44 protein-coding genes and 2 pseudogenes (1 of these 46 running past the window's edge) are annotated in these 57,671 nt (G+C 37.2%); 12 read left to right on the top strand and 34 right to left on the bottom strand.

Annotated features, from left to right (window positions below):
• The 4 genes from JOD14_RS02050 to rhaM form a co-directional block, all read right to left on the bottom strand.
• Positions 1-564, bottom strand: partial view of a DUF1961 family protein gene (locus JOD14_RS02050; protein WP_204653028.1) — the 5' portion only. 114 nt of this gene lie to the left of the window's left edge; only the first 564 of its 678 coding nucleotides appear in the window; it begins with the start codon at positions 562-564; the stop codon falls past the left edge of the window.
• Positions 565-735: 171 nt separating this feature from the next.
• The gene (locus JOD14_RS02045) at positions 736-2,946 is read right to left on the bottom strand and encodes a helix-turn-helix domain-containing protein (protein ID WP_204653027.1); all 2,211 of its coding nucleotides are present in this window, start codon (positions 2,944-2,946) and stop codon (positions 736-738) included.
• Between the two features lie 89 nt (positions 2,947-3,035).
• Positions 3,036-5,672, bottom strand: a complete 2,637-nt coding sequence (locus JOD14_RS02040; protein WP_204653026.1) for a beta-galactosidase — start codon at positions 5,670-5,672, stop codon at positions 3,036-3,038.
• Between the two features lie 33 nt (positions 5,673-5,705).
• Entirely contained in the window at positions 5,706-6,035 is a 330-nt protein-coding gene (gene rhaM / locus JOD14_RS02035; protein WP_204653025.1) for an L-rhamnose mutarotase, read from the bottom strand.
• Positions 6,036-6,145: 110 nt separating this feature from the next.
• Between rhaM and JOD14_RS02030 the strand changes: the two genes are divergently transcribed.
• Positions 6,146-7,021 (top strand): AraC family transcriptional regulator, encoded by an 876-nt coding sequence (locus JOD14_RS02030; protein ID WP_204653024.1) that lies wholly within the window; start codon positions 6,146-6,148, stop codon positions 7,019-7,021.
• A 21-nt stretch (positions 7,022-7,042) separates the two neighbouring features.
• On the opposite strand, the gene bglB is transcribed toward JOD14_RS02030, so the two are convergent.
• Positions 7,043-8,146, bottom strand: a complete 1,104-nt coding sequence (gene bglB, locus JOD14_RS02025; RefSeq protein ID WP_204653023.1) for a beta-galactosidase BglB — start codon at positions 8,144-8,146, stop codon at positions 7,043-7,045.
• Positions 8,147-8,746: 600 nt separating this feature from the next.
• On the opposite strand from bglB, the pseudogene JOD14_RS13080 reads away from it, so the two are divergent.
• Positions 8,747-8,901: pseudogene (locus JOD14_RS13080) on the top strand (transposase); the annotation flags it as partial.
• A 376-nt stretch (positions 8,902-9,277) separates the two neighbouring features.
• On the opposite strand, the gene JOD14_RS02020 reads toward JOD14_RS13080, so the two are convergent.
• On the bottom strand, positions 9,278-9,832 hold the full coding sequence (locus tag JOD14_RS02020) for a hypothetical protein (protein WP_204653022.1): 555 nt from the start codon (positions 9,830-9,832) through the stop codon (positions 9,278-9,280).
• A gap of 269 nt (positions 9,833-10,101) precedes the next feature.
• Between JOD14_RS02020 and JOD14_RS02015 the strand changes: the two genes are divergently transcribed.
• Positions 10,102-10,572, top strand: coding sequence for a DUF5626 family protein (locus JOD14_RS02015; protein ID WP_204653021.1), 471 nt, complete (start codon positions 10,102-10,104; stop codon positions 10,570-10,572).
• 3 nt (positions 10,573-10,575) lie between these two features.
• On the opposite strand, the gene JOD14_RS02010 is transcribed toward JOD14_RS02015, so the two are convergent.
• A complete protein-coding gene (locus JOD14_RS02010; RefSeq protein ID WP_204653020.1) occupies positions 10,576-11,106 on the bottom strand; it encodes a helix-turn-helix domain-containing protein in 531 nt (176 codons plus the stop codon).
• A 236-nt stretch (positions 11,107-11,342) separates the two neighbouring features.
• A complete protein-coding gene (locus JOD14_RS02005) occupies positions 11,343-12,317 on the bottom strand; it encodes a helix-turn-helix domain-containing protein (RefSeq protein WP_204653019.1) in 975 nt (324 codons plus the stop codon).
• Positions 12,318-12,613: 296 nt separating this feature from the next.
• On the opposite strand from JOD14_RS02005, the gene gpmI reads away from it, so the two are divergent.
• The 4 genes from gpmI (at position 12,614) to JOD14_RS01985 (ending at position 16,387) form a co-directional block, all read left to right on the top strand.
• Entirely contained in the window at positions 12,614-14,140 is a 1,527-nt protein-coding gene (gene gpmI / locus JOD14_RS02000) for a 2,3-bisphosphoglycerate-independent phosphoglycerate mutase (RefSeq protein WP_204653018.1), read from the top strand.
• A 126-nt stretch (positions 14,141-14,266) separates the two neighbouring features.
• Entirely contained in the window at positions 14,267-15,745 is a 1,479-nt protein-coding gene (locus JOD14_RS01995) for a DUF1538 domain-containing protein (protein ID WP_204653017.1), read from the top strand.
• The gene (locus JOD14_RS01990; RefSeq protein ID WP_204653016.1) at positions 15,735-16,076 is read left to right on the top strand and encodes a hypothetical protein; all 342 of its coding nucleotides are present in this window, start codon (positions 15,735-15,737) and stop codon (positions 16,074-16,076) included. The genes JOD14_RS01995 and JOD14_RS01990 overlap by 11 nt, the downstream gene beginning before the upstream one ends.
• A 2-nt stretch (positions 16,077-16,078) precedes the next feature.
• Positions 16,079-16,387 carry a P-II family nitrogen regulator gene (locus JOD14_RS01985; protein WP_204653015.1) on the top strand — a complete coding sequence of 103 codons (309 nt, stop codon included), beginning with the start codon at positions 16,079-16,081 and terminating at the stop codon, positions 16,385-16,387.
• A gap of 107 nt (positions 16,388-16,494) precedes the next feature.
• Here JOD14_RS01985 and uxuA read toward each other — a convergent pair whose 3' ends face one another.
• The 4 genes from uxuA to JOD14_RS01965 all read right to left on the bottom strand — a co-directional run bounded on the left by uxuA (position 16,495) and on the right by JOD14_RS01965 (position 20,113).
• Positions 16,495-17,439, bottom strand: coding sequence for a mannonate dehydratase (gene uxuA, locus JOD14_RS01980; RefSeq protein WP_204653014.1), 945 nt, complete (start codon positions 17,437-17,439; stop codon positions 16,495-16,497).
• A gap of 169 nt (positions 17,440-17,608) precedes the next feature.
• A complete protein-coding gene (locus JOD14_RS01975; protein WP_204653013.1) occupies positions 17,609-18,289 on the bottom strand; it encodes a GntR family transcriptional regulator in 681 nt (226 codons plus the stop codon).
• 112 nt (positions 18,290-18,401) lie between these two features.
• Positions 18,402-18,998, bottom strand: a complete 597-nt coding sequence (locus JOD14_RS01970; protein WP_204653012.1) for an alpha/beta hydrolase — start codon at positions 18,996-18,998, stop codon at positions 18,402-18,404.
• Positions 18,999-19,012: 14 nt separating this feature from the next.
• Positions 19,013-20,113, bottom strand: a complete 1,101-nt coding sequence (locus JOD14_RS01965) for a VOC family protein (RefSeq protein WP_204653011.1) — start codon at positions 20,111-20,113, stop codon at positions 19,013-19,015.
• Positions 20,114-20,296: 183 nt separating this feature from the next.
• Here JOD14_RS01965 and JOD14_RS01960 point away from each other — a divergent pair, with 183 nt between their 5' ends.
• The gene (locus JOD14_RS01960) at positions 20,297-21,562 is read left to right on the top strand and encodes a chloride channel protein (RefSeq protein WP_204653010.1); all 1,266 of its coding nucleotides are present in this window, start codon (positions 20,297-20,299) and stop codon (positions 21,560-21,562) included.
• A 129-nt stretch (positions 21,563-21,691) separates the two neighbouring features.
• On the opposite strand, the gene JOD14_RS01955 is transcribed toward JOD14_RS01960, so the two are convergent.
• The 3 genes from JOD14_RS01955 to JOD14_RS01945 form a co-directional block, all read right to left on the bottom strand.
• Positions 21,692-21,916, bottom strand: coding sequence for a hexameric tyrosine-coordinated heme protein (locus tag JOD14_RS01955; RefSeq protein WP_204653009.1), 225 nt, complete (start codon positions 21,914-21,916; stop codon positions 21,692-21,694).
• Positions 21,917-22,004: 88 nt separating this feature from the next.
• Positions 22,005-22,568 (bottom strand): cob(I)yrinic acid a,c-diamide adenosyltransferase, encoded by a 564-nt coding sequence (locus JOD14_RS01950; protein ID WP_204653008.1) that lies wholly within the window; start codon positions 22,566-22,568, stop codon positions 22,005-22,007.
• Positions 22,569-22,580: 12 nt separating this feature from the next.
• Complete coding sequence (locus JOD14_RS01945) at positions 22,581-25,073, bottom strand: vitamin B12-dependent ribonucleotide reductase (protein ID WP_204653007.1); 2,493 nt, start codon at positions 25,071-25,073, stop codon at positions 22,581-22,583.
• 222 nt (positions 25,074-25,295) lie between these two features.
• Here JOD14_RS01945 and JOD14_RS01940 point away from each other — a divergent pair, with 222 nt between their 5' ends.
• Both JOD14_RS01940 and JOD14_RS01935 read left to right on the top strand, forming a co-directional pair.
• A complete protein-coding gene (locus JOD14_RS01940; RefSeq protein ID WP_204653006.1) occupies positions 25,296-25,982 on the top strand; it encodes a YoaK family protein in 687 nt (228 codons plus the stop codon).
• 11 nt (positions 25,983-25,993) lie between these two features.
• Positions 25,994-26,545: a beta-class carbonic anhydrase gene (locus tag JOD14_RS01935; RefSeq protein ID WP_239576042.1), complete on the top strand. Its 552-nt coding sequence runs from the start codon at positions 25,994-25,996 to the stop codon at positions 26,543-26,545.
• 49 nt (positions 26,546-26,594) lie between these two features.
• On the opposite strand, the gene JOD14_RS01930 is transcribed toward JOD14_RS01935, so the two are convergent.
• Positions 26,595-28,595, bottom strand: coding sequence for a beta-galactosidase (locus JOD14_RS01930; RefSeq protein WP_204653061.1), 2,001 nt, complete (start codon positions 28,593-28,595; stop codon positions 26,595-26,597).
• Positions 28,596-28,711: 116 nt separating this feature from the next.
• Here JOD14_RS01930 and JOD14_RS01925 point away from each other — a divergent pair, with 116 nt between their 5' ends.
• Complete coding sequence (locus JOD14_RS01925; protein ID WP_204653005.1) at positions 28,712-29,509, top strand: AraC family transcriptional regulator; 798 nt, start codon at positions 28,712-28,714, stop codon at positions 29,507-29,509.
• Positions 29,510-29,586: 77 nt separating this feature from the next.
• Here JOD14_RS01925 and JOD14_RS01920 read toward each other — a convergent pair whose 3' ends face one another.
• The 3 genes from JOD14_RS01920 to JOD14_RS01910 all read right to left on the bottom strand — a co-directional run bounded on the left by JOD14_RS01920 (position 29,587) and on the right by JOD14_RS01910 (position 34,840).
• The gene (locus tag JOD14_RS01920) at positions 29,587-31,962 is read right to left on the bottom strand and encodes a glycoside hydrolase family 127 protein (RefSeq protein ID WP_204653004.1); all 2,376 of its coding nucleotides are present in this window, start codon (positions 31,960-31,962) and stop codon (positions 29,587-29,589) included.
• 30 nt (positions 31,963-31,992) lie between these two features.
• Positions 31,993-33,915 (bottom strand): glycoside hydrolase family 127 protein, encoded by a 1,923-nt coding sequence (locus tag JOD14_RS01915; protein ID WP_204653003.1) that lies wholly within the window; start codon positions 33,913-33,915, stop codon positions 31,993-31,995.
• 97 nt (positions 33,916-34,012) lie between these two features.
• Positions 34,013-34,840 carry a helix-turn-helix transcriptional regulator gene (locus tag JOD14_RS01910; RefSeq protein ID WP_204653002.1) on the bottom strand — a complete coding sequence of 276 codons (828 nt, stop codon included), beginning with the start codon at positions 34,838-34,840 and terminating at the stop codon, positions 34,013-34,015.
• A gap of 131 nt (positions 34,841-34,971) precedes the next feature.
• Here JOD14_RS01910 and JOD14_RS01905 point away from each other — a divergent pair, with 131 nt between their 5' ends.
• Positions 34,972-35,496: a hypothetical protein gene (locus JOD14_RS01905; protein WP_204653001.1), complete on the top strand. Its 525-nt coding sequence runs from the start codon at positions 34,972-34,974 to the stop codon at positions 35,494-35,496.
• 68 nt (positions 35,497-35,564) lie between these two features.
• On the opposite strand, the gene JOD14_RS01900 is transcribed toward JOD14_RS01905, so the two are convergent.
• The 15 genes and pseudogenes from JOD14_RS01900 to JOD14_RS01835 form a co-directional block, all read right to left on the bottom strand.
• On the bottom strand, positions 35,565-36,200 hold the full coding sequence (locus JOD14_RS01900) for a YesL family protein (protein ID WP_204653000.1): 636 nt from the start codon (positions 36,198-36,200) through the stop codon (positions 35,565-35,567).
• A gap of 152 nt (positions 36,201-36,352) precedes the next feature.
• Positions 36,353-37,939 carry a DUF3502 domain-containing protein gene (locus JOD14_RS01895; protein WP_204652999.1) on the bottom strand — a complete coding sequence of 529 codons (1,587 nt, stop codon included), beginning with the start codon at positions 37,937-37,939 and terminating at the stop codon, positions 36,353-36,355.
• A 41-nt stretch (positions 37,940-37,980) separates the two neighbouring features.
• Positions 37,981-38,949 (bottom strand): carbohydrate ABC transporter permease, encoded by a 969-nt coding sequence (locus JOD14_RS01890; protein WP_204652998.1) that lies wholly within the window; start codon positions 38,947-38,949, stop codon positions 37,981-37,983.
• Between the two features lie 13 nt (positions 38,950-38,962).
• Positions 38,963-39,937 (bottom strand): ABC transporter permease, encoded by a 975-nt coding sequence (locus tag JOD14_RS01885; protein ID WP_204652997.1) that lies wholly within the window; start codon positions 39,935-39,937, stop codon positions 38,963-38,965.
• 413 nt (positions 39,938-40,350) lie between these two features.
• On the bottom strand, positions 40,351-42,726 hold the full coding sequence (locus JOD14_RS01880) for a glycoside hydrolase family 2 TIM barrel-domain containing protein (protein WP_204652996.1): 2,376 nt from the start codon (positions 42,724-42,726) through the stop codon (positions 40,351-40,353).
• Positions 42,727-42,987: 261 nt separating this feature from the next.
• Positions 42,988-43,947, bottom strand: coding sequence for an ArsR/SmtB family transcription factor (locus JOD14_RS01875; protein WP_204652995.1), 960 nt, complete (start codon positions 43,945-43,947; stop codon positions 42,988-42,990).
• A gap of 343 nt (positions 43,948-44,290) precedes the next feature.
• On the bottom strand, positions 44,291-46,063 hold the full coding sequence (locus JOD14_RS01870; protein ID WP_204652994.1) for a glycoside hydrolase family 43 protein: 1,773 nt from the start codon (positions 46,061-46,063) through the stop codon (positions 44,291-44,293).
• Between the two features lie 27 nt (positions 46,064-46,090).
• The gene (locus tag JOD14_RS01865; protein WP_204652993.1) at positions 46,091-48,427 is read right to left on the bottom strand and encodes an alpha-L-arabinofuranosidase C-terminal domain-containing protein; all 2,337 of its coding nucleotides are present in this window, start codon (positions 48,425-48,427) and stop codon (positions 46,091-46,093) included.
• Positions 48,428-48,768: 341 nt separating this feature from the next.
• On the bottom strand, positions 48,769-49,770 hold the full coding sequence (locus JOD14_RS01860; RefSeq protein WP_204652992.1) for a LacI family DNA-binding transcriptional regulator: 1,002 nt from the start codon (positions 49,768-49,770) through the stop codon (positions 48,769-48,771).
• Positions 49,771-49,791: 21 nt separating this feature from the next.
• On the bottom strand, positions 49,792-50,046 hold the full coding sequence (locus JOD14_RS01855) for a hypothetical protein (RefSeq protein ID WP_204652991.1): 255 nt from the start codon (positions 50,044-50,046) through the stop codon (positions 49,792-49,794).
• A 170-nt stretch (positions 50,047-50,216) separates the two neighbouring features.
• Positions 50,217-50,342 (bottom strand): hypothetical protein, encoded by a 126-nt coding sequence (locus tag JOD14_RS13310; protein ID WP_275581264.1) that lies wholly within the window; start codon positions 50,340-50,342, stop codon positions 50,217-50,219.
• Positions 50,335-52,116, bottom strand: a complete 1,782-nt coding sequence (locus JOD14_RS01850) for a glycoside hydrolase family 35 protein (RefSeq protein ID WP_204652990.1) — start codon at positions 52,114-52,116, stop codon at positions 50,335-50,337. Before JOD14_RS01850 ends, JOD14_RS13310 begins: the two co-directional genes overlap by 8 nt.
• 716 nt (positions 52,117-52,832) lie before the next feature.
• Entirely contained in the window at positions 52,833-54,581 is a 1,749-nt protein-coding gene (locus JOD14_RS01845) for a glycoside hydrolase family 35 protein (RefSeq protein WP_204652989.1), read from the bottom strand.
• A gap of 239 nt (positions 54,582-54,820) precedes the next feature.
• Positions 54,821-55,975: a glycoside hydrolase family 88 protein gene (locus JOD14_RS01840; protein ID WP_239576041.1), complete on the bottom strand. Its 1,155-nt coding sequence runs from the start codon at positions 55,973-55,975 to the stop codon at positions 54,821-54,823.
• Between the two features lie 9 nt (positions 55,976-55,984).
• A pseudogene (locus JOD14_RS01835) lies at positions 55,985-57,443 on the bottom strand (DUF2264 domain-containing protein); the annotation flags it as partial.
• Positions 57,444-57,671: the final 228 nt, after the last annotated feature.

The following is a 57,671-nucleotide window of genomic DNA, read 5'->3' as shown; positions in this document are numbered from 1 at the left end:
ACCATCATCTTGCCATTCAAAAATCAATAAATTATTAATTGAAAAAGAAATTTTCCCTCCATATTTTTCTATTTGTATCTCATAAAAATCAAGGGCGTCTTCAGCAGGTGGGAGTGGGTCTCCTCCTTGCGTTATAAAATGAAACCCTGAACTTTTTCTCAAGTTACAAGTTCTAAATGCTAATTCGCTTGGATATTTGTGCCTAAAATAAGAAATATGATAAGCATTAATATCACCTGAATGATATTGCGGATAATAACCATTTCTTTTATTCAACTGTGGATCAAAAATCGACTCTTTGTTTTTTCCTAAAGCACTAAAAAAAGTCATACATAATCCTGGTTCTCTTATTGGTAAAAACTCCCACTTAATTTTAATATTACTTGGAAATTTTTCTGGTAACCAATAAGTAAAATGTGCATAATCTCCTAATTCTTCTGGAGCCCCATTTTCGAGAATTAAGCCCTCTTCAAAAGTTACTTTAATTTCTCCTTCTGCTTTCCAATTGGAAATATCTGTTGGTTGCATTAAAGGATTCGTATAGATGATTTTTTCAACAAGCATTTTTTCACTCCCTTAAGCTTTTTACAACTCAAATTGTAAGCGTTTCACTAATTTCTATCAATTGACTTATTTTTACAAAATAAAAAGAAACGCCGATAAATCAACGTTTCTTTTCTGTTTTTCAGAAATAGTCTATCATTTTAAAAAAAGGAAATTGTCTCTTTCGCTAGATTAACCTTCCCCATACTCTTTTCGGTATTGTCCTGGTGTAATTCCAAATTTCTTTTTAAACAAGCGATTAAAGTAGCTAGGATTATAGCCAATATTCTCTGCTATTTCATTTATCCTCATGTTAGATTGAGCTAGTTTTTGCTTAGAAACTTCTAAACGAAAATCTGTTAAATAGTCAATAAAGTTCATTTTAGTTACTCGTTTGAATTCACGACTTAAATAGCTAGATTCTATCCCAACTTTATCCGCTAAACTTTCTAATGATAAATCGGGATTACAATGACACTGATTTACGTAATCTAATACTTGATATACCGCTTCTTCCGTACTTGAATGATGACTCTCTTTTAATAGCAAGCTCGCAGGTTTTAAATAATCTTCAAAAAACAAGCTCGATATGGATTCCAAACTAACTTTTCTTTCAATTTTTTTCATTAATGTTTTTTTAGAAATATAGTGTTCCTCGGAAACATGCTGTTGCTGCAATCTGCTTTTTACTTGATCATATAAATGTCCTAAAGCAAGTAACATTACCCCTGTCGTCGAGTTTTGTTTATAAATGTTTTGAATAAATTCATCTAAAGTTAAAGAGATACTTGATAACTCACTACGTTCAAAAGCACCCAGTATTTTTTGCTCTAAGTTATTGGGATAAAGGTAATCATTCACTGACTTTTGCTTAGCAGAAAAAATTACTTGGTTTTCTTGAATGATTTTTTGATAATCACGCATTTTTTTCATTTCAATCATTCTAGAAGCGAGTTGGCTAATTTCTGTTTCTCTTATTCCAACAGCAACTACCACATATTTTTGAATTACACGATTGACATACTTTTGTATTTCTTCAAAAAAAGCTTCTTCGGCGGTTTCTTCGCTATTCACTACAAAAAGATATAGACCATTTTCATCGTATTCAAAAACAACATATTCGCTAAATGCCCGGTATGCAATATCTAGAATTAAGTTTTCCAAGATAAATAATTGAGAAGCATTCGTCACTTCTTCAGAATCGTTAATATTGCCAGTCAGATAGATGTATAAAATTTTATAATGTTCAATTTTATTCGTCCAGTGATTTTTGATCAATAACGTTTTTAATTCTTCTTCTGTCAAATAGCTGTATTTGCCCTCAATCACTTGCCCTAAAATTGCTTGTTTAACCTTTAAATCGCCAAAACTTTTTTGATACTCCAAATCCGATCGCTTTTTCTCGATTATATTCCATTGTGAGATTAAATATTCAAATTCATTCCCAGTGTTATTTGTTCTCGCATCACCAAATAACTCAATCATTAAATTATCAATTGGTTGATAAGTTTTTTTAGCAAATATTTGACTCCAAATAATCGATAAAATAAAAAATAACATCCCTATCGCAAAAAATATATTCGAAAAAAATAGAATCGGTTTTACAATGATATCAATTGGGGTCGCAGAATAAAAATACCAATTTTGAGACAAACGATTGATTTTTAACGAAACAAAATTATAAGTAGTCCCATTTAATTTTTCTTGCCAACTCTCATGCTTGTCTAGATACTGACTAATATTTTGACGATTGAACAATTCGCCAATACTAATAATTAATTGATTATCGACGGCTAAAGCAACGCTACCTACATCTGTTACGGTCACTTTAAGTAAGTTAAGTACTTCACTTTTGTCAATAATCGTTACTAAATAGGCTGTTCCTTCGCTTGCGACACCACTAACATCTTGTAAAAAAACAGTTTCTCCTTTTTTATTAGTTTTCCATTGATAAGAGCGCTCATTTGTAATTTTATACTCGTTATACCGTTTGTTATTAGGTAGTGTATAAGTTCCACCTTCACTAATAACAAACGGTCCATCTGTATTAAAAACTAGCAACATACTTTCTTTAATTAATGAATTACTACTAGAAAAAAAGAACAATTGTTGTGCAACACGATTGATTTGTTGGAAATCACCAATACTTTGAATTGGCGTTAGTTGAAATTCTTTTTGAAACGTTTGACCTAAATTACTAGAAGAAATTTCAATTTGTCCAAGTTGTTCACTAATATAAGCAACTTCATGCTTTACAGACTCATTATGGCGATTAATATATTCTTTGATAATTGGTCCATTAAAGTACATTCTCGCTGAAACAGCAATTATAATAATCGGCAACGAAAATAACAAACTAAATATTCGGAGGTAGCTTCTTAAACTTTGATTTTTTTTTAACAATTTTAACGACTCCTCCTCAAATTCCTTCGCTATTTAGTAAGTCTTTCTTATAAATAAGATTCTCTTATGATTTATGATTTTATTCGTATTTAATCTTTTTCTATTGCCAAGATATGATGACCATAAGGCAATACATTGTGTTTTTCTTTACAATACCTCACCCCCGTCAATAAATCAATCGCATCCTTATGAAGTGTGAAGTTTTCTTCTTTGCCGGTCATATTCGCTAGGTAAATTTGCAAGTGGGTCTTTGTCTCGCGGCAATATTTTACTAATCCTTTGTTTAAAGAAATAGAAGACGCTGATTTTTCAAACGGGGCAATTTCTTTTGCCAAGTACGCTTGCCAAAGTGGGTTATCAGTGTAATTTTTCGGCAAGCCACCGATGTAAGTCACACTCCCTTTTCCTTGTTTTTTCGTTGCTAAAATTGTTTTTCCTTCATTTGTTTGGGCGAGCGTTTCCCAAGTTTCTCCTACAGAAAAAGTGGTTAAAAGTCCGGATAAAGGTGCTTTTTGATTCTCATAAGTCATATAATCTACGGTGTCATTGGCTACATACTGGGTAACGTTTTTTATTTCTAACCACTCACCCAAAATGTCTAAGCCATTTGTTTTGGGCCACGCTAGTTCTTCTGTACGATCGCCGGTCATCGGTCCTAAGATTAATTTGCCGCCTTGTTGAACAAATGCTTTGATTTTTTCTAATAGGATTGGCGATAAGTGGCGGACAAAAGGAATCATTAAAAGATCAAACGTAGAAAAATCACTCGTTTCCTGAATGACTTCTGCTTGAATTCCTTGGTAAATCAAACTAGCAAAACAATCCGTCACTAAACTACGGTGTTGATAAATGCCACCGGATTCAACATTGTAATGTCTTTTGGCGTGATCCGAATAAACAATGGCAATCTTGGATGGAACAAAAGTGCTCTGTTCTAAGAAAGGCCTCATTTTTTCAATGAGTTCGCCGCTTTTTTTGACGTCTTCATAACCTTTATCAGGCTCGCCCCATGCCGTGACGACACAACTATGTGGTTGCTCTACGCCATAACGATGCCCTCTAAAATGCCAATAACTAAATGATTTTAAGCCGCCCGCAAAACCTGTAAAGACCTCATTTACTAAATAGCCTGCAGGGTGTGGTTGAACGTAATTTTCAAGATGCCCTGCGTGAGAGGTGCTCGTTTCTAACAAAAGCATGTCTTGTTGATTTTTCTTTACATTGCGCCAAGTGTCCATGTTCAGTAAAAAGGCTGGATAATTTGATGCGGCTGGGTATGTATCAAAACCAACGACATCTAGTTCGGAAAATAATTCTTCATTTAACAAGTTAAAGCCAAATGACGTATTATGCGTGACAGGTAAATCCGTTTCAATTCGGATGCAATGGGTCAATTCATGGGCGAATTCATTTAACGTTTCGGCTGTAAAACGACGAAATGCATTCATTAGCGACGCATGATGAAGAAATGGGGTTGTTTTGGGTAAAACGACCTCTGCAAACGAACGATATTCCTCACTCCAAATTTTTGTTCCCCAAGCAGCATTTAAGTTTTCGATTTCTAAATATTCTTCTGCTAACCACTCGTGCCATCTCGCTTGGCAAGTATCGCAGTAGCATAGGTCAACGTGGCATTTAAATTCATTGTCTAACTGGATCGCGATGACGTTCTCGTATTTTTTTGAAAAAGCAGCAATTTTTTGCGTTAGTTGATAAGCTTTTTCTCGGAAGTAAGCATTATTTGTACAAACATGTTGGCGCGAACCATGAACCATTTTTGTACCATCAATATTAGTAATCAAGCGTTCTGGGTGTTCATAGGTCAACCATCTTGGCGGCGTTGGCGTTGGAATACAAAGGCAAACATCAATCCCATTTTCTTGATATAAAGTTAAAGCTTCTTCTAATAAAGTAAAATCGTACTGCCCTTCTTCTGGCTCAAGTGCACTCCAAACAAACTCACCAATACGTGCAAAGTTCATCTTTAATGCTTGTAAATGCTTCACGTCGGTTTCCATCACTTCTTTTGACCAAACTTCTGGATACATACAAGCACCGTAATAATATTGATTGAATAATGGAGCGGTTGATAAAAAATCGGCGAGACGTAAGCAAACATACCGCGCAACTTGAGCCGCACCGACTGTTGAAAAATGCGTGTCGTCTACACTACCAACTGGAAAAACAACATCTCCTGGCGCTGGATGAATAAATAGCGCACGACTTTTTCTTTCTCCTAAGCGTTGATACAGTTGATTGGTATAGCGGTTTAACGGTAAAAGCGTAACCTCTTCTTCTTTGGCTAAACGGCGAAGGACACGTTCATATTCTTTTAACGTGGCTTGTTGTTCACCAGAAACGAAATGTCGACGTTCAACCGGGGTACATAAAATGGCTTGCCCACCTTTTTCTTTAATTTGGTGAATCCATCGTTTGATAAAATGAAAATAATCATTCATCGGGACTTTTTTCGTTGGGTTTTGGTCGTTGTGGCCAAACTGAATCAGTACCAAATCCGTTGGTTCTACTTGCGCAATAAGTTGAGCAAAAAGTCCTTCTTCTTCAAATGAACGCGTACTGGCGCCGGCTTTAGCAAAATTTAAGACGGTTAGCTCCGGATATTTTTCAACTAAAAGCGTTTCTAAAGCCTCACCCCACCCAGTCATTTCCCCATATCGTCCTTGATATTTCGCAACCGTTGAATCACCGGCTAATAAAAGTCTCATTTTTTATTCCTCCATTTTTTTCTCTTAACAAATCTATCTCTTTTCTTTTTCATATAAACTGAACACTTCGACTAAATCTTGTGTAATTGGAGAATGATCTGGGTTGGTTTCCATAATATCTGCCATATAGTCCCACCATTTGCGATTAATCGCTGTATCTTTCATTTTTTGCCATCTTTCTTCTTCCTCAATTTCCAAATAACCGATTAAGGCATTGGTTGCTTCATCTAGATAAATGACGTAGTGTTTGGCACCATGTTCTTTCAGCGCTTCACGCATTTCCGGCCAAAGCAGTTGATGCCGTTTTTCGTATTCTTCTTTAAAACCTGGTAATAGTTGCATTTTAAACATTTTTTTAATCATAGCCATTTTCTCCTCGTATACTTTATTTGTTTGTGATGAATGAAAAACTAGCAAATCTTGCTCCTTCTTCTTTTTCAACTTATAATGAAGAGAAAAAGGAGGTCGATTCGATGAAAAAAACTTTACCCAACCAAGCAGCCAATACGATGCTTTCAAATACTTTTGAAATTTTTCACGTAAAAGATGAAGTGAAAGCCGATAAAACACTTTATCACTATCATGATTTTTACGAAATCAATTGCACGCTTGATGGCGAGAGTATTTTTTATTTGGATGGCAAAGAGTACCACTTAAAGCCTGGAAGTATCCTATTTATTCATTACAATGACTTGCACCGCCTTGTTAGACAAACGACGGCTAAATTAGAACGGACATACATTTTTGTAACAGCAGAATACTTAAAAAAGCACACGAGTTCACAAAGCCCTTTAGAACAGTGCTTCAAAGCATTTGGTCAACCGCATAGCCAAGTCTTAGATAGTGATGTGAATGAACTGCGCCATTATTTAAAGCGTTTTGACGAACCACCTACCCAAGATTTCGGGGCAGACCTTTTGTATCACCAAGCCTTTATTGAATTAATGGTTTTCTTTAACCGCTTAGCTATTCGCCAAGCTAAAAACGTACTTCCTATTGAAACCGCTAACTCTGTACTGATTCAAGATCTCATGATTTATGTTTCAAATAACTTGGCCAATGATTTGTCCTTAGATACCGTTGCACAAACGTTCTTTCATAGTAAATACTATTTATCGCGGGAATTTAAACGTCAGACAGGGTTTACCTTTCATCAATACGTCCTTAAAAAACGCTTACTTTACAGTAAACAATTACTACGCAAAAATAAACTTGCGACAGAAGTTTATTTAGCTTGTGGTTTTCGTTCTTACACTCATTTTTTACGAAGTTTTAAGCAAGAGTTTGACATGACACCAAAAGAATTTATAAAAAAAGAAAGCACGTTTATTCAGTTTGAGCACCATTAATTTTTCGAGTGGCTTCTCGTTTTAACAAAAAGAAACGAGAAGTTCTGTTAAACAAAGGACGGTTAACGATTGACCGTATGGCATAGCCGTCATCCCAATATTGCGATAAAAATCAAGATCTTCTCCCATACCCGTTCCAATTGAAACTTGTTGGACTTCTCCAGTTGCATCAATTTTCTCTAGTAATCCTGCAATTGCTTGATAAGCAACTTCTTTATAAGAAGCAGGCAAGTAACCTTTATGAACAGATTTTAAAATACCATAAGCGAAACCGGCCGTTGCTGAAGACTCTAAATAAGAAGTCGGATCGTTAATTAAAGTATGCCATAACCCTGAAGTATGTTGGTATTGTTTTAGCGAATGGACTTGCGCTTCCAGTGTCGCTAATAAAAATGTCCGAAAAGCATCGCCTTCTTCTAACTCTAAAATTTCAATTATCTCAGGAATCGCGATGGTAATCCAACAATTCCCTCTTGCCCATAAAGCTTCCGCATAGTTATGATTGCCTTCAAAGGTCCAACCGTGATACCATAGCCCCGTTTTCTTATCCATTAAGTATTTAATATGAATTAAGAATTGATGGATCGCTTCTTCAATGTAGTCTTGGCGGTTTAAAAGCTTTCCGATTTTAGCTAAAGGTAAGACCGTCATCATCAACGTATCATCCCACAATTGATTTTTGTTTTCAGGCCCATAAGTCGCGTGTTGCAAGCCATTGTCTTTTGTACGCGGCATTTCTTTCATTACCCATTGAGCCCATTGTTCTAAATAAGGAATATAACGAGAATCTTGCGTATCTTCATATAAATAAGCCATTGTTAACAGAGGAGCCATGGTATTTACGTTTTTTGGTGGCGCACCTTCAAGCATCCGTTCTTCAAACCAGTCGTTTACTATTTTTAAAGCTTTCGGACTTTTCGTATGACGGTAATTTTTATAAATTCCGTATAACCCCACTCCTTGTGGCCAATTCCAAACCGTCCAGCTTTTGTCGTCGACCTTCAAGCCATCAAAATCAAGTAAAAATTCGCCACTATCTTTAATCGTGGTTAAATTATCCATCATTAAATCAATTTTTTCTTCTACAATTTCTTTTTCCACAAAAATTTTTTCTTTAATAATCATTCCTTACACACTCCTTGTTATTCTTAACCCTAGTTTATCAAACGCTTACATTAAGTTAAATATCAGTTTTTGACTATTCACTATCTTTTCTTGCAGAATTAGACGACAAAAAAATAGAGCTTTTATCGGGCGATTGCTCTAATTTTTATTTTAAAATCAAAGACACTCAAAGTCATTCGTAGAAGTTGCACAACATTGCCTTTTTTATTTAGCGTATTTCTTTTCTAGTTCTGCCCAAGGAATACGAGCCACTTTTTTAATCCAACGATTTTCAGGGTTTATTTTTAAACTAACAAGTTGATCAAAATCTGCAAAAAAAGGTGCGGATAAATTTATGGCTTATGCGTTGGAAGCCTCCAACATTGATAAAAGTGCACGATTTTCTGTGTTCAATCGTTAAAAGTCTGGCACTTATTAGATTCCATAATTAATAGGGCGGAAGAAGTTAAAAATAATTTCTCAGCCCTATTTTTTGATTAATATAAAAAACATACCGTTCATGAACACCGATTTATTTTTTATACGATTCGAACAATGTCTCATGCACTTTATCCTGAACTCCGACACGCCATTCAAAACCTTGAAAATCATGACTAAAGGATTCGAAATGCCCTAATCTATTCTTATTTTATCGGAAAAACAGAAGCGAAAAACACCCATATTAAAACATTAAAATAGGTGTCTTACGGCTTTAAATCTTATGAAATATGCGAACTATAATTTTTTTAATGAACGGATTAATCAATATAAAATAACGAAAAAGAGACCTATCACAGAAAATAACTTTCTAGTGATAGACCCCTCGATTTTAGCCATCAGTCCTATTTGACAAAGAGCTAGAATTTTTTACTAGAAGGAACTTGTTTTCGCAAGTTTTTCGAGGGGCTATTTCTCACTTATAACCCCTTTAAAAGAGAAATCATTTTTTATCTATTTCCAAACCATACATAAGTCAAGGGAACGATTAGCAGTAGAAATAAAATCATAAAAGTAATTTTATATCTAGATTCATTTTCAGTCCCTTTTTTCTTTTTATGAAGATACATTAAAAGATAACCAAAGCCTAAGAGCATAAGAAGTATACATATAACGATCACTACATTTGAGTTCATATAAACCTGCCTTTCTTGACTATAAAGGTTCTACATTAAATATAGCTGCCCAAGTAACCCCAATATATACGCCATTTCCTAAATTGTTATAGTCTACCCGTGAACCGACCAATGTCCAATAAGCAGCTTGAGCAACTCCAACAAAACTAACTGGTGGAAACCATGCTCCAATCCCAGTAACTAATGTGGCACCAGCAGCGACAGAATAGCAATTAGCTGAAAATCGTTGAGCTCTTTGATTATCAAAATATTGATCATAACCCCACCAGTGATACGTCCATGTTCCATGAACCGTTCTAGGAGAAATTCCAATAGTAGCAATGGATAAATCATTATTGATTCTAATATTTCCTGCATCAACTTCTGCATTTAAACGATTAAAATGTTCTTGCAATTGGTCTAATTGATATTCTTCATAAACCGAAGTAGGAACGTTTTGCAATTCAATTTTACCATCATTCGTTACCTCTACATAAGGTTCTACTACATTAATCACAGATGTTGGTTTATACTGCGTAACAGCTACAGGTGCGACACTTTCTAATGAACGCATATCATCTGCGTATGCAATCATACCACCAATACTTGGAAGAGTAGCTGAAGCTAATATTACAGCAATCATACTCAAAACAAAACTTTTTTTCATTTTATTACCTTCTTTCTTTTTAATGTATTAACCATAATCCCTTTTACAAGATTTCATAAGAAAGTAATAGTTGATTATTGTCATCTTACTCGTTCTATATAAGATGCAACCATTCGTTGCCCTCTGGCTACAAATAGCTTCTAGAAAAAAAGCAAGTGCTGACACAATAATTTATATAAATCGGAAGGAGAATGAGTATGAAAAAATATATTTTAAGTTTATTTGCAATCGTTTGCTTTTTATTATTCCCATTACCTATTCATGCTACGGAAAATCATTTAGAAGCAGTTGCTTCATTTGATTTATCAAATGACAGTAGGCAAGAGCAAACAATCCAAACTAAAGAAGGTGAAGTTCTGGTCGTCCTCACCTCGTTAAATCAGGGAAGAAAACCGTATGCTATTCAAGATGGGACCTATTTAGTAGAGTACACCTCTTTTGCTTCGTGGAGTGCCTCCTTCAAAATTAATATTTCTAACAATAATATTACTTCCGTTCATTCTGGCACAGCTAGAGCAATTACGGGCTCGATCACTAGCACTCGATTAGAAAAAGTAAATAATACTCAAGCTAAATATCATATTACAAGAAAATTGATGGGAATATCTTATTATAGTGGCATGCAGGCAAGCGTCTCAGGAAGTAACCTAAATGTGTCGGGCATTTAAAAATCATTTGATTAATTGGATTGATTTTTCTCCAATATGAAAAATCGTATCATTCAAAAAAATAAAAGTATTAAAACCACTTACTATGAAGCAACACAAGCAAATTACTTTAATTAAATGATAGTGCTTGTTCGTTTTTTTATTTGATTTCAAAATTAATATAGGAATGACTAAACCTAAAAAAGGAATAAGACAAGAGACAATAGACAGAATTAAAAGTAAAATACTATCGTCTTTCTTTTCCATATCAGCTTTAGTAGTAGTCTGGATTTCTTCCAATTTATGCTTATTTCTTTCAACAATTGTGTTATTTTCATTAGTTTTCTTTTTTAAAATTTCGTTTTCATGTAAAAGTTCGTCAATAGAAACTTCGTATATCTTGCTCAGTAATACTAGATTATCTATATCTGGATAGCCTTTTCCCGTTTCCCATTTAGAAACAGATTGACGAGTTATATTTAATATTTCAGCAACTTCTGATTGAGAAAAACCTTTATTTTTTCTACTAATTTTTAATTGTTCAGCTAAAGTCACAATTATCCCTCCCTATAAATATTTTACACTAAGTACCATTATTTTCATATCAATGTTCAGCTTTATATAAATAGAACTAGGAAATATTGGCCGTCTTTTATCTGCTAATCCTGTAGATGATATGATTCAACTAGAGTTCTTTACACAGGTAAGGGATACCATCGCTCACCCCACCACACCGAACGGCAAAAAAACGAATCCTAGACACTGGAGGATTCGTTTTTTTGCTACAAATATTATTTTTCTTTTTCAAACAACGAAACAAGCATGGCTAAAACCCCAAACGAAACACCTGCGACCGGAAAGATTATCCAGCTCCGTTCCCAATTCATGGTAAAAAAACTATAGCCCAAGTAAATAGCCACTACTAGTAACCAATAACTACCAAATATCGCATCGGTCATTTTCTTATTGGCTTTTTTCTTTTTGGAATATTCTCCTTCTTGTAAGATTTTTTCGTAACTCGACCAACGGCTACCTGAAGAAACAAGCAAATAAACGCCGGCTGAAACCATCATTAGTAAAAAAACAACGCCAAGTAGTGCCAGTGTGGCCTCACTGTCGGCTAAGATGAGTGAGATTAACGGAATGGCGGCTAAAATACATAAAACAATTCCTACAATCAATGATTTCGTATAAGTGCTTTGGTACTTGGCTCTTTTATCTTCTATTAATTGACGGACCCCATATTGTGTTTCAAAAACTTCATTTTCTAAAAATTCATATTGACGTAATTGGGCGCCTACACTGACAAAAAGTGAAACCCCCGCTGCAACCATCATTAATAAGAAAACCATCCCGATTCCAACTGCAAAATTACTCGATAGATTTAACCAACGATTCTCACTGGCTGCAATGAGGAACATCAAAGCGGTTGGTGATAAAATACATAAGCTGACGCCAAGGCCAATTTTCTTAGCGGCTTTTTCACTAATTTCAATATATTGATTCGTTTCTTCTAATGAAACTTGACGAATACCCGTGTCCTCTTCACCTTCTAAAAATTCCGGCTCCACTAATGCTTCTTTTAATAAATAATCAACACTCACTCCGAATAGTTCACTGATTTGTAAAAGTTTATTCACATCGGGAATCGATTGATTGCCTTCCCATTTTGAAACGGACTGACGAGACACATTTAATTTTTCGGCAAATTCTTCTTGTGTCCACCCTGCTTTTTTTCGGTGGTGCATAATCTTATCCCCTAACATTTTCTTTTCCTCCTTTTTTCTTCCTTTTCACTTAGAAGTATACGGATTTCGCGATTTACACACAAGAAAACGCACTTGTCATCTTGTCAACGGGGAGTTGCGATTCTGTTATTCACACGACTTTTCCTTCTTTTTTTGAAAAAATGCTTAAAAATGAAAACATTCATTAATTTTCAATAAAACTGTGAATCTTTTTACTAAGTGTCTAGAAAATTCAATTCAAAAGTGCTATGATATAGGCGTTGATGTTTCAAGATAAAATGAAACTTTTCATTTAATTTTAGGAGGAAATTTCCATGACAAAACATGTACCAGTTGCCTTAATTATTTTAGATGGTTTTGGTTTAAGAGATGAAACCGTTGGAAATGCGGTTGCTCTTGCACACAAACCAAATTTTGACCGTTACTACAATCAATACCCACACACCCAATTGAAAGCGTCTGGCTTAGATGTTGGTTTACCTGTTGGTCAAATGGGGAACTCAGAAGTTGGTCACACAAATATTGGCGCAGGTCGTACGGTTTACCAAAGCTTAACACGTATTGACAAAGCAATCTTAGACAAAGAGTTTGAAGAAAACCCAGTAATTAACGGTTTAATTGATTATGTGAAAGAAAATGATTCAAAATTACATATTTTTGGCCTTTTATCTGATGGTGGGGTTCATAGCCATATTAGCCATATCATCGAATCTGTTCGCGTTGCCAAAGAAAAAGGGTTGAAGAACGTTTACTTACACGTCTTCATGGACGGTCGTGACGTCGCACCTAATTCTGGTCTTGGTTATGTGAAAGAATTAGAAAAAGCGTTAGCAGACATGAACTTTGGCGAAATCGCTTCTGTTTCAGGTCGTTACTATGCAATGGACCGTGATAAACGTTGGGAACGTGTTGAAAAAGCCTACAACGTCATCGTTCACGGAAACGGACCAAAAGCAACCTCAGCTGTTGATGTCATTGAAGCAAGCTATGCCAATGAAGTCTTTGATGAATTTGTTGAACCAGTTGTCATTGAAAAAGATGGCCAACCCGTTGCAACGATCGATGACAAAGACGGTATTTTATTTGCGAACTTCCGTCCAGACCGTGCCATTCAGTTATCTCAAGCCATCACGATGAATGAATGGGATTTATTTGACCGTGGAGCGAAAAAAGACGTGAAATTGGTCAGCATGACTTTATACTCGCCAACTGTTGTCGCAGAGGTTGCCTTTGAACCAATTGAAATGAAAAACGTTTTAGGTGAAGTCTTATCAAATGCTGGCTTAAAACAATTACGCATTGCTGAAACAGAAAAATACCCACACGTAACCTTCTTTATGAATGGTGGCCGTAACGAAGAATTCCCAGGCGAAGATCGTATTTTAATTCCTTCACCAAAAGTTGCGACTTATGATTTACAACCTGAAATGAGCGCCTATGAAGTAACCGATGCACTGGTGGCTGACATTGAAGCAGGTAACCATGAAGCGATCATCTTAAACTACGCCAACCCTGATATGGTTGGTCACTCTGGTATGGTTGAACCAACTGTCAAAGCGATTGAAGCAGTTGACGAAGGTTTAGGTCGGGTTGTGGATGCGATCTTAGCACGTGGCGGTTACGCAATCATCACCGCTGACCATGGTAATTCAGAAACCATGATGGATGAAAATGGCAATCCACATACTGCTCACACAACTGTACCTGTTCCAGTGATTGTGACAAAAGATGGGATTTCATTGCGTGGCGACGGTGCTTTATCTGATCTAGCGCCAACAATGTTAGATTTATTAGAAGTTGAAAAACCAAGTGATATGACTGGTTCTTCTTTAATTAAATAAGCACTATTGCAAAAATAAGCTATAGCTTTCCGTTATAGCTTATTTTTTGATTTTTAAAAGCTAAGCTTGAGCTGCATTATGGTACAATGAACACACATAAAATAAAAAATAAGGAGGAATGTTTATTTGAATCTTTTAGCGCACAAATTTAAAGAGGTCGCCTTTTCGGTTTTGCCCATTACTTTACTTGTACTACTGTTAAACTTTACCCTTGTTCCCATTGAAACAGACGCTTTATTTCGTTTCTTACTCGGCGCCCTCTTAATCATTTTAGGTTTAGGGATTTTTTTATTCGGCGCCCAAATCGGGATTGAAGAAATCGGAAAATTAATGGGAGAAACGGTCGCAAAGGCCAACCACTCTTTTACCGTCGGATTACTCGGTTTTTTACTTGGTTTTTTAATTACGATTGCTGAACCCGATTTACAAATTTTAGCAAGTGAGGTCAACACGGCATCTGAGGGTACTATTTCTGGTTTGCTCATCTTAATTGTCGTTTCTGTTGGGGTCGGAATCATGGTGTCACTCGGATTACTACGAATTGTTTATTCAAAAAAACTCAATCGCTTTTTACTTATTATTTATGGTTGCATTTTTATTTTAGGTTTGTTTGTGATTGATGAGTTTTTGGCGATTTCTGTTGATGCATCTGGCGCAACAACTGGGGCGATGACGACCCCCTTTATTTTGGCTTTAGGTTTTGGTGTTTCGCAATTTAAAGGTGGCGATGCTTCTGAAGAGGATAGCTTCGGGCTTGTAGGACTCGCTTCAACTGGGCCAATTTTAGCAATTATGATCATGAGTTTGGTCAAAGGGATAACGCAAGTCGAAGGAAGCGCCGAGCATTTTACAGTAGCGCAAGGGATTTTACAACCTTACTTTGGTATTTTGCCAGCTACTTTTAAAGAATCCATTTTTACTTTACTGCCTTTATTGCTCTTATTCCTTGTTTTTAACCAGTGGAAATTCAAACTTAGCAAAAGAAGTCGTAGGCTGATTTTAAAAGGGTTACTTTATACTTATATTGGTTTGAGTCTCTTTTTAGTTGGGGTTAATGCGGGCTTTATGGAAATTGGACGCATGATGGGTGAAGGTTTAGCAAGTAACTACTTTTATTTACTGCCTTGGGTTGGATTAGCTTTAGGTATGGTTGTGGTGTTGGCTGAACCTGCTGTGTATATTTTAACGCAGCAAGTCGAAGAAGTGACTTCGGGTCATCTAAAGAAAAACGTCATTTTAATTACCCTTTCAATTGGGATTGCGATTGCCGTTAGCTTATCGATGATTCGAATTATGAGTCCTTCTTTACGTTTGTGGCATATTTTACTACCTGGTTTTGCTTTAGGCTCGCTCCTTTCATTTAAGGTACCGCCAATTTTCGTAGGGATTGCCTACGATTCAGGTGGGGTTGCCTCTGGTCCGATGACGGCTACTTTTATTTTAGCCTTTACACAAGGAGCTGCAAATGCGATTCCAACGGCGAATGTTTTAGTTGATGGTTTTGGCGTCATCGCAACGGTCGCCATGACACCGATTGTCGCACTTCAAATCCTCGGGTTAATATTCAGAATAAGAGAAAGAAGGCAATTAGAATATGAAGACTAGCAAAGAATTAATCTTGTTTTGTTCGATTTCAGAATACGGCAAAGGAAGTGAGATTCTAAACTACTCCCAAGAACTTGGTGCTTACTTTAGTACGACTGTTTTAGGGAAAGGAACCATTAACAATAGTTGGCTCAACTTTCTTGGTGTGATGGATACAAGAAAAGAAATTACTTTATCCATCATTGATAAGGCTCAGGAAACGAATTTTCATGATAAAATGAATCAAAAATTCCACTTAGATAAGCCCAATCACGGCATTACTTTTTCGATGCCACTCAAACAATGTTATAGCCAAAAAAGAAGATTACTTGAACAATTCAAGGAGGAGTAGCGATGTCACATGAAGCAATTTTTATCATTGTTAATAAAGAAAAATTAGATGCTGTTTTAGAAGCTGCGGAAAAAGCAGGCTCGACTGGCGGAACGATTATTCACGGTCGCGGTGTTGGTAGTGCAGTAAAATCAAAATTGTTTGATTTACCCATTGAACCCGAAAAAGAAATCATCTTAATTTTGTCGGAAGAAGAAAAAACCGCAGCGATTGTTGAAGCGGTTGACCAAGAGATGAATGCGGAAAAAGATTTTTCAGGCGTTGTTTTTGTTATGCCGGTTAACGAAACAAGAGGTTTGTTTACAAAATAAGCCGCTTTTAACCGATCCATCCCCACTTTTTATTTGTCATTTTTTTACGCTAGCAAAAAAACTGGGTGACATGCATTCACCCAGTTTTTTATTTTTTTAAACCTATTCTAGTCAACGGCGTGCTGTATTTTTCTAGCCATATCCCAACTTCCAGCTAAATACATCGCACCTAATGCACGATCATACAGACCGTAACCAGGGCGGACGTTACTGGCATTTTCTCCAAAAATATGACGACCATGATCTGGGCGAAGGTAGCCTGAATAGTCTATTTTCGCTAGAGCAGCCATCACGCCCGTAATATCAACGGTACCATCTTGCGTCCGATGTGACACTTCACTAAAATCACCATTTGCATCCACCCGAACATTGCGAACATGCATAAAATGAATCCGATCATGGTAGCGTGCAATCATCTTCACTAAATCATTGCTTGGATCCGCGCCAAGAGAGCCCGTACAAAATGTGAGCCCATTATAAGGACTTGGATTGACTGCTAGTAATTGATCAATATTTTCGATGTTATTCACGAGTCTTGGTAACCCAAAAATTGAAAACGGTGGGTCATCAGGATGAATCGCCATTTTAATATCGTATGCCTCACACGTTGGGATAATTGCATCCATGAAATACTTGAAATTTGCTCTTAAGCGCTTCTCATCAAATCCCTCATAAGCCACAAATAAATCTTTAATACGCGCAAGTCGCTCAGGTTCCCATCCTGGTAGCGTCAAGCCATTACTTTCTTTTTCAACTTCTCCAGATTCTTTTAAGGTGACGTTTACCGTTAACTCTTCGTATTGCCTTAAAACATCAACAATTTCATAATCATAGCCTTCTGCAACGATAATGCCTGTCTTAGCCAGCCCTCGATTCAATAATTTTTGTTGGCAAGAACCTAAAAATGCACGAAAGATATTACCCGCTCCTAAATGCAACCAAGTTGGCTCATTTAAAGTAGCTGCTTTAACTTTCGCGCTATCATAACTCGGGAAAGCGTATCCATTTTTTAATAATACTGGATCTGATAAGATCGATTGCTTTAATTCCACAAAGATTTCCTCCTCGTTTTTCTTTTTTTACTCATTCTTCATTTTTATCTATCTTCAACAAACTGATATATTAGTATATTGATATGCATTTTTATTTTTAGCAAGGAAAATAAAAAAAACAGTTTGCTTAAAAGGCTGTTTTTCCTTTAAGCAAGCTGCTTTTCTTTTTCTATTCATTCGGATTTCCTTCAAAATAATCTGGAAATTGTTGTAAAATAATTTTAACGTCATGATGAATTCGCTCCATATGTGCAACTGCTAACTCAATCAATGCTTGTTTTTTACCTTGACGAATCAATTCAATCATTTTTTCGTGTTCTTCTAAAATATCTTGCCACTTTAATTCTTTGACTTCTAAACGCAAATAGCGACAACGATTAAAAGAGATATTAATCGACTGAATCCATTGCCAAACAAATAACTTATTCGTAATTTCATAAAAATACCGATGAAATTCTTCGTCTAACTTAAAATACATCTCCTGATCATTGGCTTCAAAATAAATCCGTTGAATCTTAACTTTTTTTTCCAATTCTTGCAATTGCTCTTGAGTGATTTGTGTGCAAACTTCTGCAAAAACAATTTTTTCAATGTTTTCTCGGACAAATTTCGCCTCAAAGACTTCTTGTAAATTAATTTTTGACACATAAGTACCGCTTTGAGGAATTACGTGAAAAAGCCCTTCATTTTTCAATAAAAGAATGGCTTCTCTGACCGGTGTATCCCCAATGTCTAATAAATCAACTAATTCATTTTTCGAAATTTTCTGTCCTGGTATCAGTTGTGATTTTAAAATTAAATTTTTAATCGCCGCATAGGCTTCATTTTGATAATTTATTTCTCTTGCCATGGTTACACCTCGACTTTTTCTCCACTTATTTTTATTCAATATACCTTGTTTGCATTGTTTTGTCGACATAAGAAAAAACGAGAATGTCAATTGAGCAGACATTCTCGTTTTTTTAACGTGTAAGGAAATCCTTCACTTGTTCTAATTCTTCTTGAATCAGTTGGTGACCATAGGCATGAGTAAACGTACTCGTCATAATCGGTGTTTTCTCCAGTTGTTGTTTTAAGTTAGTAAACTGTTGACTCGTCACATAGGGGTCATTTTCACCACTAGTGAGTAACACTTTCAATTGCGTTTGTGCTTTAAAAGCAATTTCAGGGCGCACCGTCGATGGGTGTAGAAAAACGGCACGTGCAATCGGCAATTCGGTAAATTCTTTTAATAAATTAATCCCTAGATTCGCCCCATTTGAATACCCAAGTAAAACAAGTTTTTTGGTCGTTAAATCATATTGTTGGCGTACTTTTTGTAAAGAATCATATAAATCTTGTGTCGCGCTGGCTAACGAACGTAAGTCAAAGCTCCCGTCTTGGTAGCGCGCAAAGTAACGAGCCATCCCCGCTTCTTCGACTTCTCCTTGAAACCCTAATAATGCCGCTGCTGGGTCTAAGTAACGGGCAATTTCAAAAAGACTCGACGCATTTCCGCCAGTGCCGTGCAGTAAGATGAAGACTTGGTCATTTCCTCCAGGAATATAAATATGCTGCATTTGATTCACATCCTTTATTTTAATTTTACGAGTTGCGTTCTAAATTGTGTTAACATTTTTTGTTCTGCTTCCGTTAATGGTTGCGTACTTGCTTTTGAACGCAATGCAGCAATCTTCGTTTTTAATTGTTCTTTTCCTTGTAAAACTTCAAATTCATAACGATCACGGTAGCCATAATCGCCTAGTTGGCTAACTTCTCGAACAAATACAGGCATTAGTGTGGCTTCGATTTCAGCACTTTCACCGATAAAATGTGGCGGAATTAATAAATTTTCACCTAAATTTTCCAGTGTTTCATCGACTAAAACACCTGGCCCTTCTGTCGCCAATTCAATTAAAATACCACCTGGTTCTCTAAAATATAGTGATTTAAAATATTTACGATTTTTTACTTCAGTTGGACGTAATCCCGCGGCTATGATTTTTTGACGCCACGCCTCAATTTCTGCTGTTTTTACTTTAAAAGCAATATGGTGAACCGCACCAATTCCTGTTCGCCCATTGCTTCTTAATTTTTTATTTAACTCAAGTGTGCCACCCAGTTGTTCATTCACTTGTAATTGATGGTACTCCTCGTCTTCTGCTGCTTTTTCGTAGCCAAGAAGTTCGGTTAACACTTGATACGTTTTTTCTGGTTTTTGGGAATACAAGCTTGCACTTTGAATACCGATGAACGCTTGATCAGCCGTGATTTCGCCAAAAGCCCAATGATGCGTGGTCGGATAATTTTTTTCTACGAATTCTAATTCTAAGCCATCCGGGTCTTTAAAACCGAGTCTTTTTTGACCAAAACGGGTGTAAGAAAAATGTTTTATCTGTTTTTTGGTTAGCTGTTCTTGCCAAAAAGAAAAACTACCTGTTGGAATCGCGTATTGCGAAATTCCGACTTGACCATCACCCACGCGACCTTCAATGGCATCATTCCATGGAAAAGTCGTCACTAAACCTGTGCTGCCGTCTTGATTGCCAAAATAAAAATGATAATGACTTTTATCGTCAAAATTTAACGTCTTTTTTACAAGTCTAAGTCCTAAGATGCCCGCATAAAAATCAACATTGCGTTGCGCATGGCCTACAATCGATGAAATATGATGAATTCCTGTTGTCTTTAACATTCGCAAGCCCTCCTTAATTGATAATTTGATTTTATTACGAATTCGAACTATATGCAAAAAATATGCTCTACTGAAAAAACAAACGAAAAATAATGATTTCAATCAAGTGTAATTTGTTTAAAATTCATTGAATCTATGGCATACTTATTTTAAATAATAAAGCGTTTACAAAGGGGGCATCGTATGATTCAAAAGGTTCTTCATCGCTACCGAGAGTTATTCATTTATTCAGGAATCGCTATTTTAATTGGCGTTGTTGTCGGCAGTTTAATGGGTGTTTTTGGAAATCTTCTTTATGCTATTCGGACTTTTCGCGACCTTTATATTTTGTACTTGTTGCCGTTTTTACCACTTGCAGGTTACCTCATCATTTGGTTGTATGAAAAATTCAGTTACGAAAGTATCAATGGCTTATCCATTGTTTTTAAAACAGGTTTAGGCGAGCGTAATAAAATTCCAAAATTACTCGTACCACTCATTTTTATCGCTACCTTATTAACCAATTTTTTTGGTGCGAGTGCCGGAAGAGAAGGTGCTGCAGTCCAAATCGGTTCTTCAACAGGTTACGCGATTGGTCAACGTTTTAAATTAGCACCCGATAAAAGTATGTTCGTCATCATTGGATTAGCTGCTGGGTTTGCTGGACTCTTCCGAACGCCGCTTGGTGCTACTTTTTTTGCCTTAGAAGTTATGATTTCTGGCATTATGATGTACGAAGCTTTAGTTCCTACTCTTTTATCGGCTTATGTGGCCTATTTTATATCTGGATTATTTGGTTTACAACGAATGCGTTTTTCAATTAATAAAAATCTCGATCCGAATTACATCCTGAATCTGGATTGGACTTTTATTCTCAAATTATTTTTACTTGCATTAATTTTCGGTATCGTGGGTATTTTATTTTCTCATTCTCTACGCTTTTTTAAACAAAAACTCAAATATTTTTTTCCTAACCCAAAGAAAAAAATGCTTTATATGAGTATTTTTTTAGCCTTTAGTATTTTTGTCTTACACGCTGGACGTTATGCTGGCGCTGGTGATAATTTACTTTATGAAGTTTATCACCATGGTACGATTTACTGGTATGACTGGTTGTTTAAATTACTCTTAACCGCTTTGACTTTAGCCATTGGATTTCATGGAGGCGAAGTCGTACCACTTTTTTCGATTGGTTCAGCTTTAGGTTATGTCATTGCGCCCCTGATTGGTTTACCACCAAGCTTTGTTGCAGCTCTTGGACTTGTGGCTGTTTTTAGCAGTGCAACCAATACAATGATTGCCCCTATTTTACTGGCAGTTGAGGTTTTTGGCCCCGAATATAGTATGTATTTTATGATTATTTGTTGTCTAGCATATGCCTTTCATAGTCATCGTTCGATTTATTCTGCTCAAGAGCGGTATCATTTTTTCCCAGATAAAATTTATACAAAGGATGAATACAGTGAATAAGAATAACCCTCTTAAAATGATAATAACCATTTTGAGAGGGCCTTTTTTTAATATAGTAAAACAAGGCCTTTGTGAATCTTACTAAAAAAAGCTTAACTGAAAAAAAACAGTTAAGCTTCGATTATTCTTTTAACGCCAGTAATTATTAGCTGCGGCTACTGTTTGGAAGTTAATGGCAATCACTTGTGAAGCAAAAGTTAAACTATCGGCATTATTGGCATAATCTTCACGTAATTTCTTTTTCACTTCAGGATCACTTTGCACATAACCTACTCCCTTACGTGACAAGGTAATTGCTAACTCAAAACCTTCTTGTGGTGTCTCAGTAATTAAAGATGGTAACCATGTATCCATTTTTATTGCCTCCCTTATTCAATCTAATTCTATTTTAGCACTGATGCTCGTTTTTATCAGGTAATTTGCTTTCATTTGACAACATCTTTCAATTTATAAAAACATTTCCTGCTCGCTCATAAAAAGGTTCTTCGATTTCAAATACATGGTTCATATAACGCGCCAAAACAAAGAATAAATCAGATAACCGATTGACAACTTTATACGCATGTAAATTAATTAAAATGCCTTCACTAATTAATTGGGTAATTTCACGCTCTGCTCGGCGCGTAACGGTTCGCGCAACATGAAAATGACTCGCTAATAAATGCCCACCTGGCAAAATAAACTTCTCAATCGGAGGTATTTTTGCATTGTAATGATCAATTAATTTTTCAATCTGCAACAAATGCTCTTGATTGACAATATATTCTCGGATTCCTTCGGGTGTGGCTAAGTCGGTACCAATATCAAATAAAAGGACTTGGAGCTCAAGGAGTTCTTTTTGAAGCGACAAAAATGGCTCGTTTAACTGCGTAATAATTTCTCCCAGCCAAGCATTCACTTCATCAATACTACCATAGGCATGCACACGCGGATCTGCTTTACTGATTCGTTGGCCGCCGATAATATTTGTTTTCCCTTTGTCGCCACTTTTTGTATAAATCTTCATTGCGTCACCTTCCTATAATCCACATTTTAATTGAACTTTACAATTCGTACAGGTACTACAGCCGCCAATTTCCCCAATTGTTCCTTCATGGCAAATTGGGCAAAGATCGCCATAATCAAGCCCGGTTGTTGCTAGCTTTATTTCTTTTTCTACCATTGGTTCGAGGGAAGTCGGTTCGTTTTTTTTGGCTTCTAATGTTAAAACTTGCGAATCCCGACTGCCATCGACATAAACCGTTCCACCTTTGGCCCCTCCGCGATACAAAGCTTCATAAATCTGTGCAACTTGCGCGACTTGATAACCTCGAGGAGCATTAACCGTTTTTGAAATAGAGCTATCAATCCAACGTTGGATGGTGCATTGAACGGCCACGTGTGCTTCTGGACTTAGTTCCATGGCTGAAATAAAGAATGGCGGTAACTGGTCTTTGGTCGTTGTTGGGTGTTCGACAAGGTATTCTTCTACAATTTCAGCATTTACTTCGATAAATTTTCCTAGGCGACCACTTCTAAAATAAGAAAAAGAAAAATATGGTTCGAGCCCGGTTGAAACACCGACCATCGTGCCTGTTGAACCAGTCGGCGCTACCGTTAGTAAGTGGGAATTTCGAATGCCATACTTTAAGACCCCTTCGCGAATTTCGATTGGCATTTTTTGCATAAAACCAGATTGAATAAATTTCTCACGTAAACGTTGCGTTTCTTCCTTTGTTTGGCCAATTAAAAATGGAAAACTGCCTTTTTCTTTGGCTAATTCGATGGAGGTTTGATAAGCCGTTATCGCCATCTTTTCAAAAATTTGATTCACAAGTGCATTACCTTCTTCTGATCCATACGTTTTTTCGCAATAAATTAGCAAGTCGGCTAAGCCCATCACGCCTAACCCTACGCGGCGTTCTCCTTTGGCTTGGTGCTCATTTTTTTCAAAGAAGTACGGTGTGGCATCAATGACGTTATCTTGAAAACGTACGCTTGTTTGGACAGCTAACTCTAACTTCGCAAAATCAACCGTCTTTGTTTTTTTATTGACCATCTTTGCTAAATTAATCGCCGCTAAATTACAAACCGCATACGGTGTTAACGGTTGTTCACCACAAGGGTTGGTTGCAACTACTTTTTGTCCATAAGCTTGGGCATTGGTCATCTCATTGGCATTATCAATAAAGAAGATACCTGGTTCCGCTGAATACGTGGCACAAAATGTAATTAAGTCCCATAATTCACGCGCTTGAATGGTTTGATAAACTTTTACGCGACGGCCACTGGCTTCCCATTGGCGAACGTCACCGCTTTCGGTCCAATTCTTATCGTAATCAGCCATTTCCTCTACTGTATACGTATCAACAGCCGGAAAACGCAAGGAGTACGTAGCATCTTCTTCAACGGCCTGCATAAATTCTTTCGTTAAACAAACCGAGATATTGGCTCCAGTTAAAAAGTCTGGCGTATTCACACTATAAGTACCGCCATCATTTAATTTTTGCTTACTTTGTCTTAAAAAATCATTCTTTATTAAGCCAAAATTTTCTTGGTATTGTATTAGTTTTTCTAACGCTTCTTTTTCACCAGCTACCAGAGGTGTAAATTGTAATTTTTCTTCAGCCAACTGCTTTATTGTCGGATTTTTTGTCGTTTTAATTAAGTAACGTAAAATTTGCGGGTTTTGCATTTTGGCAATAATAAACTCAAAAATATCTGGGTGCCAATCGGCTAACATTATCATTTGCGCCCCACGTCGGCTGCCACCTTGTTCAACCAAATGGGTTAAATTCGCTAAATCATTGAGCCAAGAAACCGCACCTGAAGATTTGCCGTTGACCCCATGAACAACGGTCGATTTCGGGCGTAACGTTGAGCCATTTGTTCCAACCCCTCCACCACGACTCATAATTTCCATGACTTCTTCTCGATGTCGTGCGATGCCACTGCGCGAATCTTCTATGTAGGGCATCACATAACAATTAAAGTAGGTGACTTCGGATTTTGTTCCAGCTCCATATAAGACTCGGCCGGCTGGAATCAGATTTTGCTCCTGTAACTGCTCATAAAAAAGAGCTTCTGCTGCCGCTACTTTTTCAGGTGTTTGTTCTTTTTGGGCAATTCCCTTTGCCACTCGGCGGGCAATTTGTTCGTAATAAAGTTCTAGCGGCTTTTCAACTTCTGAACGTTGTCGTATCACTCGGCCGGTTTGCATTTCTTGCGCTTCAATCAAAGCACTGCGAAATTCTGCTTCGACTTCAATCGTGAGTGCTTCGCCGTTGATCGCTTTGACTTGCCCAAGGCCACGTGCTGGGTATTGCGGGTCATGTCTCGTTGTTAAAACAACCAGATCATTGACTTGCAATGTTTGGTTGTGCGTATCTTTAGCGGCATAACGATCTAATAAAATCAAACGAGAAATTCCCGCAAACGTTTGTTTCATCTCACTTGTTACTGGGAAAACAGTAGGAAATTGTGCAATACTATCATTTAACTGCGCCACTTGTTGGGCAGAATACTTTTTCATCTATACCACTCCTTAGAATCCATAAACACAACATATTGTGCTAGATATAAATTATCTCACTATATATTGTGTATTTCAAGATTGATTTTATTTATTTTTATGTTAGAATAAGAATTTTTTTTGTTTACTTTTTACCTGTGAAAAGACCAACAACCTTTGACCAACAGGCAGCCTTTTAGTATGATAAAAGAGACTTTTTATTGGATTTTTGGAGGGAAAGCAATGCGTGAACAGCAATCTAGACGAAGAAAAATTATCCTTGCCCTTTTTTTAAGTGGTTTGTCAGGTTTTATTGATATTTTAGGTTTATTTGGAATTGGTGGTATGTTTTTATCTTTTATGAGTGGCAATTCAACGCGTTTGGCTTTTTATTTAGCAGAAGGAGAGTTTAAACATGCTTTGCCTTACTTATTATTAATTTTTGGTTTTGTCTTTGGTGCTTTTGCTGGTGATTTAGTTAAAAGTCGGTGGCACACTCATCAACTGCTCATTATTTTAATGATTGAAACTATTCTTGTCCTCACGAGCTTTTTTATGCTTTCTTATAATTTAACGGATGAATGGTCTTATTTGCCATTGACCGTTGCGATGGGGATTCAAAACGCCATTCAAATTGTCGTTGACCATAAAATTATCGGACGTACTTTTTTTTCAGGGGTTCTTCATTCCCTTGGCGTCTCTATTTCACAAGCTTTACAAAAAAATCGACCTTGGCGTTCCGCTGCAATTGATCTAGCAATTTGGCTAGTCGCCGTTTCTGGTGCTTTTTTAGCAGGATGGCTACAACCGAACATTCCGGTCACAACATTGCTTTTAGGTGTCTCAATCATTTTACTTTTCTTGATTTTTGTTATTATAATATTTAATAGGCGTGAAAAAGGCGATTTTATCTCTTTACGTCAAGGATAAGGGGGAAGAAAATGAAACAAATTTTTGAAGATATTTTAAAACACAATGACGCATTTGTTGCTAACAAAGAGTATTTACCCTATCAAACGGATAGTAATCCAAACAAAAAAATAGCCATTTTAACTTGTATGGATAGTCGTTTAACAGAACTATTACCTGCTGCTTTAGGCATTAAAAATGGCGATGCGAAAATTATTAAAAACGCCGGGGGCATGATTACCAGTCCAGTTGGTTCTACCATTCGTAGTTTAATTGTTTCCGTTTATGCTTTTGATATTAAACAAATTATGGTGATTGGCCACGATGATTGTGGGATGAGCAATGTTGACAACTCACCGCTCATTGAAAAAATGAAAGAACGTGGGGTTACACAATCTGATTTTGAAACTTTTGACACACCTAACTTTGATACTGCACGTTGGTTAGAAGGGTTTGCTAACGTCGATCAATCGGTTGAAAAAACGGTAGAATCGATTCGTACGCATCCACTGATTTCAAAAGACGTCGAAGTTCGCGGCTTTGTAATTAACCCACATACTGGAAAATTACGCGTGGTGGGTTAAATCAATTAAAAAAACCGACTTGATGGAAAATTTCCATCAAGTCGGTTTTTTATGCTTCAACCAACAACACAGCAAATGGCGCAAGAGTCGTTTCTTGTGTTAATGCTTGATTTTTCAACAGATCCACCTTGCCTGCAAAAATTTGTGGCAGTGGTTGTGTTTCTTGTGTAAAGTTCAAAATAAAATAAAATCCTTTGCCTGCTTTTTCACGGTAAGAAACTTCTAATGCTGTTTTTTCTGCAATTGTTGGCGTGACGGCAGCTGTTGTGCAAACATTCGTTAAAACTTTCGTGAGTGACGCTTGATCTAACTGTGCGCCGATATAATAAGTATGTCCTTCTCCAAATTTATTTATCGTTGCAAATGGTGTCGTAGCATAAAAATTATCGGTGTAAGCACCTAAACTTTGAGCAGCTTCTAAATGGATGATATCACTTACGAGTGAAGTAGTACCGATTGTTTCGTCATTAAACATAATGGTATTTCTTTGTTCAGGAGCAAGTGCATCGATTTCTTCCACCCATACACCGGCTAACTTTCTTAATGGTCCAGGGTACCCACCTAAATGAACGTTATCGGATTGATCGACAATCCCACTCATAAAGGTTGTTACAAATGTCCCTCCAGACGCCACAAAGTCTTCCAAGCGTTCGGCCATGTCTTCTTTTATCATGTATAAGACAGGGGCAACAACAACTTTATATTTTGAAAAGTCCGCATCAAAAGGAACGAAATCAACTGAAATGTTTTGATCATAAAAATAACGATAAAATTGATGGATTTGATCCACATATTTTAAATCTTTATTGGGGCCACTTGTATATTCTAGCGCCCAATAGTTATCCCAATCAAAAACAAGTGCGACATCTGAAGTTGTTTTGGCATCTAAAATTTTATCTTGCAAGGCGGCTAACTCCAGCCCAAGCTCCGCAACTTCACGAAAGACACGGGTGTTTTCAGTACCGACATGTTCAATCACTGCGCCATGAAATTTCTCACAACCACCTTTTGTACGACGCATTTGGAAGTATTGAATCGTATCTGCACCATGAGCGACGGTTTGGTAACTTTGCGCTCGTAATTGTCCTGGTTTTTTCAACGAATTATACGGCTGCCAGTTTTGTTGGCTTGGTGTCATCTCCATTAACATGAACGGTTGATCTTTTAAGCCGCGCATTAAGTCGTGTGTTAACGCAACATAGCTCCATGGCGTATTATAAGACGGGTAACTATCCCATGAGACAAGATCCATTTCTTTTGCCCACTTAAAATAATCAAGCCCTTTATAGCTCCCCATCATATTGGTTGTAATTGGGGTGCTTTGATCGAACTTGCGGATGCAATCACGCTCTAATTTGAAATTCTCTAACAAACTATCCGAAACAAAACGGCGGTAATCAATCGATAAACCAGCAAAAGCGGTTGAGTCATAACTCATCGCATCGCCTAAGACGTTTGGTACCACAATTTCATCCCATTCGTACACCGTATGACCCCAAAAGTCAAAATTCCAAGCGGCATTTAATGCTTCGATGGTTTGATATTTATTTTGCAACCAAACACGGAAAGCTTTTTCACAATTTTCACAATAACATTCGCCACCGTATTCATTGTTCACATGCCAAACCGCAACGTTAGGATTGTCGCCATATCTTTCAGCTAATTTTTCGACTAAACGAGCGACATATTTTTGATATACTAAACTATTGGGGCAAGCATTGTGACGTTGTCCAAAACGATGACGGCGGCCTTCGAAATCCACGCGCCCAACTTCAGGGTATTTTTTAAACATCCAAGCTGGTAAAGCGGCTGTTGCAGTCCCTAAAACAATCTCGTAGTTTTCTTTTGATAACATTTCTACAATTTTATCTAATTGGTCAAAATCGTAAATTTCTTCACTTGGTTGAATCTTAGCCCAGGAAAAAACATTAATCGTAGCAGAATTAATCGCTGCTTGTTTAAAAATACGCATGTCTTCTGCCCAAATTTCTTCTCCCCATTGATTTGGGTTATAATCGCCACCATAAAGCATTCTTTGAACTTCTTTCATTGTCATTTTTCATTGCCTCCTTATTTTGTCCCCTTCATTGTAAACGTTCCCTAGCAAAAAATGTATAATATGCTAAACTTAAAAGTATAAGATTACGAACTAGAAAGGATACTACGATGACGGTTTATTTCAACTTAACTTCCACACCGCTTCCCATCAGTGTTGAAAGTCTCGGTAACCAATGGTCGCAAGTGAGCCTCCAACGTATGCAAGGTTACCCACTCTATCACTGGCTTCAAACCGAGACCGGTAAAGGAGAAATTTGGATTGAAAATAAAAAAATTATTCTAGAAGAAAAAGAAGGGATTTTAATCGCCCCGTTTGTTCCACACGCCTATTACCCTTTAGGTGCTGACTGGGTGACCAACTTTATTACGTTTGAAGGCCATTTAAAAAATCATTTTAACGAGATTCTTTCAAACCAAACTTATATTTTAGCTAAAGATCAAGAGAACTTTTCTTTTTCTAAACATATTCAGCAAATGATTACGGTTTTTGAAGACGAAGCGCAACGTTTAAATTTGTCCGTACTCTGTTATCAATTTTTATTGCAATTAGGTCAAGCACAAGAACCGATTCAGGAACACCCATTATTTCAAAAATACATCGAACCTGGAATAAAAGAAATACAAACAAACTACCATGATTCTTTAACCGTCGAAGAAATTGCCCAAAAGCTATTTATTAGTTCACAATATTTTACGCGTTTGTTTAAAAAGTTTATGAATCAAAGTCCCTACCAATATTTAATTGACTTTCGCATTCGTCAAGCCAAAGAATTATTAATTAATGAACCTGACCTACCTGTCCAAACCATCGCAACAAGAGTTGGTTTTGATTCAACGAGTCAATTTATACACGTTTTTAAAAAACGGACGCAATCCACACCAAAGAAATTCCGCTCCTTGTATTAAACCTGAGTGATGCGCACAAGAATTGATCGCCAGATAAAAAAAACGTCTCAAGGAAATAACTTCCTTGAGACATATTTTTATTTTTCTAATTTTAAGAGTTGAATACCAAAAAGACGGGCCGAGTTTTGAGCTTGACTAGCAAATTTCAACTGTAATTTGCCATCAGAAACATGACGACTGCTAATAAGTAATTCTTTAGTAATGAAAGTCGACGTTGGTGAATGAGGGACTTCGATTTGATAAGTCTCCTCGCCAATTTGCACATTTATTGTTTTACTATAATCTGCCGTATGAAAAACGAGTGCCAAACGAAGGGTCTCTTCCACTGGTTGCAGCGAAAATTCATATTGGAACCACCCGTCTGCCTCGGCTATCCGATACCGTTTTCCGTGAAAATCGCCGACAAAAGAATGTTGGTAACTTAAATTTTTAGCATATTCACTATTGTTTTCATCAAAATGATGGAGTTCTTGGTAGATTTGAGCTTGTTGTTTGAGTAAGGCTTCTTTTTCCTCTTGCGCTTGTTTGGCTTCTACTGAATTTTTCATCCTCACTTTAAAATAAATCCCATATCTTTCACCGTGCATTTCATAATAAGGCGTAAATATTATTTTTTCTTCTGCACCATTTAATTTAAACGCACATAGTTTATCGGGTACTTCGATTGCTTCAAGTGATTGACTCAAATTGGCTTGCCAGTTTGGATCAGTGACCGTTAAACTATCTGCTAATAATGGGTCTTTTGTTCCTACACGCACTAAGATACCGTTTGGATTGTCCGCGTCTATGTCTGTTTTATCGAACCCACCGGCTAAAACATACGGTCCGTAAGTAAGCGCGACATAGGCTGGATTATCAGCGGTTGCGACAAATGTTAGCTGTGGCGAAAATTGGATTTCAATCGAATCAGTCAAATTTAAACGGGTCGGCAAATAAGCAAAACCCGCTTTTTCCGTAAAATCAATTTCTACGCCATTGATTGCAATCGTCGTTTGACTTGACCAAGTCGGCAGACGTAAAGCTAGCGTCATCGAGCGGCTTTCTTCCAATGGATTAAGCTTCGAAAAGGTTAACTTAGCACGGAATTTAGCGCGATCCATCTCGTGAGTCAGGATTAAATTCTCCTTTACTCGCTGCAACGTATTGGAGAAATAACTATTGACAAAAATAGTTTGGTCTTCTTCTAAATAAAAAGTATCGGCTAGTTTAGCAAAACTTTCAATCCCTGTTCCTGTGCAACACCAAAACTCATCATACGGGCGATTGTAAACCTTATTATAGCCGGCTCCCATTGGCTGAAAATACATCATCATCCCTGTTTCAGGGTTTTGTGAAGCTAAAATGGCATTAATATAAGTTTGTTCGTAATAATCTAAGTATTTCTTTTCTTTAGTTAAAAAATATAAATTTCGAGTTAACTTTAACATGTTGTGGGTATTACACGTTTCACAAGTACAATCGCCATTGCGTAATTCCGCATCAAAATAAAGTTCGTTTGGCTCATGAAAATGCTCGCTTTGGCTATTGCCTCCTGTGCAGTAAGTGTGGGTCTTTACCGTAATATCCCAAAAGCTCTTTGCCGCTTGAAAGGATTGTTCTAGTGTGGCTTGTCCTTCTTTGCTTAATTTTGCTGGCTGATTTTGCAATACTCGGTAACGGTTTAAGGCGCCAATTAATTTTGGAATCATCGTATTGGCATGTTTTCCAGCCAATACGTCTTGGTTTAAAGCTAGTTGCTCAATCAATTCGTCTTCATCAAAATAAGTGGCTGCTAACTGGTGCTCCGTTTGTTGCGTTATTTCATACAAACGATAAAGCGCATCATTCATCCCACCATATTCAATTGTCAACATTTGTTTTTTATCTGGCAACTGAACCATTCGGCGATAAATATAATCACCAAATTGTGTTGCCACTTGTAAGGCTTGTTGGCTAAGCGTTTCATCTGCTTCTGCTAAATATTCATGCACATCGAGTAACCCGGCCAAAATTTTGTGTAGGTTATACCAAGGAACTAAAACATTTTCTTTTTCTGCTGGTGTAACCGCCTTGCCCTCGACTTCATCTAAAGCTGCTTCACGAAAAGCAGAAATATAACCGGCACTAGCTGGATAGCGCTGTGCATAATGCTTTTGAGCCGTTGCAAGTCCTGCAACCGCCGTTTTTAAAGAAGCTAGTAATTGCGCTTTGGGGCTTGCTTTTTTTTCAGCTTGGTAAGCCAGTGCGCTAGCCGAAAGAAAGTGCCCAAAAAAATGGCCACGAAAATTAATCGCATCGCTTCTTTCCCAACCACCATATCCTTCGGTTGTTAACGGTTCTAATTCGGCTACTTTATAAATTTCGTATAAAAAACGTTTGGCGTCTAGACTTAATAAGTACGTAACTAAACCCTCTTGGGCTCTTTTAACGTATGGGTCAGTAATGTGAATTTCATTTGTCTGAATGGCTTGCATTTTTTGAACTCCTCAACTTTTTTCTCTTTTTTAACGATACCTCGTCCAAACTTGCATCTCTCCAACACTTCGATTGTAACGGGCAAAAAATGGAATGGCCGTTACGACTTGTGTTTGTGTCGTTGGTTGATGATACGTATACAAATCTTGATCAAGCGCGACTTCTCTTAGCGCGAGACTCTTTAGTAAAACCATGTCGGCTAATTTATTAGTTGTTTCTTCTTTGACTACTTCGAATTCCTCCGCCGACCAAGTCAATTGCCATAAGTGAGGGCCATTGTCTTCTTCTTCTAAACAATAAACAAGCGGTCCTCTGGTTAACGCTGCTTTGCCTATATCGGCTTTCACAAGTGGGTTCGCATACGTCAAACGTGCAGTTAATTCAAAGGTACACACCCAGTGATCACCTGTTTGCATGGCTTCGTGAAAAATGAGATAGCCTTGATTGATGGTAAAATCTAACCCTTCTCTTTGTCGTTGACCATTTTTAAATACTGAAAAACGCGCGCTCCATTTCGGTAGACGAATGGCTAATTGTTTATTTTCTGGTGCTTGTTTCACTTGAATCTCGACTTGTCCTTCAAAAGGTAAATTTGCTTGCACCGTTATTTCGGCGTCTTCAGTAAACATTTCGATATAATTCGCCCCGATAAATTGATCTAAATAAAAAATTTCGTTTTCAACATGCGCAAGATAATGATTCAACGATAATAATAAACGAGCAAGATTCGGTGGGCAGCACGCACAAGCATGCCATTTCGGTCTAGCGGCATCGGTTAAATGATGTGGGCCTTTTTCTAAAACATTCGAATAATAAAAACTTTTGCCATCAAGCGCCATTGCCCCCAATGTATTATTATAAAGTGCTCGTTCGATAACTTCTGCATAGTGGCTGTCAGAGTGAAGCGCCAACATTTTACGTGCCCAAAAGATGAGTGAAATACCCGCACACGTTTCACAATAGTTCGTATCATTCGGCAAATCATAATCATGCGTAAACCCTTCATTGCGCCATGTTTGACCCAAACCACCGGTCAGATACATTTGCTTTGTCGTGGCATTATCAAACAAACGCATTGCCGCATTTTTTAAGGTAGGATCGTTTTCTAAGGCAGCTAAATCAGCGAGTGCGGTATATAAATAACAAGCTCGAACCGCGTGCCCTTCTACTACGGTTTGATCAATTAAACGTTTCGTTGCGACATAATAAGAAACATCTTCTGAATGAGTAAACTCTGGAACGACAAAACCATCATGCATAATATCAATCCATGAAGGAACGTGGTTTGCAATTCGCTCCTTTGTTTCTGTTACAAAAAAGCTCGGTTGTTGCCCTCTTTCTAAAATAAAATATTTTGCTAATTCTAAATACGCTGCTTTTTTTGTTAAATGATACAGACGTAATAAAGCCAATTCAATTTCAGGATGTCCTGGAAAAGCAAGCGGTTGACCGTAACCAAAACGTGCAGTTAAAAGATCGGCGGCTTTGGTGATGATGGTTAAAATCGGTTGCTTTTTCGTCACTTCATAATACGCTACCCCTGCCTCAATTAAGTGGCCAAAACAATAAAGCTCATGATTATCCGTTAAATTCGTCCATTTTAATGCGGGTTTAAAAATTTGAAAATACGTATTTAAATACCCATCTGACATTTGTGCTGCACCAATTAAATCAATCGTTTCATCCGCCAACGCCTCTAACGCCGGATCGGGTTGAATTGCTAATGAGTAAGCAACCGCCTCTAGCCATTTATACACATCGGTATCTTGAAATACCATCCCGTAAAACTCACCTTTTTGTTTTCCAGCCGCAATTTTAAAATTATTTATAGCCCCTGATTTTGGCGCCTCGGCTACTTCATCATTTAAGACTTGCCACTGAAAAGGTAACATTTGTGTTTGAACTTTTTTTATTTGGGCATTCCAAAATGCATCCTCAATTTGTACTTGCATGTCTTTTCCCCTCCCTTTTCTTCTATTATAAAAAAACAAACTTTCTTTGTCGTTAGAAGGAAAATGGAAAAGGTGGACAAAAGCTAGATTCTATTTTTTACATTTGGTTAATTTGCCCTTTCTCTTGGCGATAAGCACGCGGGGACTTCCCGTATTGTTTTGAAAAGACACGTGAAAAATACTTACTATCTTCAAAACCGCAAGCATTAGAAACGGCTTCAATTGAATCGACACTCGTCAGCAATTGTTGTCTAGCCGCTTCCAATCGAATGCCTATAAGATAACTCGTCATCGATTGCCCCACTTCTTTTGCAAACAAATGTGATAAATAAGCCTGATTATAGCCAAAATAATTAGCGACAGCCGACACCGACAATGTGTTTTGATAATTGGATTGCAAGAAATTCTTTACGTGCTCAATTAAATAGTGGGTGGTTGTTTTAGGCATCGCTAAAGCGCGTTGTTTTTCATTGATACTTAATAAAAGAGTCCGCGCATAGGCATTTAACAATGGATTGTCCGCATAAGCTTGTTGCTTTACCGTTTGGAGTTGTTGGAGTAGTGCGATTTCGTTGTCCATTAACAACTCTTGACTTGCTAATGGTAAACACCAAGTTGCTCGCTTGTCTAAAGAAGAGACCGTTTTTAAATTAGTGGTTGAAAAATGCAACCAGTAAAAACGGACTTGCGCGCTTTTTTTCCGACCAAAAAAATGCGCTTTTGGTGGAATGATTAACAACATACCCGGAACTAAATCAACCGCTTTTCCTTCAATTTCTAAATGCATCACGCCTTCTACCCCAATCATCAACTCATAATCAGGATTGCGGCGTTCTTCGTGTTGCCAAAGTTCTTTTGATTGGAAGAAACCACACCAATGAAAGGTGATTTGCACGTCTTCTCCAACTAAATAATGTGTCAACATAAAAGTCCTACTTTCTTTGCCTTTTAAACGTTTTTTCTTCATCATCATTGTTTCTTTTTATTTTAACTTAAAGATTGCATTTCAACCTTACTTTGGTAAGATAAATGAGTACCTACTTAAAACAAAGGAGCGTGTACCATTTGAAACATAGCCCCATTATCCAAGCAAATCTCGATAAACGTACAACTAAAAAAGAAAAAATTGCTTATCTCATGTATGCTTATAAAGAGTGGTTAATTGGACTTTTGATTGGACTTTTTATAATCATTGTCTTTAGTTATTCGATGTTAACCAATCAAACACCCGATCTAAATATCCGAATTATTAGCGACCAACCTTTAACTATTGAAACCATCGAAAACATCACGGCTGATATTCAAGACAAGCTTGATGAGGAACTTTTGATCGACGTTCAAAATTACCAAGTCAACAATATGGATCACAAACAGGTCCTCATGGCTCAAATGGCCGCAAAAGAAGTGGACTTATTTATTTTGCCAAACAAGGCAAGTAGTGAGGCAAATGCCATGGTTGGTGAAATGAGCGAAGGACAAATAACTTTTCCTTTAGACGATTCTTACACGATTTACCAAGCCATTCACGCACCACACGAAGCGGTTATTTCCTCTCTTCACGAAAACAGTCCTGTCAAATAACGACGAACAACCATTAAAAAATGGCATTTGCTTAAAGGCAAGTGCCATTTTTTATCGTCTAAGCCTGTTTATTGCACCGCTTCTTCTTTAATGTATTGTTTAAATACTTGATTCATTAAAATACTAAGCACAAATGAAACAAAGGCAAAACCACCTAAAATAAATAATAAGCCATAACCCGTTAATTTCGGGTAAAAAAAGATAATGATAAAGGTACAACCAATCAGTAGCAATGCTAAAAGCGTCGTAAAAAAGTGCCGGATAGCCATTAAGAACGCGGTTTTCAACGTTGCTTGAATGGTATTTTCAAATTTTGCCTGTAAATAAAAAAGATACACTATCATCATTGAAAACAAAAAGAATGCGACATAAAAAATTAGTCGTAAAAAAGAAGCCAAGTTAGCCACGACCATATTTTCAATGACAATGTGCCACGCAAAAAACACGGCACCCATACTAAAAACACCCCCCCATAAAATTGTTGCTTGTTTTAAATTTTGTTTGAATGATTTTATAAAGCTAGCCAAAATAGCTGGTTGTTTGTTTTCAACAATTTGTAAGGTCACAAAATTCAGTGCGGTTAACGAGGCACCAAAAGTAACAATTGGAAGTGAAAAAGCTAAAAACAACAAATTAACCAACATTAAATCGGCGATATGAGTTAAAAATTTTGCTGCTGGTGAATTTAAATCAAAAAATTTCATTGTGCCACTCCCTGCCATTCCAATAAAATAACCGAGCAAAGCAAGTTTAATTCCTTACGACAAAATTGAATAGGGGATCGTCAGGTTTCATCTTGTTTGCTCGGTTTTTATTTACTCAAATGATTTCTATTTAGATCCCATTTGATTGTACCTTATTTTAAGCCTTGTTGCTGTACAAATGCGTCCATGTCAGCTTGTAATGAAGCAAGTACTTCTTCATAGCCTGCTGTTTTTAATTCTTCACGCATTTTATCAATTTCTGCGGATGGGTCTGCAAATTTACCGGCTTGTAATTGTGGCATATACGTCGATAAAACACTTGCCATGGCCGATTGACTCGATTCAATTGTATCTTTATTAAAGATTAAGTTTTCAAATTCATAGTTATGTGAAATTTCATCTAAAGCAGCATAAATTTCCGCTTTATTTGGTGCATCGGTTGCTTTATCAAGTTCAAATTTATCCATACGACCTGCCCAGAAATTTGAACCAAGACCGTCCGTCGAAGGATCATAACCTTCTGGGTAGTCTAATTTCCCATCTTCTGTCACTACATAGTCAACCTCTTCAATCCCGTAGTTGATTAAACGGTAGCATTCTTCGTCGTTACGTAACAAGTCATAAACTTGTAAAGCAACTTCTGGATTTTTAGAAGAAGCACTGATTGCCATCGCACCATGTGTTTTTAAGTCACGTGCAATGTTGTTATTTTCTTGACCATAGTAATACATTTTCACATCTGAACCGGGTTGTTTTGTGCCCATGTTGTAAACGATTTGTGATAAGAATGTTTGTGTATGGTGTTGATCAACAGCTGCTTGGCCATTATAGAATAAGTCACGAGAATCGCCTGTAAAGTTCAAGACGTCCTCCCGCCAAACACCCATGTCGTTCCATTTTTTCGCTTCAGCTGCTGCTTTTTTCAATGCATCGCCTTCCATTAAATAAGAAGTAATCTTATAAGGTTCGCTCGCGGTTGTTTGCCACATTTCGTAGTTCCCAACGTTCACACCAATCAACGTGCGGTAATCGTAATTGCCTTTGACATAAGCATCGATTGCACCGGCTGGATTATTCGTTTCCCAAGGAACCACGTCTTCTTTATTTGCTAAAACATATTCAAAATACTTCGTTAAATCATCAAATTTCGTCACTTCACCATTGGCTAGGCCTGCTTCTTTCGCCCAATCACCACGGTAGAAGAAACCATGGTTTGTATATTGTGTATAACTATCTTCTGGTACAAAATAAATATTGCCATCTTCTAATTTAGTTAAATCCCAGTTTCCATCAGCCGATACTTGTTCCCACGTTTTCGGAGCATTTTCTTTTAAAATTTCTTCGGTTAATGGTAAGAAGGCACCTTTTTGGGCGTTTTCCCAGCCGTAGAGCCAGTCAGTTGCCGTTGTAATTAAGTCAACAGAACCATCGCCACTTAATAACTCCACATTGTATTGTGTTTGCCAATCTGCCCATTCAACATAGTGTAAATCTAGTGTTGCATTGACTTTATCCGTTAATTTTTCATTTAAAACGTCTAACATATTTTCTAAACGACCATTTGTTGGTTTATCACCTAAAACCAACATCGTGACGTTCGTTGGTTTCCCTTTGCCACTCGCTTTCCCACCGCCAGAACCATCTGTTGTGCCGCCGCTTGAACAACCTGCCAAAGCGGTTGCTGCTAACCCCGTTAGTAGTAACCCCGTTGTCGCTTTTTTGATTAATTTTCTTTTCATTCTTGTACCCTCCTAAAAATGATATATAAATTAAATCTTTACTAACCTTTTACTGCCCCAACTGTAATTCCTGAAATAAAATATTTCTGTACAAAGGGGTATAAGAAAATAATTGGACCGGTTGCGACTACTGCTGTTGCCATTTTTAACGTATTTGATGGTAATTGGGTCACCGTTACGTTTGCACCTGCAACAGAATTTCGTAGAGCATTGGCAGTATTAATAATATTATATAAATAATATTGTAGTGGCTTGTAAGTCACGGTTGAACCTAAATATAACGAAGACAAGTACCATTCATTCCAGTAACCTAATGCTAAAAATAAACCAACCGTTGCTAAAGCGGGTTTTAACATTGGTAACACTAATTGATAGAAAATGCGGAAATCGCCTGCGCCATCAATCTTACCGGACTCGACAATCTCAAACGGAATCGACTTGGCAAAATTCTTCATTAAAATAATTAACCACGGCGACATAAGTAACTGAAGTAACACGGCCAAATAACTGCCTTTTAGGCCTAAGTAGCGTGAAATCCAAATGTAACTCGGGGCCATTCCGGCTGAAAACAAGGTTGTGAAATAGATGAAAAATGATAAACTATCGCGAAAATGAAAATCTTTTCTTTGTAAAGCATAACCGGTCATCGCAATAATAAACAAGCCCGTCACGGTTCCAATAACGGTAAGGGCAATGGTCACCCCATATGAACCTAAAATCATTTTAGGGAAACGAAAAACATAACTATACGCATCTAGCGTGAAGCCCTTTGGCAATAGTCCAAAACCTTCTTTTGCAATAATCGCCTCGCTACTAAATGAGGCAGAAATAATTAAGACAAACGGCAAGGCACATAGTAACGTAAACAAAATAACGGACGTATACGAGATTATTTTTAAAATTTTACCTGAAGTGTCCGTTTTGACCTTTTGGTTGCTTTTATTTTTTGTCGTGGTCGCAGTCTTGTTTGACTCGACGTTTAAATTGTTTGTAATTTTTGTTTTCTCCATGTCTTTTGGCCTCCTAAAATAGTGCGTAGTCTTTATTTATTTTACGAACTACCCAGTTACTAATCATCACTAAAGCAAAACCAAATAATGATTGGTAAAGCCCAACTGCGGTCGACGCGGTAAAGTTATTTTGTGACATCATCATACGATAAACAGACGTTTCAATAATATCAGTCGTTGCGTAAAGCTGAGAGTTATTTCCAATTAAGTTCCAGAAAAGGCCAAAATTTCCTCGCATGATGCCGCCTAGTGAAAATAAGAGTAAAATGACAAATGTTGGTTTTAAATTTGGTAAGATCACATAACGAATACGTTGCCAACTCGTTGCTCCATCTACTTGGGCTGCTTCAATCATACTCTTATCAATTCCCATAATTGCCGCAAAGTAAACAATCGAACCATAACCGGTTGACTGCCATAATTGACAGAAGATAATGATAAATGGCCAAGCACCTGCCATACTATAAATTTTTAAAGGATTCCCGCCTGCTTCACGGATAATGGTGTTTAAAACACCCGTATCATAATTTAAAATGTTAAAAGCAATTGCTCCAATTAAAACAGCAGAAATAAAATAAGGTAAGAACATTAATGTTTGTGACACTTTTTTGAAGTATTTATTATGAATTTCGTTTAACATCAAGGCAATCGTAATTTGCAAAATATTCCCCAAACCAATAAAAGCGATATTGTATAAAATCGTATTGCGGGTTAAATTCCAAAGTTGACCAGATTTAATCAAAAATTCAAAATTTTTCAACCCAACAAAAGGACTACCAAAAATGCCATCGCGAAAGTTAAAATTAGTAAAGGCGATGTAATTTCCTGGCATTGGGGCATAGGCAAAAACTAAAAAGAAAATAATTGCGGGAATACACATTAAAATCAAAACACGATTTTCTTTTATCTTTGTAACAAAAGGCTTCTTCTTTCTGCTATTTCCTTGTTTGTCACTTTTGGAAAAGGCTGCTTCCTTAGTTATCTCCATCTTCCTTCTTCCTTCCTACTTTTAATTCAATTAGAACAACATTAATAAATTATGTGGAAACCGTTTACAATACGTGGTTTAAATAAAAACAGAACTGATTTAAAGGTTTCTCCATATATAAAAACCTTTTTGCAAACTGTTTTGTAAACGTTATCTTGTTATTGGTTATATAATACCAAAATCAATTAACGATTGTCAACAACATAATGAACGTAACTACTAAATTAATAAGTAATCCTTTCGATTAATAATCACAAAAGGAAACTAAATAGGCGAATAGCTCATTTAGACAACGAACAAAGCAGTTGATATTATGCTTTAAAATATTATCTATGCTAAAAAAAGCAAACAATTTTCTCATAATCATTTGCTTTTTTCGGTTTATTTTAATGGTATTTTTGATTTTTTTATTGTTACATAAGTTCACTCAAACTAAAATTCTTTTGCAAAAGATTGTTGCTCATTATCTTGATTTTAGTTTCGGCACTTCCTTTTACATAACAAATTAATCTCCCTTGGTAAGTCGAACGTTTATTTTCTGTATAATCCGTAATATCACTTAAGTCGCCATTTTCAAGACCTAAAAGAGCCCCATCTTCTACTAGAACGGTTACGTTTAAATCATTGACGGCACGTTTGCCAAAGCGATCTTTTAATTCAATTTCAAGTTGATACAAATCATTTTCGATGACTGTTGGAAAAGATTCTAACAAGGTTTGTTGCTCATTTCCTATTTGCCAATTCGTAATTTCAAAGTAACTTGCACTTGTTTTAACCTCTAATTCATCGGTAACTTCTTCACCGCTTCTTGTTACTGTTACTTTTAACGTTGCCATAGTTGCTGGAATAACAGCTTTAAAATAACCAACTTTGTCATCATAAGTCATTGGCCACTCTTTACCGCCATTCGATAGCACCGCGCGTTCACCATTTGAAAAACAAAAGACTTCTATAGGCGTTTCAGGAACATAATCCCACTTTCGCTCATAACCGCCATAAGGATTATCCAATGAGTTCGCTAAACGAGTGACTAAATAAGCCGATAGTTCTTTGCGCCACCAACTTTGACGTAAGTAATAATTCTCTTTTTCAAAGCCAGCCAGCGTTAAAATCCCCGCACCAGAGCCATGGATTGGCCACCCATGCGCTTCACCTAGGTAATCAATACCTGTCCATAAAAATTGACCTGAAATATAATTATTCTCTTTTACAGCTAGCCACTCTTGATATCCGTGACCGTTTTCACTTCCGATAAGTGGTTGATTGGGGAAGCGTAAATGATCTTTTTCGTATAAATGCTCTTTGTAGTTATAACCAATTAAATCAAGTGAATCAAGTAAGCCTGTCTGACTGGATAACTCTGGAAAGGCAGCCGCTAAAGTAATCGGACGAGTAGGATCTTTCTTTTTAGCCATTTCCGTTAAACGATGCGCAATCGTACTTAAGCGTTTTGTATCCGGACGATTAGGATTATATATTCTTTCTTCTGCTGGTTTAGAGGCATCGTTATTGCCCGTCATTTCAGCAAAAAGCGGGTTGGCATATGGGTCGTTGGGATAATCGATTTCATTGCCGATACTCCAAGCAATAATTGACGGGTGATTTTTGTTCACATCAATCATATTTTCTAAATCTGCTTGATGCCAATTCGGGAAAAACTCTGCATACCCTTCATGTTTTGGCGGATAAACATTATGGCCTTGCCACCACTTATTTTTAGCATTTTCCCATTCATCAAACGCTTCATCAATGACATAAAAACCTAAAATATCACACAGACGATACAAACTTTGACTATGAGGGTTATGTGCCATCCGAATCGCGTTTGTCCCCATCTCTTTTAACTTCATTAAACGACGTAACCAGACCACACTTGGTACGGCCACACCAAAGCAACCCGCATCTTCATGTAGGCAGACTCCTCTTAATTTTTTGTTCTCGCCGTTTATGGTAAAACCCGTTTCCGGACAAAATGAAAAAGTGCGTAAGCCGACTAACGCTTCGTAATCGCTTGTTTCTTTTGTCGTTTGATTCGTCAAAGTTGTTTTCAGAAAATTCAAATGCGGATGTTCATCTGACCACAATGAAAAACCGGTTAATTTTTCGTCAAAGATTACTTGCTTTTCTTCTTGTTCTTTTAAAAAAATGGTTTGAGAAAAAGTCGCTTTAAGCTTTGAGTCGACTGCACGTAACTCTTCTGTTACCGTCACTTCAATTGGGTTTTCAGAATTGTTTTTGATGGTGTGTGAAATGGCGATTGTTGCTTGATCACCTTCAATTTTCTTTGTCTCAAAAAAAGTACCGTACTCAACAATTTGACACGCTTTATGGCATTCAATCCGAACAGGGCGAGTGATTCCTGACCCGTTATACCACCGCGCATCTGAAATGTCGGTATGATCTACGCGGACTGCAATCACTAATTCATCGTCTAAAGCATAAGAAATCAGTTCATTTAACTCAAATGAAAAAGTTGCATAACCAGACGGGCGTGACCCGACATGGTAACCATTCACCCAAACTTGCGCGTTTTTATAAACACCTTCAAAAATTAAACGAATGGTTGGATAATCTCGAATAGCTGTTAAAGAAATACGACCACGGTACCAACCAATACCACCTGGTAAATAGCCCGTACCACTGGAAGCTTCACGTGTAAAAGGCTGCTCTACACTCCAATCATGTGGGACATTCACTGACGTCCAAGCTTGATCATCATAATCTTTCATCCAACTATTTTTTTCATCGCCTAAATAAAACTTCCACTGCTCGACCGTTACCGCTTTCATTTTTCTGCACCTCATTTATTTGATTATTATCAATCTTTTCTACAACTAAAAGGAAGAATTTAGTCTCCCTACAACTCTAATTATACTAATTTAACAATCATATTCAATACAAAGATGTCTTTTTTAGATAATTCATGAAAAGAAAAACCCTCTTAAAATTACTTTAATAGATAACTAATAGCAAAAAATAAGAAATCTTGACAAAAGTAAGTCAAGGTTTCTTATCTATCAATATACAAAGGAATAGAAGTTTTTTTATTTTTAAACCGATTCTACTGGTAGCTCAGGTGGGAGCATTTCATCCTCCGGGTCGCTCTTCTCACTATAATAATAGCGAAAATCAATATTGGTCGGATGATTCCCAAATTTCTCACCAAAGATCGTACAACCACCTACGTGTTCCGCATCTTCTTTCACTTCAATTTTAAAATCATACATCATTTTGTCTAAGCGTAATTCTTTCATTCGCGCCCAAAGTGTTTGTTTCCCATTAATCCAAACGCCGTGATTGGTAATTCGGATGTTGACTTCCACACCATATTGATTCATCGTGGATTGCCACCAATCTGGGTTTAATTTTCCTTTTACGTCCACAAAATCGCCCGGTGATAACCACGTGCCAATTTCCATACCATTTAAAGTGAAGGTGATGTCTGATGGCCAATTGTTATTCCCTGTTGGAAATTCTGAAGAAAGTTCCAACGTAATTTCAACCATTTGTAGTCGATCGTTATGGCTTAACGGATTCATAACTTTATATTCGACAAATCCTTTCGTGAACCATAAGATTGATGCTTCTGAACGACGAGGATCGACAAAGTATTTTGGCTCGTCGTATTCCCCGATTTGTTCATACTCGCTGGCTAGACCGCAAGTTGGCGTGACATCAAAATCAATATATTGACCAATTGGAACTGAAATATCGTAAAATTCATACGCCGGATAAATCTTTTGCGGAAAATTAATTTCAATTAAGTCGACCTTTAAAATTGATTGTTTTTGCATTCCTGCTTTTCCTGGAATCCGTTCGGTTTTAATAATCCCGGCTTTTTCAAGAATGGTTACGTGTTTCGCGGTCACTGGATTACTCAGTTCTAATTCCTCTGCTAGTTCTTTTACATTCATTCTTTTTCTTGAAAGCAAATTAATAATTTTTATACGTGTCGCGCTTGAGATTGCTTCAAAAACGGGTAATGATTCTTCTGATAAGGGTACTCTCATTTCTCATCGACTCCTTTATATCCTTTACAATTTAACTAGCCTATCCTCCTCTTTATAAACTGAACAAAGTAAAAAGTCAAGAATTTAATTTATGCTATTAACTAATTACCTAACTATTCGACTGCATTTCATTCTTTTTTATTCGTTCAAATAGAATACTGGCCGTTCATTAATTAAAAAGCTTGTTTTATCAATTAATACCAGTTGTGTCGCCTTTAAATTAAACGCTTACATTTTATCAATTCTATTATTTAATTATCTTTATTAGATTTTATTTATAGCAAAGAACGCACATTCCGTACCTTTAGTAGTAATTCGTGTGCGTTCTTCTTGCCTATTATTCTTAAACAATCACTTTTCTTAATAATCCTTGATGATCAAAGTCAAGTGGGGAAATACAGGTTTCACGATTGAAGCCTTTTTCATCTTCTTGATAATTTTCTAGTGGGGTGCCAAAGCGATGATAAGCGATATAGTATTCATCTTTATCAGGCTCTTTTAAAATACTGTGGTGTCCTGTGCCTAAAATATTTCTTTCAGGATACTTTTCTAAGATTGGGTATTGGTACGTGATTGGACCAAACAAACTTTTTGAAATACCATAGTTTACGTGATAATTTTCACTTCGGGTATCATCACTTGACCAGGTAAAATGATACAAATCTCCTCTTTTAAAAACTTCAACTGCTTCACGAAAATCAACCAGGCCTTCATACGCTTGCAACGTCTCTTTTTTATAACCAACTAAATCATCCGTCAATTCCACAATGGCGCCTGTTTGTCCATTTCCAAATAATAAGTAGGTGCGGCCATCTTCTTGATAAATACTCGGGTCAATCATTTGAGCCATTTTTAATTGGTGCTCTTGAATCACTTCTGGCGTTAATAAGGGTTCTGGTGTTGAAACAAACGGCCCAACTGGACTTTGGCTAACCGCTACGCCAATACAAGATTGCCCGTCTGCTCGTTTCCCACAAAAATAGTGGTAGTATTTCCCGGCTTTTTCAGCAATACAAGGAGCCCATGCATGGCTGACTGCCCACGGAACTTGCGTTGTTTTGAAATCAACAATGACGCCTTCGTGAGTAAAATCTTGTAAGTTTTTTGAACTAAAAACAGAAAATGCATCTGATCCCCAATCTTTTGTTCCATCTGTTGTCGGATAAATATAATAGTCATCCCCAAATTTTACCAAATCCGGATCCGCCCAAAGTCCTTTAATTACTGGGTTTTGTTGTTGATAGTATTTAAGCAAACGTTGATATTCTGCTGGTGTAATTGGCAATACACCACCATGACGCTTTAAATTTTCACCAAAGTCATAGTCTTCTTCTGGCATAAAGACAAAATCTTCTTCGCCTAAGTTAGCCGTCGTTAAAATGGCATAACCTAACCCTTTAGAGAATTGATCAACAATTAAATACCATTGGCCATCACTTACTTGATAAATTTCAGGGCCTTCCACTCCTTTTAATGAAGCTAAGAGTGGTGAGTCTACTTGTGTGTATGTCCCAGTTAAAGTTGGTGATTTTTCCATAATAATCCGACTAGTCGTCTCATCTTTTGTGAAGCGGTAATAGTATTCTTCCTTCCTAATGATTGTACTATCAATTACGTCATTGTCTTTTTCTAAAAATAAAAACGGTTCGCTTAATTCTTTAAAATCATTGGTATAGGCCGCATACATTTTATGTTTCCCATCGACTTTAGAAGCCCAAAAGACTAAGAAAGCTTCTTTTTCTTCATCATAAATCGCTTCCGGTGCCCAAACATTTCCTGCTTGTGGTAACAAAACAGGTAAAAAGCGTGGTTCACTCCAGTAAACCAAGTCTTCAGATTCCCAAACAAGAATGTTTAAGCTTCCTTTTTCTTGTGCAGCAATCCAACCTTCTCCAGCACGGATTCTCAAATCTGTCGCGATTAAATAAAATTTTTGGTTCTTTTCATCGCGAATTAAAAAAGGATCACGAGCACCTTTTTTTCCGATTTTCGACGTTAATACAGGATGCCCTTCATTTAAGTCATGAAAGTGGCGGCCATCTTCACTGACCGAAAAATAAACTTGTTCACCATTTTCGTGCTCACCTGTGAAGTGCGCAAATAAAAATCTTTCCATCATTTTTTCTCCGTTTCATTTTATTTTTTATTTCTTATTTTTTTTTGGGGGGGTAAACTCTAAAAATAAAACACTAAATGGTTCCACAACAAATGCTTGATTACTTGAAGGAATCTCCTCTTTTTTAACCGTTACTTGCTCAGGGTGTTCTAGCGAATTTTCTGCTGTGATTTCTGCTGAAAGCTGCGTCAGATTAATTTTATCCCATGAATTATCCAAGTTAAAATGAAATTGATCCTCTCTCACGTTGACGATTTTTAGAATAAACACTTCTTTTTCTTCGTCATATACCGTATTTACATAAAGGGGTTGGATCACTAACGGTAACTCTTTTGTTTCGTTAAATACCTGGCCGTTAATTGTTGTAGTTAATTGACGATGATTAACCTCCAACTCACAAAGATAGGCTTGATTCGTTTGTACTTGCCAAATTGATTGCGTTAGGACACTGTCGCAGCCGTTAACATGACTACTTAGCAAACAATCTTGGTTTTGCCAACCACCCAAGCTCCAACTATAATAATTTTTTTCATCTTTTTGACCAAAGAATAACTGGAATCCTTTATCTACCCGACCACCCGTTTTGGTAAAATGAAAAGTTATTTTGTAATGTTCCATTTGAAGCGTATCAAGTAGCTGACGCTCAGAGCCACCGATTGTTTTCACATCATATGCCGTGACTTGACCGGTTTTTTCATCCGTAACAGTCAAAGAAGTTACTTCTATATCCGCATGATCGCCAACGAAACCAAACGAACCGGTCATTGCTGTATCATCGACAATTTCAGCTTCAGGAAAATCGGACATTTCAAAAGCAACGTTATGCGTCCCTTGATTGGTCATAAATAATTTTTGAACATCGTAATTGACCGAACCATAAACGGTTTCTTGGTTAAACCAAATCAAGTCTGGTCGCCAATTAACATAATCGATGTTTGCAAGTAGCGGGGCATAACAAGCTAGCGCTACTTTATCAGCATTTCTTTCTAATCCAATCATGTAGCTGGCTTCCGCTAATGCACTCCACCAACGATTTGATTTTGCTGCATACTCCCCTAAAAAAACTTTAGGCCCTTGTGCATCAAAAGAATCGTAACGAGTATGATTGGCTAAAAACCATTCTGGCGAAGCGTAGTAGTGCTCATCGACCAAATCCGATTGATGCGTTCGAGCGCTTTCCCAACCACGATCATATTCACTTCCGGCTGAAAATGGGCCAGCTGAATTAATTAGTTTTATTTCTGGGTAAGCTTGGCGGATTGCTTCGTGGAAATATGTATAGCGCTCAAAAAATTCTGGACCGACTTCCTCATTTCCGATCGCAAGGTATTCTAGAGAAAATGGTTCGGGATGCCCCATCTTTGCGCGCACACTTCCCCAAGTCGAGTCCGCCTCACCATTTGCAAACGCAATTAAATCTAACGCGTCTTGTAGCCACTCATCCAACTCCGCTATTGGTACCGCTCTTTGATGGTGTGGATCCCAGCCAGCTGGTAGGACAGGGATTGGTTTTGCTCCTAAATCCTCACACAATTGAAAGTATTCAAAAAAGCCAAGGCCTAATGATTGATTATATCCCCAATTATTACGACGAGTCGGCCGTGTTTCGACGGGACCAAGCGTTTTTTTCCAACGATACATCGAATCATGATCTTCTGCGTTTAAACTTCCATCATGTACTAAACAGCCCCCTGGAAAACGCATGAATTTCGGTTTCATCGCGGCTAATTTTTCGGCCAAATCCTTGCGACAACCATTTTCGCGATTTTTAAATGTATTTACAGGAAAGACTGAGATCATATCAATCGCTAAATCCGTTTTTGGTGGAAATACGATCGCTAAACGGCCATCTGTAACGGTTCGCTCCATAGTAACGACTACTTCATATTTACGCCAACTCTTTTCGGTAATTGGAATAACGGATTCGGTAAAAACCTCGCCAGATGCATTTTGTAATTGCAAAATGAGTTGTTGTTCCTTTAAATCTGGTTTGGCAAAAAATGACAGACGATACTTCTCTCCTGATTGTAAATACAAACCTTGGTTATAGCCTCGATTTCTTATAATCGTTTCTTCTAGTCGATTTACTTTTAAATAATTCCGATTTTGGACATGTAAAAAATCATCTGATAACACACGAAGACTCGTACTCTTTTCAGATAGCGGTTGTCCGTTTGCATCTTCCCAGGCATAAAGAGCATGATAAGTCGGATGATCTAACTCGCAAAATTCAAACGAACGATTTTGAATCATCTCTGCATACAGACCCCCATCTGCGGCATGATTCAAATCTTCAAAAAACAAACCATATAAATCACCAAGAGGCATTAATTTTTCATCACATTGTATTTTTATTTTAGCCAAAAACCCCATCCTCCTCCGAAAGGTTTTTACATGAAGTAACGAATCGTTTTATAAAACATGTAAAATATCCTATATCGATAATTACTTTTTATTTTATCATATTATCAATTAAATGAAAGCCCTTAACTAAGGTATTTTTAACTTTATTCTATTAAATTTACCTTACAACACCTCTATCATCTATTTAAAACAGTAATAATAAGCTTTGAAGATAATTTATTCAATGTTTTAACATTTAAAGTTACCGATTCACAACAATGGGTATTTTAATTGGCCAAAAAAAGAAGCAAGAGAGAATTTGTCTCACCCAAACTCTCTTTCGCTTCTTTTTATCAATTTGATCATTCTGTTGTACTTCCGCGTAATTTCAATTTCGTTGCTAAAATGACGCGTTTGGCAATTTTTCGTTGCGTTTCGATTTTTTCCATTAACAATTCGACACTTGTTTCTCCCATCAATTCCGTATAAACCTTCACAGAACTTAAGGTTGGATAAACATATTTAGCAATACTACTATCATTAAAACCTATTAAAGAGACTTCTTCTGGCACACGAATTTGAGCTTCTTGCAATGCTCTTAGCGCGCCTACCGCCAACGGGTCACTCGCTAGAAAAAAAGCCGTTGGTAAATCCTCACCCAAGTTTTCAATCGCTTTTTTCATTTGATGGTAACCTGCTTCTACATTGAAATCACCTAAAAATTCATATTTTTCTTGGTACAATCCTGATTGTTTCATATAACGTTCAAAAGATACGGTTCTTGGATCGCGCTCATATTCTTGTGTTTCTTCTTTTGAAACATAGTCTTTCCCACCGATAAAACCAATCTTTTGGTGTCCTTGATTGATAAAAAAACTAATGACATTTGAAACGGCTTGGTCAAAATCAACTTTTACAGAATCGTATTGATCAGATAAGAGATCCACGTTCAAAAAGACAATTTCTTCCGTAAAGTTTGTCACCACTTTTAATTCTTCTTCCGTGCATTCGCCAATTGAAATTGCACCGATTACCTCATCATCCGGGATAAAATCATTTCCTTGGAAGACACGTAAAATATCATACCCGAGCTCCATTATTTTTCTTTCAGCACCCATTCTTAAAGAAAGATAATAGACATCATCGAGTTCTTCGCGTTCTGTCAGCCATTGAAAAATCGCAATTTTCCCCTTTTCAACAGCTTTGACACGTTTATGCTTCGTGTATTCTAGCTGTTCGGCTGCTTCAAAAATCTTCTTTTTTGTCTCATCGCTTACCGATAATGTTTGATCATAATTTAAGACGCGTGAAACAGTCGTCTGCGATACTTTCACTAATTGGGCAATATCTTTAATTGTCGCCACGAAAAACACTCCTCTCTTATTTTACCAATAAGAATACCAAGCTTGATAAAGACGAATTAAGGCTTCAAAATAAAAGTAATCTCCCCACAATGTGCATTCATTAACGCCGTGGTTGCCAGGTTTTGTATAAACACCTTCTATGAGAATACCATTTGATTTTGGGTATTTCTTAGTAGTATATTTTTTGGCTAAGGCTTGTCCTCTTGACCAACAAGAATCATCGGCATAGCCTTGTGCAGTGGATCCATATTTAGGTTCACCTGTCGTTACATCCATGTGGTACGTGTGAAAAGTCGTTGCGTCCGGGCGAATAAAATATTTTTCGGCTCGTTCAATTTGGTTTTTCGCTGCTTGTCGATAGCTTTCATTCCCGTTTCGTTTGAAGCAAAGAACAGGAGTGGCAAATTCATATTACAATCAATAATCATGCGGCCTTGTTGCTCGTTTTAGCAGTTGTTTACTACGATTGGATTTTCAGCTGTTATTTGTTTTATGAACGCTTCAATCGTTTGCTTATTCAAAAAACCAATATAAGAATGAAGCGGTTCTTTTTTTAACACTCCTTTACTCATGCGATGCAACCTGTTTAAAAACGGGGTGATCAACAAATGACAAGGTCTGTAAGTCACGGCCTTCTGTTTCAAACACTACAATTTCATTCACACCGGCCTTTAATAGTGGGCTCGGTACGTATAAGCTTACGGCAGGGCCATTTTCCCAGAAACGACCAATATTAAAGCCATTAACAAATACAACCCCTTTGCCCCAGCCGCTACAATCAATAAACGTATCTGCCGCTTGTTCAATCACTGCCTCAAATTTATAAAATGCGGGGGTGTTTGCTACCCATTCTTTAGAAAAATCAACCGACTCGATTGATTCTAATTCTAAACAATAATGTTCCCAATTAGAAATATAATGAATATCTTCCATTACCCCGCGACGAATCCCTTTAAATTGGGTATGCGCCACTAATTTGGGACCATAGTTATTCCGAGCAGTATTTTCTACAAGGATATCTAATTGATTTTCTGTTTTGTCTAACGTCACAGCAACTGGTTGTCCAATCGTTTCGTATTGTTGGGTTGCGACTAATTGTTCATTGATAAACATCTGCACACGGTCGCTTGCATCGATTACACGTAAATTATCAATTGTTCGAGCTTCTTTTAAAGTACTTCGGTATAATGTGTAGCCAAAAGATTGATCTAACGCTTCCATATTCAAAGGATAGTCATTGACTTTTTTTTGTGCTAGTTTATCGAGCGTCGCAAACAATGACACTTTTTCTGTCACTGAATGTTCTCCTAAATTCGTTAACGTTGGATATTTTGGTTCAAAAATTTCAACTTCTGGACAAGATTCTTTAATCGCACGTTGAATGGCAAAAAACTTCTCGGTTGGTGCCCCATATTCATTCAATGGAGCATCGTAGTCATAAGAAGTTATTTGGGGTACATCTCTTTGTCCCATATCCGAACAACCATTATAAAAGCCAAAGTTGGTGCCACCATGGAACATATAAAAGTTAATACTTCCCCACTTCAAGACTTGACGTACTTCGTTTGCCGTCTCTTCTGGGTCGCGCTTAATGATCGGTTCTTCCCAATTATTGAACCAGCCATCCCAAAATTCCATACACATATAAGGATGTTTTAAGCCGAATTTTTCATTGTGTTTTTTTAGCGCGGTAAAATTCGTATCTGCATCTGAACCAAAGTTCGCTGTAGCTAAAATCCCATCTTCTGATAACGTACCTGCATCTAAAACTTGTTTCCAACCACCATCTGACGTAAATAGTGGCACATCAATGCCATTTTCTTGAATCATTTTAGCCAGCGCTCGCAAATAATTCGTGTCTTCACTGTATGAGCCATATTCGTTTTCCACTTGGACCATCAATAGCTTGCCACCTTGTGTGTATTGAAATTTCGTGACACGCGGCAATAATTCAGCGTAATAAGAAGCAACAGCTGTTAAGAATTCCGGTTGACGGCTACGAATACGCATGTTTTTATCTTTTAAAAGCCATGCAGGCAAGCCACCAAAATCCCACTCTGCACAAATGTAAGGCGATGGCCGTAAAATAATATATAAACCCATCTCTTGCGCTAAACTTAAAAAGGCTTCGATATCTGCATGGCCAGTAAAATTAAATTCGCCTCTTTTAGGTTCATGTAAATTCCATGGCACATACGTTTCAACCGTATTACAACCCATTGCTTTTAAATTATATAAAATATGCTCCCACTTTTCTGGTAAACTTCTAAAATAATGAACAGCCCCTGAAATTAATTTAACTGGCTGCCCATCAATTAAAAAATCCTCTTTAATTTGAAAATCCATTTATTTCTCGCTCCTTAAAATGATATTTCTAATCCGTCGAATGTATATCTCTTGAACTTTTTTCAATGATTACGAATTGAATCACTGATAAGATTACCGTAACAATAAGCTTTTTTTGAAAGCGTATTTATTCGTTACAACCACAATATAACACCACTAGTAAATATCGTCAATAACTTTTACTATACATGTTTAAAATATCACTAAAAATTTACCGAGGTTTATTTTAATGTCTACTGAAGATTTTTAAATAAGGATTTTCTTGAATTTACATAACGCTTTCTTCAGCACTAAATCACTATTTTTTTGAATTCGTAAGGTACCAAAAAAACCATTTGTAAAGGTTGCACAACATCGCCTTTTTTATTTAGCATATTTCTTTGATAGTTCTTCCCAAGGAATACGAGCCTCTTTTTTAATTTAACAATCTTCAGGATTTATTCTTTAAACTCACCAGTTGATCAAAATCTGCAAAAATAAGTTACAGGTAAATTTGTGGATTATACATTAGAAGCCTTCAACATTGATAAGAGCGCACAGTTTTCCATGTTCTAACGTTAAAAATCTTGCACTTGTTATATAAAATATTGAGGTCAAATACCGCTGTTTCAATGTTTTTTTATTGAATCGGTAGACATTATTTTACCTCTCAAATCCGCCTTTCTCCAATAAAAAAAGTGTCGCAAGAGAAATTCCTTCTCTTGCGACACTTTTTCTTAACCTAAATCTGGTGTATCTGTTAATACAACTTGTTCTGCTATTTCTCCGTCTGATTCAAAAATAATGATTTCGTTTGTCCCTTGACGTAAAATTGGTGCTGGGATATACAGACGTTTTTGTGGGCCAACTTTCCAGTAGCGGCCAATATTAAAGCCATTGACCACGACAAAACCTTTGCCCCAACCTTCCATATCAATGAACGTATCACCCAGTTCATCTGCTTCAAAAACAAAACGTGAAAAGCTTGGTTGCCCCGGTACGTATTTTTGTGAGAAATCAACTTTTTCCAAATTATCCATCGGCAAGGTATAAATATCCCACTCGCTCTGGAAGGCGCCGTTAATGACAACCCCATCTTTGATTCCTTTGTGTTGATGATTCATCTTAACGGAGTAATTCACACGTCCCATGTTTTCAACTAAAACACCTAATTCATTTTCAGGCGCTTCTAAGGCAAATTTTTCTTGTTGCCCGATTTCTAAATCATATTGAATAAATTTCGGTTCTTGATTAACAAAGACATTTGCTCGATCCATACAAGAAATCAAACGAAAATCTTCAACTGGTCGTGCAGGTCCAATTTGACTTTGGTAATAAATATAACCCGTTCCTTGTTGCAAGCTTTCCATTGAAAGTGGGTAATTCGAATGAACTTTTTCACTAATTGTATCAAGCGTAGCAAACAACGAAACACGTTCTGATGCCGAAAGGGTGCCATAAGATTTTTTCTGAATTTTAGTCGACAGTGGGAATTCTGGGATAGCTGTATGGCGTTGAATAATTTCTTTAAACGCTTCGTATTTCGGTGTCGTATCTCCCCACTCCGTTAATAAAGCATCGTAATCATAGCTGGTCACATCTGGCGCAAGTTTTTCATAGTAGTTTGCCCCACTTGTAAAACCAAAGTTTGTGCCCCCATGGAACATATAAATATTAACGGATCCTTCTTCTAAAATATCTGAAAATTCTTGTGCCGCATCCGCCACACTCGTTGTATGGTGCTTCTCATCGCCCCACGCATCAAACCAGCCAATCCAAAACTCCATCACCATTAGTGGGCGTTTTTCACCATGAAATTCGCGTAAACGAGCGAAATGTTCTTTAATTTTCGAACCACAATTAATTGTTGGAAAAGCCATTTCCGGAATCGAACCATTTTCAAGCATGTCGCCCCATGGACCATCCGATGTTACCAACGGGACTTCCACCCCTTTATCTAACATCATTTGCGCCATTTTTCGCATATAGGCTTTATCATTTGCATAGCCACCGTACTCATTTTCAACTTGCATTAAAATAATCGGGCCACCTTGTGTAATTTGTAAATCAATGACTTGCGCAAACAATTGATCAAAATAACGATCAATTTTTTCCATAAATGGCGGATAATCAAAACGCACTTTCATATTCGAATCATTTAATAACCAGTAAGGCAGGCCACCAAATTCCCACTCGGCACAAATATATGGCGCCGGACGCAAAATAACGTACAGCCCTACTTCTTGTGCGATTTGAATAAACTGACGTAAGTTTTTACCATCTTGAAATTGATATTCGCCTTCTTGGGGCTCATGAATATTCCAAGCAACATACGTTTCAACCGTATTACAGCCCATTAAACGCAATTTTTCCAAGCGATCGCGCCAGTATTCTGGTACTACACGAAAATAATGAATTGCACCTGATATAATTTTCATTGGTTTTTCGTTCAAATAAAATTCTTCTTTAATTTCAAATTTCCCCATGTTCTTCCCCTCTTTTCAATTGCATTGGTCTCCTTTATTTTAACGATTTTCACACAATAAAAGTATCATCAACGAAACCCGAAAGTATCAGATAACGAAACAAAAAACTCGATTAGACAGAATTAAATTATATTCCTAGCAGTGCTACACAAAATAATCGGATTAGCAACCCATATTTCAATGTTTTTTATTTAATCGGTAGATATTATATACAAATATTTATTATATTAGTCATCCTTTTAATACCAATAAGCAAACCAACTTTGACGTAAACGAATCAAGGCTTCGACGTAATAGTAGTCGCCCCAAATCATACACTCATCCACCCCTTTATCACTTTTCTTGTCATAAACACCGTGTAAGAGTAATCCATTTGATTCTGGCTGCTCTTTCGTCGTGTAATCTTTTGCTAAAGAAGTCATAATTTCAAGTGCAACGGTTTCGTATTCCGCTCTTTTAGCATCTGAAAGTGGCAAGTGACGGGCTAGTTCTAACAGGCCACACACCGCAATTGAAGCGGCTGAGCTATCGCGTTCTTCGCCACTACCATCATTAAAAATCAAGTCCCAATAACTAATTTTATCTGCTGGTAATTCTTTAATGAAGTAATCCGCGACGGCTTTTGCTGTTTCTAAAAATGAGGTGTCGCCAGAATGTAAATAACTTAATGTAAAACCATAGATTCCCCAAGCTTGTCCTCTTGACCAACAAGAATCATCAGAAAAGCCTTGTTGTGTTTTCCCTTCAATCGGATCCCCGGTTACAGGATCAAAATAATACGTATGATACGTGGTGGCATTTTCTCGCACAATATATTTTTGCGTTTGTTTGGCATGACGATAAGCTGCTTTCGCATAGGAATCATCGCCTGTTACTTCTGCTGCAAAATAAAGAAGTGGCAAGTTCATTAAGCAATCAATAATCATCCGGCCTTGCTGCTCTGGATCATTTAGATTTCCCCATGCTTGGATAATACCTGCGCTTGGTAAATATCGTTTCATTAACAAATCCGCAGCCTTAACCGCTAGTTCTTTTGATGTCTCGTTTTTATTTACCCGATAATCGGCCACTGCTGATAATGAATATAAAAAACCAATATCATGCGTCTCTAGTCCAATTTCGTGCGCTAAACGGTGATGAAATTCCGCCATTTGAGAAGCGATCACTTCATCATAATCACTTGTCCCGCTTAATTCTTTTCCTAAAAGGAGCATTCCAATCCAGAAACTCGCCGTCCAATCGGTACTTTCTTCAGGGATATAAACGAGATTTTTACTCGCTGCTGGTGGGACAAGCGTTTTAAAAATGGCTTGATTGTCTTTCATTTTGTTCAGTGAGAAATCAATCTGCTCCTGTAACCAAGCATATTCTGGTGTTAATTTTGTTTTATTCATTTCTTCCTCCTATTGTGGCGTGTTTATTTTAATTATTTTTCCTTCTTGTTCAATCGTCATTTGATCTTGCTCTTGCATAATGACTGGCATCGCGACTCGTTCGCCGGGTAAGTAACCACTGACGACTGAAATCAACCGATGATGGCCACTTGAAAGAGTTGTTTTTAAGTGCGGCAAATGGGTTCGCGGATGACATAGGTTCGTATTTGGCTCTGTTCGAACAATCCCTGCTTGCGTAAAACCAGTAATCGCTGTAATTTCCGAACACCCAAAGGTACTTTTTATTTGTGCTTGATTCGTTGTTACTTGGTGCGCTTCTTCTGGTGTTATCGGGATTGAAAAGCCACCTTCATACGCGATTAATTTTCGTTTTGTCTCGATTTCATGAAGACGAACGTGAGCATTTTTTAGCGGGATAATCGTTGTTTTTATCTGAACGTCTTCCCAAGGCGCCCATTCATGAACAACACGATCTTCGCAAATTTCATATGCTTGATCGCAAGCTTTTGTTCGGAAATAATGATCGTCTTCGGCTAAAGCCAAGCAATTGTCGTATGCTCCTTCGTAGTACCAATAGTTACTTTTTGGAACACTATTCCCAAAATGAGTCGAATAGACAAACTTACTATATTTACTACTTGCATGACTCTGGTAATTAATCCACTGCCCGGCTGGAAAACTTAACAGATACGCTGGCTATCATTGTATTGGTAAAAATTTTTACTCACGGGACTAGCAAGCTGCGGTTCAGCAATTTGAATCGGTTGAGCTTTCGCTTGCCAGTAAGGATGCGCTTTTGGCACCGCTAACAAAATAAACGTTTTAAATGACCAATAAGGTGAACCGGGTGCATTATAACCTTCTGCAAAAATCAAGCCCTCGTATGCATACCCGACTGACAATCGTCCTTCAGGTGTAAAAATCGCTTGTTGCATCCACCAATGTAAATGACGACTAATGATTCCTTTTACTTCACCCCAAGGAAGCGCTTCAACATCGGCGAAAACTAAGGCGCTAAAAAAGAAACTTGTGCAAAGCGATACGCTAGACTTCGACCAAAAGGAATAGCTGCTCCTTCTTGGGTAAACCAATATTTAAAAGTTTGAGCAAAAATTGTTGCCCGCTCTTTCATTTTGGCTACTCGTAACTCGTCTTCAGGCATAAATCGAGTATAAAGCAAGCTATAATAATGAATCGCAAACGAAACATAATAATCGATTTGCGTTTCAACGCCGTCACAATACCAACCGTCTCCCAGATAGAAATGATCAATTTTATTTAAATCTTCTTCAATCCTCACTTGTGAGTAAGTCATCCCACATTGTTTCATCGCGACATTTACAAGTACGCGGAAAAAATGCCAGTTATTCGGTGGTATTTCACAATGATTCACTTGAATGAGCCAACGATGAAGATTTTCTTGTTCCTGCTTGGTTAAACGATCCCAAGTTTTCTCTTTATTTAATAACTAAAACTTGAAACATAAAAAGTGCACACGAATCTCATGATATCAAGCAAATAACCCGATAATTTAGTTTCAAGCAACCCACTTCAACTGGTTTTGTGTTGCTTGAGGTAGTTTTTGGATAAACTGACCCATAATGTTATTTAAAGTTTCTTCAGAAAGCACCATTTCGTTCGCAAATACTTCTTTAAAAAGCTCGAGAAGTTGGCTGATTTCTTCTGAAAAACTGAT

Source organism: Enterococcus lemanii, assembly GCF_016909125.1.
Classification (GTDB): domain Bacteria; phylum Bacillota; class Bacilli; order Lactobacillales; family Enterococcaceae; genus Enterococcus_I; species Enterococcus_I lemanii.
This window is presented reverse-complemented; position numbering and strand designations above follow the sequence as displayed.

Coding starts and splice junctions, on each gene's coding strand:
- JOD14_RS01925 (WP_204653005.1), top strand. CDS start 28,712: ATGACGGTTTATTTCAACTTAACTTCCACACCGCTTCCCATCAGTGTT.
- JOD14_RS02040 (WP_204653026.1), bottom strand. CDS start 5,672: ATGAGACTTTTATTAGCCGGTGATTCAACGGTTGCGAAATATCAAGGA.
- JOD14_RS01855 (WP_204652991.1), bottom strand. CDS start 50,046: ATGGATGTAACGACAGGTGAACCTAAATATGGATCCACTGCACAAGGC.
- JOD14_RS01985 (WP_204653015.1), top strand. CDS start 16,079: ATGTCACATGAAGCAATTTTTATCATTGTTAATAAAGAAAAATTAGAT.
- JOD14_RS02015 (WP_204653021.1), top strand. CDS start 10,102: ATGAAAAAATATATTTTAAGTTTATTTGCAATCGTTTGCTTTTTATTA.
- JOD14_RS01950 (WP_204653008.1), bottom strand. CDS start 22,568: ATGAAGATTTATACAAAAAGTGGCGACAAAGGGAAAACAAATATTATC.
- JOD14_RS01885 (WP_204652997.1), bottom strand. CDS start 39,937: ATGGAGATAACTAAGGAAGCAGCCTTTTCCAAAAGTGACAAACAAGGA.
- bglB (WP_204653023.1), bottom strand. CDS start 8,146: ATGATTATTAAAGAAAAAATTTTTGTGGAAAAAGAAATTGTAGAAGAA.
- JOD14_RS01945 (WP_204653007.1), bottom strand. CDS start 25,073: ATGAAAAAGTATTCTGCCCAACAAGTGGCGCAGTTAAATGATAGTATT.
- gpmI (WP_204653018.1), top strand. CDS start 12,614: ATGACAAAACATGTACCAGTTGCCTTAATTATTTTAGATGGTTTTGGT.
- JOD14_RS02020 (WP_204653022.1), bottom strand. CDS start 9,832: ATGATTGCATACGCAGATGATATGCGTTCATTAGAAAGTGTCGCACCT.
- JOD14_RS01920 (WP_204653004.1), bottom strand. CDS start 31,962: ATGCAAGCCATTCAGACAAATGAAATTCACATTACTGACCCATACGTT.
- JOD14_RS13310 (WP_275581264.1), bottom strand. CDS start 50,342: ATGAGTAAAGGAGTGTTAAAAAAAGAACCGCTTCATTCTTATATTGGT.
- JOD14_RS01955 (WP_204653009.1), bottom strand. CDS start 21,916: ATGGATACATGGTTACCATCTTTAATTACTGAGACACCACAAGAAGGT.
- rhaM (WP_204653025.1), bottom strand. CDS start 6,035: ATGATTAAAAAAATGTTTAAAATGCAACTATTACCAGGTTTTAAAGAA.
- JOD14_RS01975 (WP_204653013.1), bottom strand. CDS start 18,289: ATGGCAAGAGAAATAAATTATCAAAATGAAGCCTATGCGGCGATTAAA.
- JOD14_RS02030 (WP_204653024.1), top strand. CDS start 6,146: ATGAAAAAAACTTTACCCAACCAAGCAGCCAATACGATGCTTTCAAAT.
- JOD14_RS01895 (WP_204652999.1), bottom strand. CDS start 37,939: ATGAAAAGAAAATTAATCAAAAAAGCGACAACGGGGTTACTACTAACG.
- JOD14_RS01910 (WP_204653002.1), bottom strand. CDS start 34,840: ATGTTGACACATTATTTAGTTGGAGAAGACGTGCAAATCACCTTTCAT.
- JOD14_RS01960 (WP_204653010.1), top strand. CDS start 20,297: ATGATTCAAAAGGTTCTTCATCGCTACCGAGAGTTATTCATTTATTCA.
- JOD14_RS01890 (WP_204652998.1), bottom strand. CDS start 38,949: ATGGAGAAAACAAAAATTACAAACAATTTAAACGTCGAGTCAAACAAG.
- JOD14_RS01850 (WP_204652990.1), bottom strand. CDS start 52,116: ATGGATTTTCAAATTAAAGAGGATTTTTTAATTGATGGGCAGCCAGTT.
- JOD14_RS01930 (WP_204653061.1), bottom strand. CDS start 28,595: ATGAAAGAAGTTCAAAGAATGCTTTATGGTGGCGATTATAACCCAAAT.
- JOD14_RS01880 (WP_204652996.1), bottom strand. CDS start 42,726: ATGAAAGCGGTAACGGTCGAGCAGTGGAAGTTTTATTTAGGCGATGAA.
- JOD14_RS01875 (WP_204652995.1), bottom strand. CDS start 43,947: ATGAGAGTACCCTTATCAGAAGAATCATTACCCGTTTTTGAAGCAATC.
- JOD14_RS01965 (WP_204653011.1), bottom strand. CDS start 20,113: ATGTTAAAGACAACAGGAATTCATCATATTTCATCGATTGTAGGCCAT.
- JOD14_RS01990 (WP_204653016.1), top strand. CDS start 15,735: ATGAAGACTAGCAAAGAATTAATCTTGTTTTGTTCGATTTCAGAATAC.
- JOD14_RS01940 (WP_204653006.1), top strand. CDS start 25,296: ATGCGTGAACAGCAATCTAGACGAAGAAAAATTATCCTTGCCCTTTTT.
- JOD14_RS01915 (WP_204653003.1), bottom strand. CDS start 33,915: ATGCAAGTACAAATTGAGGATGCATTTTGGAATGCCCAAATAAAAAAA.
- JOD14_RS01970 (WP_204653012.1), bottom strand. CDS start 18,998: ATGCAGCATATTTATATTCCTGGAGGAAATGACCAAGTCTTCATCTTA.
- JOD14_RS01845 (WP_204652989.1), bottom strand. CDS start 54,581: ATGGGGAAATTTGAAATTAAAGAAGAATTTTATTTGAACGAAAAACCA.
- JOD14_RS01900 (WP_204653000.1), bottom strand. CDS start 36,200: ATGAAATTTTTTGATTTAAATTCACCAGCAGCAAAATTTTTAACTCAT.
- JOD14_RS02005 (WP_204653019.1), bottom strand. CDS start 12,317: ATGTTAGGGGATAAGATTATGCACCACCGAAAAAAAGCAGGGTGGACA.
- JOD14_RS01935 (WP_239576042.1), top strand. CDS start 25,994: ATGAAACAAATTTTTGAAGATATTTTAAAACACAATGACGCATTTGTT.
- JOD14_RS01870 (WP_204652994.1), bottom strand. CDS start 46,063: ATGGAAAGATTTTTATTTGCGCACTTCACAGGTGAGCACGAAAATGGT.
- JOD14_RS01840 (WP_239576041.1), bottom strand. CDS start 55,975: ATGAATAAAACAAAATTAACACCAGAATATGCTTGGTTACAGGAGCAG.